This window comes from Acinetobacter sp. CY17, from assembly GCF_059515825.1.
Genome location: NZ_JCAKMX010000015.1, coordinates 1 through 57,671 on the forward strand (window position 1 = coordinate 1; position 57,671 = coordinate 57,671).

Annotated in this window: 52 protein-coding genes, 6 tRNA genes and 1 pseudogene (1 of these 59 running past the window's edge); 35 read left to right on the plus strand and 24 right to left on the minus strand. The window is 41.4% G+C overall.

Going from position 1 to position 57,671, the window contains the following annotated elements; translation table 11 throughout:
- Positions 1–125: 125 nt before the first annotated feature.
- From AC5YCI_RS10740 to AC5YCI_RS10755, 4 genes and pseudogenes are all read left to right on the plus strand, one after another.
- Positions 126–942: pseudogene (locus AC5YCI_RS10740) on the plus strand (IS5 family transposase); the annotation flags it as partial.
- Between the two features lie 116 nt (positions 943–1,058).
- On the plus strand, positions 1,059–1,943 hold the full coding sequence (locus AC5YCI_RS10745) for a pirin family protein (RefSeq protein WP_496130865.1): 885 nt from the start codon (positions 1,059–1,061) through the stop codon (positions 1,941–1,943).
- 395 nt (positions 1,944–2,338) lie between these two features.
- Positions 2,339–3,637: an FAD-dependent oxidoreductase gene (locus tag AC5YCI_RS10750; protein ID WP_496130864.1), complete on the plus strand. Its 1,299-nt coding sequence runs from the start codon at positions 2,339–2,341 to the stop codon at positions 3,635–3,637.
- Positions 3,638–3,640: 3 nt separating this feature from the next.
- Positions 3,641–4,447, plus strand: a complete 807-nt coding sequence (locus AC5YCI_RS10755) for a class I SAM-dependent methyltransferase (RefSeq protein WP_496130863.1) — start codon at positions 3,641–3,643, stop codon at positions 4,445–4,447.
- A 49-nt stretch (positions 4,448–4,496) separates the two neighbouring features.
- Here the strand turns inward: AC5YCI_RS10755 and AC5YCI_RS10760 are convergent.
- Both AC5YCI_RS10760 and AC5YCI_RS10765 read right to left on the minus strand, forming a co-directional pair.
- Positions 4,497–4,572 (minus strand) — tRNA-Thr (locus AC5YCI_RS10760).
- Positions 4,573–4,698: 126 nt separating this feature from the next.
- A complete protein-coding gene (locus AC5YCI_RS10765) occupies positions 4,699–4,932 on the minus strand; it encodes a hypothetical protein (RefSeq protein WP_496130862.1) in 234 nt (77 codons plus the stop codon).
- A gap of 235 nt (positions 4,933–5,167) precedes the next feature.
- On the opposite strand from AC5YCI_RS10765, the gene AC5YCI_RS10770 reads away from it, so the two are divergent.
- On the plus strand, positions 5,168–6,115 hold the full coding sequence (locus AC5YCI_RS10770) for an HNH endonuclease (protein ID WP_496175514.1): 948 nt from the start codon (positions 5,168–5,170) through the stop codon (positions 6,113–6,115).
- A 43-nt stretch (positions 6,116–6,158) separates the two neighbouring features.
- Here the strand turns inward: AC5YCI_RS10770 and AC5YCI_RS10775 are convergent.
- Positions 6,159–6,249 (minus strand) — tRNA-Ser (locus AC5YCI_RS10775).
- A gap of 120 nt (positions 6,250–6,369) precedes the next feature.
- Between AC5YCI_RS10775 and AC5YCI_RS10780 the strand changes: the two genes are divergently transcribed.
- From AC5YCI_RS10780 to AC5YCI_RS10795, 4 genes are all read left to right on the plus strand, one after another.
- Positions 6,370–8,250, plus strand: coding sequence for a potassium transporter Kup (locus AC5YCI_RS10780; RefSeq protein ID WP_496129998.1), 1,881 nt, complete (start codon positions 6,370–6,372; stop codon positions 8,248–8,250).
- A gap of 99 nt (positions 8,251–8,349) precedes the next feature.
- Positions 8,350–9,321: a hypothetical protein gene (locus tag AC5YCI_RS10785; protein ID WP_496175515.1), complete on the plus strand. Its 972-nt coding sequence runs from the start codon at positions 8,350–8,352 to the stop codon at positions 9,319–9,321.
- 61 nt (positions 9,322–9,382) lie between these two features.
- The gene (locus tag AC5YCI_RS10790) at positions 9,383–10,450 is read left to right on the plus strand and encodes a DNA/RNA non-specific endonuclease (RefSeq protein ID WP_496175516.1); all 1,068 of its coding nucleotides are present in this window, start codon (positions 9,383–9,385) and stop codon (positions 10,448–10,450) included.
- A 51-nt stretch (positions 10,451–10,501) separates the two neighbouring features.
- Positions 10,502–10,747, plus strand: a complete 246-nt coding sequence (locus AC5YCI_RS10795; RefSeq protein WP_496129995.1) for a hypothetical protein — start codon at positions 10,502–10,504, stop codon at positions 10,745–10,747.
- A gap of 36 nt (positions 10,748–10,783) precedes the next feature.
- Here AC5YCI_RS10795 and aqpZ read toward each other — a convergent pair whose 3' ends face one another.
- Entirely contained in the window at positions 10,784–11,473 is a 690-nt protein-coding gene (aqpZ, locus tag AC5YCI_RS10800; RefSeq protein ID WP_496129994.1) for an aquaporin Z, read from the minus strand.
- Positions 11,474–11,633: 160 nt separating this feature from the next.
- A complete protein-coding gene (gene hisF / locus AC5YCI_RS10805) occupies positions 11,634–12,392 on the minus strand; it encodes an imidazole glycerol phosphate synthase subunit HisF (protein ID WP_496129993.1) in 759 nt (252 codons plus the stop codon).
- Positions 12,393–12,505: 113 nt separating this feature from the next.
- Between hisF and AC5YCI_RS10810 the strand changes: the two genes are divergently transcribed.
- From AC5YCI_RS10810 to AC5YCI_RS10820, 3 genes are read left to right on the plus strand one after another with little or no spacing between them, the layout of a single operon-like run.
- A complete protein-coding gene (locus AC5YCI_RS10810) occupies positions 12,506–13,456 on the plus strand; it encodes a homoserine kinase (RefSeq protein ID WP_496129992.1) in 951 nt (316 codons plus the stop codon).
- An 18-nt stretch (positions 13,457–13,474) separates the two neighbouring features.
- A complete protein-coding gene (locus AC5YCI_RS10815; protein WP_496129991.1) occupies positions 13,475–14,089 on the plus strand; it encodes a DUF1294 domain-containing protein in 615 nt (204 codons plus the stop codon).
- Between the two features lie 20 nt (positions 14,090–14,109).
- Entirely contained in the window at positions 14,110–14,496 is a 387-nt protein-coding gene (locus AC5YCI_RS10820; RefSeq protein WP_496129990.1) for a DUF4870 family protein, read from the plus strand.
- 28 nt (positions 14,497–14,524) lie between these two features.
- Here AC5YCI_RS10820 and AC5YCI_RS10825 read toward each other — a convergent pair whose 3' ends face one another.
- From AC5YCI_RS10825 to hisB, 7 genes are all read right to left on the minus strand, one after another.
- Positions 14,525–15,436 (minus strand): DMT family transporter, encoded by a 912-nt coding sequence (locus AC5YCI_RS10825; RefSeq protein WP_496175517.1) that lies wholly within the window; start codon positions 15,434–15,436, stop codon positions 14,525–14,527.
- 80 nt (positions 15,437–15,516) lie between these two features.
- Positions 15,517–16,239, minus strand: a complete 723-nt coding sequence (gene hisA / locus AC5YCI_RS10830) for a 1-(5-phosphoribosyl)-5-[(5-phosphoribosylamino)methylideneamino]imidazole-4-carboxamide isomerase (protein ID WP_496129988.1) — start codon at positions 16,237–16,239, stop codon at positions 15,517–15,519.
- Positions 16,240–16,343: 104 nt separating this feature from the next.
- Complete coding sequence (locus AC5YCI_RS10835) at positions 16,344–16,694, minus strand: hypothetical protein (RefSeq protein WP_496129987.1); 351 nt, start codon at positions 16,692–16,694, stop codon at positions 16,344–16,346.
- A 216-nt stretch (positions 16,695–16,910) separates the two neighbouring features.
- Entirely contained in the window at positions 16,911–17,669 is a 759-nt protein-coding gene (locus AC5YCI_RS10840; RefSeq protein WP_496129986.1) for a hypothetical protein, read from the minus strand.
- A gap of 352 nt (positions 17,670–18,021) precedes the next feature.
- Positions 18,022–18,498: a DUF805 domain-containing protein gene (locus tag AC5YCI_RS10845; RefSeq protein ID WP_496129985.1), complete on the minus strand. Its 477-nt coding sequence runs from the start codon at positions 18,496–18,498 to the stop codon at positions 18,022–18,024.
- 124 nt (positions 18,499–18,622) lie between these two features.
- Positions 18,623–19,240: an imidazole glycerol phosphate synthase subunit HisH gene (gene hisH, locus AC5YCI_RS10850; protein WP_496129984.1), complete on the minus strand. Its 618-nt coding sequence runs from the start codon at positions 19,238–19,240 to the stop codon at positions 18,623–18,625.
- The gene (gene hisB, locus AC5YCI_RS10855; RefSeq protein ID WP_122900149.1) at positions 19,240–19,833 is read right to left on the minus strand and encodes an imidazoleglycerol-phosphate dehydratase HisB; all 594 of its coding nucleotides are present in this window, start codon (positions 19,831–19,833) and stop codon (positions 19,240–19,242) included. Before hisB ends, hisH begins: the two co-directional genes overlap by 1 nt.
- A 70-nt stretch (positions 19,834–19,903) precedes the next feature.
- Between hisB and AC5YCI_RS10860 the strand changes: the two genes are divergently transcribed.
- From AC5YCI_RS10860 to AC5YCI_RS10875, 4 genes are all read left to right on the plus strand, one after another.
- On the plus strand, positions 19,904–20,281 hold the full coding sequence (locus AC5YCI_RS10860) for a GNAT family N-acetyltransferase (protein ID WP_496129983.1): 378 nt from the start codon (positions 19,904–19,906) through the stop codon (positions 20,279–20,281).
- Positions 20,282–20,384: 103 nt separating this feature from the next.
- Positions 20,385–20,460 (plus strand) — tRNA-Phe (locus AC5YCI_RS10865).
- A gap of 130 nt (positions 20,461–20,590) precedes the next feature.
- Positions 20,591–20,666: transfer RNA gene (locus AC5YCI_RS10870), tRNA-Phe, on the plus strand.
- Positions 20,667–20,764: 98 nt separating this feature from the next.
- Positions 20,765–21,505, plus strand: coding sequence for a class I SAM-dependent methyltransferase (locus tag AC5YCI_RS10875; protein WP_496175518.1), 741 nt, complete (start codon positions 20,765–20,767; stop codon positions 21,503–21,505).
- Between the two features lie 36 nt (positions 21,506–21,541).
- Here the strand turns inward: AC5YCI_RS10875 and scpC are convergent, their stop codons facing one another.
- From scpC to ompR, 3 genes are all read right to left on the minus strand, one after another.
- Positions 21,542–23,047: a succinyl-CoA:acetate CoA-transferase ScpC gene (scpC, locus tag AC5YCI_RS10880; RefSeq protein ID WP_496129981.1), complete on the minus strand. Its 1,506-nt coding sequence runs from the start codon at positions 23,045–23,047 to the stop codon at positions 21,542–21,544.
- 205 nt (positions 23,048–23,252) lie between these two features.
- On the minus strand, positions 23,253–24,713 hold the full coding sequence (locus AC5YCI_RS10885; RefSeq protein WP_496129980.1) for an ATP-binding protein: 1,461 nt from the start codon (positions 24,711–24,713) through the stop codon (positions 23,253–23,255).
- A 65-nt stretch (positions 24,714–24,778) separates the two neighbouring features.
- The gene (gene ompR, locus AC5YCI_RS10890; RefSeq protein ID WP_122900140.1) at positions 24,779–25,540 is read right to left on the minus strand and encodes an osmolarity response regulator transcription factor OmpR; all 762 of its coding nucleotides are present in this window, start codon (positions 25,538–25,540) and stop codon (positions 24,779–24,781) included.
- A 321-nt stretch (positions 25,541–25,861) separates the two neighbouring features.
- Here ompR and AC5YCI_RS10895 point away from each other — a divergent pair, with 321 nt between their 5' ends.
- The gene (locus AC5YCI_RS10895) at positions 25,862–28,219 is read left to right on the plus strand and encodes a Tex family protein (RefSeq protein WP_496129979.1); all 2,358 of its coding nucleotides are present in this window, start codon (positions 25,862–25,864) and stop codon (positions 28,217–28,219) included.
- Positions 28,220–28,491: 272 nt separating this feature from the next.
- On the plus strand, positions 28,492–30,672 hold the full coding sequence (locus AC5YCI_RS10900; RefSeq protein WP_496130002.1) for a SulP family inorganic anion transporter: 2,181 nt from the start codon (positions 28,492–28,494) through the stop codon (positions 30,670–30,672).
- 27 nt (positions 30,673–30,699) lie between these two features.
- Here AC5YCI_RS10900 and AC5YCI_RS10905 read toward each other — a convergent pair whose 3' ends face one another.
- A complete protein-coding gene (locus AC5YCI_RS10905) occupies positions 30,700–31,002 on the minus strand; it encodes a hypothetical protein (RefSeq protein ID WP_496129977.1) in 303 nt (100 codons plus the stop codon).
- A gap of 302 nt (positions 31,003–31,304) precedes the next feature.
- Positions 31,305–32,192, minus strand: a complete 888-nt coding sequence (locus tag AC5YCI_RS10910) for an SDR family NAD(P)-dependent oxidoreductase (RefSeq protein WP_496129976.1) — start codon at positions 32,190–32,192, stop codon at positions 31,305–31,307.
- Between the two features lie 543 nt (positions 32,193–32,735).
- Here AC5YCI_RS10910 and ettA point away from each other — a divergent pair.
- Positions 32,736–34,397, plus strand: coding sequence for an energy-dependent translational throttle protein EttA (ettA, locus tag AC5YCI_RS10915; protein ID WP_496175519.1), 1,662 nt, complete (start codon positions 32,736–32,738; stop codon positions 34,395–34,397).
- Positions 34,398–34,449: 52 nt separating this feature from the next.
- Here the strand turns inward: ettA and AC5YCI_RS10920 are convergent, their stop codons facing one another.
- Positions 34,450–34,842, minus strand: a complete 393-nt coding sequence (locus AC5YCI_RS10920; RefSeq protein ID WP_496129974.1) for a tetratricopeptide repeat protein — start codon at positions 34,840–34,842, stop codon at positions 34,450–34,452.
- A gap of 271 nt (positions 34,843–35,113) precedes the next feature.
- On the opposite strand from AC5YCI_RS10920, the gene AC5YCI_RS10925 reads away from it, so the two are divergent.
- Complete coding sequence (locus AC5YCI_RS10925; protein WP_496129973.1) at positions 35,114–36,043, plus strand: cation diffusion facilitator family transporter; 930 nt, start codon at positions 35,114–35,116, stop codon at positions 36,041–36,043.
- 3 nt (positions 36,044–36,046) lie between these two features.
- On the opposite strand, the gene AC5YCI_RS10930 is transcribed toward AC5YCI_RS10925, so the two are convergent.
- The 5 genes from AC5YCI_RS10930 to AC5YCI_RS10950 all read right to left on the minus strand — a co-directional run bounded on the left by AC5YCI_RS10930 (position 36,047) and on the right by AC5YCI_RS10950 (position 38,654).
- Complete coding sequence (locus AC5YCI_RS10930; protein WP_496129972.1) at positions 36,047–36,388, minus strand: hypothetical protein; 342 nt, start codon at positions 36,386–36,388, stop codon at positions 36,047–36,049.
- Between the two features lie 124 nt (positions 36,389–36,512).
- Positions 36,513–36,588, minus strand: a tRNA-Glu gene (locus tag AC5YCI_RS10935).
- Between the two features lie 25 nt (positions 36,589–36,613).
- Positions 36,614–36,689 (minus strand) — tRNA-Ala (locus AC5YCI_RS10940).
- A gap of 57 nt (positions 36,690–36,746) precedes the next feature.
- Positions 36,747–38,255, minus strand: a complete 1,509-nt coding sequence (gltX, locus tag AC5YCI_RS10945; protein WP_496129971.1) for a glutamate--tRNA ligase — start codon at positions 38,253–38,255, stop codon at positions 36,747–36,749.
- 126 nt (positions 38,256–38,381) lie between these two features.
- Complete coding sequence (locus AC5YCI_RS10950) at positions 38,382–38,654, minus strand: hypothetical protein (RefSeq protein WP_496129970.1); 273 nt, start codon at positions 38,652–38,654, stop codon at positions 38,382–38,384.
- A 505-nt stretch (positions 38,655–39,159) separates the two neighbouring features.
- On the opposite strand from AC5YCI_RS10950, the gene AC5YCI_RS10955 reads away from it, so the two are divergent.
- The 8 genes from AC5YCI_RS10955 (at position 39,160) to AC5YCI_RS10990 (ending at position 48,321) form a co-directional block, all read left to right on the plus strand.
- The gene (locus AC5YCI_RS10955) at positions 39,160–40,176 is read left to right on the plus strand and encodes a sulfate ABC transporter substrate-binding protein (RefSeq protein WP_496129969.1); all 1,017 of its coding nucleotides are present in this window, start codon (positions 39,160–39,162) and stop codon (positions 40,174–40,176) included.
- Between the two features lie 154 nt (positions 40,177–40,330).
- Positions 40,331–41,254 carry a 16S rRNA (cytosine(1402)-N(4))-methyltransferase RsmH gene (gene rsmH, locus AC5YCI_RS10960; RefSeq protein ID WP_496175520.1) on the plus strand — a complete coding sequence of 308 codons (924 nt, stop codon included), beginning with the start codon at positions 40,331–40,333 and terminating at the stop codon, positions 41,252–41,254.
- Positions 41,254–41,592: a cell division protein FtsL gene (gene ftsL, locus AC5YCI_RS10965; RefSeq protein ID WP_496129967.1), complete on the plus strand. Its 339-nt coding sequence runs from the start codon at positions 41,254–41,256 to the stop codon at positions 41,590–41,592. Before rsmH ends, ftsL begins: the two co-directional genes overlap by 1 nt.
- Before the next feature lie 2 nt (positions 41,593–41,594).
- Positions 41,595–43,421 (plus strand): penicillin-binding protein PBP3, encoded by a 1,827-nt coding sequence (gene ftsI, locus AC5YCI_RS10970; protein ID WP_496129966.1) that lies wholly within the window; start codon positions 41,595–41,597, stop codon positions 43,419–43,421.
- A gap of 7 nt (positions 43,422–43,428) precedes the next feature.
- On the plus strand, positions 43,429–44,922 hold the full coding sequence (locus tag AC5YCI_RS10975; protein WP_496129965.1) for a UDP-N-acetylmuramoyl-L-alanyl-D-glutamate--2,6-diaminopimelate ligase: 1,494 nt from the start codon (positions 43,429–43,431) through the stop codon (positions 44,920–44,922).
- Positions 44,923–44,931: 9 nt separating this feature from the next.
- The gene (locus AC5YCI_RS10980; protein WP_496129964.1) at positions 44,932–46,341 is read left to right on the plus strand and encodes a UDP-N-acetylmuramoyl-tripeptide--D-alanyl-D-alanine ligase; all 1,410 of its coding nucleotides are present in this window, start codon (positions 44,932–44,934) and stop codon (positions 46,339–46,341) included.
- Positions 46,342–47,460 carry a phospho-N-acetylmuramoyl-pentapeptide-transferase gene (gene mraY, locus AC5YCI_RS10985; protein WP_496129963.1) on the plus strand — a complete coding sequence of 373 codons (1,119 nt, stop codon included), beginning with the start codon at positions 46,342–46,344 and terminating at the stop codon, positions 47,458–47,460.
- A gap of 57 nt (positions 47,461–47,517) precedes the next feature.
- A complete protein-coding gene (locus tag AC5YCI_RS10990) occupies positions 47,518–48,321 on the plus strand; it encodes a putative RNA methyltransferase (protein ID WP_496175521.1) in 804 nt (267 codons plus the stop codon).
- Between the two features lie 27 nt (positions 48,322–48,348).
- Here AC5YCI_RS10990 and ponA read toward each other — a convergent pair whose 3' ends face one another.
- The gene (gene ponA, locus AC5YCI_RS10995; RefSeq protein ID WP_496175522.1) at positions 48,349–50,916 is read right to left on the minus strand and encodes a penicillin-binding protein PBP1a; all 2,568 of its coding nucleotides are present in this window, start codon (positions 50,914–50,916) and stop codon (positions 48,349–48,351) included.
- A 165-nt stretch (positions 50,917–51,081) separates the two neighbouring features.
- On the opposite strand from ponA, the gene AC5YCI_RS11000 reads away from it, so the two are divergent.
- The 7 genes in view from AC5YCI_RS11000 to aroB are tightly spaced (at most 37 nt apart) and all read left to right on the plus strand, a layout consistent with a single transcriptional unit that may run on beyond the window.
- A complete protein-coding gene (locus tag AC5YCI_RS11000; protein ID WP_496129960.1) occupies positions 51,082–52,140 on the plus strand; it encodes a pilus assembly protein PilM in 1,059 nt (352 codons plus the stop codon).
- On the plus strand, positions 52,140–52,787 hold the full coding sequence (locus AC5YCI_RS11005) for a PilN domain-containing protein (RefSeq protein ID WP_496175523.1): 648 nt from the start codon (positions 52,140–52,142) through the stop codon (positions 52,785–52,787). The genes AC5YCI_RS11000 and AC5YCI_RS11005 overlap by 1 nt, the downstream gene beginning before the upstream one ends.
- Positions 52,787–53,494 carry a type IV pilus inner membrane component PilO gene (locus AC5YCI_RS11010; protein ID WP_496175524.1) on the plus strand — a complete coding sequence of 236 codons (708 nt, stop codon included), beginning with the start codon at positions 52,787–52,789 and terminating at the stop codon, positions 53,492–53,494. The genes AC5YCI_RS11005 and AC5YCI_RS11010 overlap by 1 nt, the downstream gene beginning before the upstream one ends.
- Complete coding sequence (locus AC5YCI_RS11015) at positions 53,494–54,024, plus strand: pilus assembly protein PilP (protein ID WP_496175525.1); 531 nt, start codon at positions 53,494–53,496, stop codon at positions 54,022–54,024. The genes AC5YCI_RS11010 and AC5YCI_RS11015 overlap by 1 nt, the downstream gene beginning before the upstream one ends.
- 9 nt (positions 54,025–54,033) lie before the next feature.
- Positions 54,034–56,223: a type IV pilus secretin PilQ gene (locus tag AC5YCI_RS11020; RefSeq protein WP_496175526.1), complete on the plus strand. Its 2,190-nt coding sequence runs from the start codon at positions 54,034–54,036 to the stop codon at positions 56,221–56,223.
- 37 nt (positions 56,224–56,260) lie between these two features.
- A complete protein-coding gene (gene aroK, locus AC5YCI_RS11025) occupies positions 56,261–56,812 on the plus strand; it encodes a shikimate kinase AroK (protein WP_496129955.1) in 552 nt (183 codons plus the stop codon).
- Between the two features lie 13 nt (positions 56,813–56,825).
- On the plus strand, positions 56,826–57,671 hold the 5' portion of the coding sequence (aroB, locus tag AC5YCI_RS11030; protein WP_496129954.1) for a 3-dehydroquinate synthase. The gene runs 234 nt beyond the window's last position; only the first 846 of its 1,080 coding nucleotides appear in the window; it begins with the start codon at positions 56,826–56,828; its stop codon lies beyond the right edge, outside the window.

A 57,671-nucleotide genomic window follows, 5' to 3' on the forward strand; every position in this document is an offset into this window, starting at 1 on the left:
CGATTTATGCTTTGACTCTTTATAAAACTGCATGGCTTTTTCGCGTAGATCGACAGAATATGTTTTTGGCATGATCTTAAAGATTAGAGTTTTTTCTATTGTAGCTCATCTTAAGTTTTTAGCTATATCAGAAATTAAACCGTTTTTCAGATTCTGAATTCAAACGCTTAGTTGGCGTACCTCGACGAGTTTTTACTGAAATGGTAGAGGTTCTAGAAAAAGCAGAATCACTCAAAAAGAAATCAGGTCGACCTCATACTTTAGATATAGAGGATCAGTTGTTATTAACTCTCAATTACTTACGCAACTACAGCACTCAACTGGAATTAGCGGCAAATTACCATATCGCTGAAAGTAATGTGAATCGAACCATTAAAAAGGTTGAAGATGCATTGATGAAATCAAGACGTTTTACCCTGCCAAAACGAAGCATAACCACAGCAGAAGAACACTTTAACTGGGTCATTATTGATGCGACAGAATGTTCAATCGAACGCCCGAAAAAAAAATCAGAGTAAGTTCTACAGTGGTAAAAAGAAGAAACATACGCTAAAGGCCCAAGTGATCTATCATCCGAAGAGTAAACAAATCATAGGGCTAGATATATCGAATGGCGGTCAGCATGACATTAAACTGGCAAGAGAAACGGTTAAGAAATTTAAGCATTGTGAATATGTTGTGACCGATTTAGGGTACTACGGATTAGAGCAACATGGCTTTAAATTATTGATGCCCATAAAGAAAAAGAAGAATTTCCCGTTATTTAGTGTTGAGAAAAAGTACAATAAACTGATTGGAAAAATACGAGTTGTGATCGAACACATCAATAGTCAATTGAAAACATTTAGAATATTAAGTGAACGCTATCGAAATAGACGGAAAAGATTCGGTTTACGCATTAACTTAATTGCTGCACTGGTAAACCGAATAAACTTGCAATAACCACTTTCGCAAGAGGTCTATTGTATTAAAAATATGACAGTGCTTCCTAACAAGTGCTCTAGTGCAGCTTGAAGTACAGGCTTAAGATAAGTGCATCAATAGATTGGGAGTAGGGCATGAAAAAAGTCATCGGGGTATATCGTAATCAACAGACCCATTGGGTAGGTGATGGCTTTTTGGTCAAAAGCCTGTTTTCCTATGATCGTTTAGGTCAAGCGATTAGCCCATTTTTATTACTGGATTATGCTGCACCGCATAGCTTTATTCCAACCCAAAAACAGCGTGGTGTAGGTTCACATCCGCATCGTGGTTTTGAAACGGTCACTTTGGCTTATCAAGGTGAAGTCAGTCATCAAGACTCCAGTGGCGGTGGCGGGACGATTCATGCAGGTGATGTACAATGGATGACCGCGGGTGCAGGTGTGATGCATGAAGAATTTCATAGTCCTGAATTTGCCAAGCAAGGTGGTATCTTTGAAATGGTACAGCTTTGGATTAATTTACCTGCTAAGGACAAAATGACCCCAGCACAGTATCAAGCCTTGAAAGCTGAGCAGATTCCAGTGATTCAGTTTGCCAATCAAACTGGGCATTTACGTATTATTGCAGGGCACTATGCACAGCAACATGGCCCAGCCAGTACCTTTAGCCCAGTGAATGTATGGGATGGTGCGTTGAAACAAGATGCGAGTTACACCTTAAACGTACCGCCTGAACAGACCACGCTCTTGTTATTACTTTCAGGTGAATTGCTGATTAATCAGACTCAGCACGTACAAGACAGTTCAGTGGTGATGTTTGCCCGTGATGCAGATACGAAGATTGAATTGATTGCCAATAGCGATGCGCGTTTTGTGGTATTAACCGGTGAACCACTCCATGAACCGATTCAAGGATATGGGCCATTTGTGATGAATACTGAGCAAGAAATTATTCAAGCCTTTGCAGATTTTAATGCCGGTCAATTCGCGCAACTTAAAGTCGCTGAAAAAAGCAGTTAAGTTTTTGCCTGAAAAAAAGAATAGACCCCGCGGTAAAGCGGGGCCTATTGTTACGCTGTAAACGTGTAAAAAAATAACTATTATTATTAAATTCTGTGAATTAGATCATCATTTTAACTACAGTGCATCATAACCACCTTTCATGGTTTTGTAAATTTTATTGTCTGATTTTACTGCCTTTTTACGCTGATTGTTTTTTATATATACACAAAGGCGCTGCTTTTTCAGCAAGCAACGGCGTACTGTAGAGGCTGAGATGACCTGTTAAAAATCATTTGAATGATGTCTTAGCCAGTCATTCACAAAAATATTGAATATGGCATTTTTTAATAGCCAGTTTTGCTAAAGCTTGGTTCATAATTTTGAAATGTGTTTTTTGACGGACGGATAATAATTTGGATATTGCAATTATTGGTAGTGGCATGGCTGGCCTGGCTACCGCAAGAATTCTTAAAGATGCAGGACATAACATAACAATTTTTGAAGCATTGCCTGGTCGCGGTATGGATAGCCATAGTACCGAATTTGAAGGTGGCTTAATTGATGCGCCTTTACGTGTGATGAATCCTTACTTATGGAAAAATACCTTAAGTCTGGCAACCTATTTAGGCATTAGCACTTTCCCAGTACGGACCTATATGGCATGTAGCTGGTTATTTGAAGATCGTACCGAAACATGGCTGACAACGACCCGTACTAAAATTGGTAATTTCCCCATTATTAACAACCGTAAAGGCATTCAGCAATACGGTTGGCGTTTAGTTAAAGGTATGTTGCAGTTAAAAACTGCTTTGGCACAGTTCTTTAAGTCAGACAACCAAGACATCACTTTAGCTGAATTTATTAATCAGCATGATATTGAAGAAGTGTTTTGGCACGGTGCAGTCATGCCAGTGCTATATACCATTTGTACCTGTAATCCAAAAACCATTGGGGATTGGCCAGCAAAACCATTATTGACTTTCTTACGTCAATTGACCGACGGCGATGCGTTACTGCGTATTCAAGGTGGTACACCTGCGCTTGTTAACAAGCTGATTGAAGGTGTGAACATTAAGAGCGGTTCACCAATTACTTATGTATCCGAGCAGGGCGAACAAGTGGTGGTGAAAAATGCCGATGGTGAGCTTGAATACTTTGACCGTGTGGTGGTGGCAACCCCAACCACAAAAATTGAAGATTTCTTAGACAATGAACAATTTAAAGATGACATTGAACTACTTAAGAAATTTAAATTTGAACAAGGCGATTTAGTCATTCATACCGATAACACGGTCATGCCACCTAAACGTAAAGATTGGGCAGTACTGAGTTATATGATGGATCGTAAATTTACCCGTCAACAATTTACTGTATGGCTCAATGCGGTAGAACCAAGTTTAGTGGGTAAAAATCCAGTATTCCAAACTTGGCGACCAGTCACAGACATTGATCCGAAGAAAATCATCTCGCGTGTGACCTTAACCCGTGCTGTGGTGGACTCGGACACAGTTGCGTTAAACAAGCAAATTCAAGCCCGTCATCGCGATACACAACGTAAAGTGTTCTATTGCGGTTCATGGTCATGCGATGGTTTACCAATTCTAGAATCTGCTGTGACTTCTGCAATGCATATTGCAGAAATCTTTGGTGCACCATTGCCGTTTGTGGGCTTAAAGCCTAAAGTTGAGGTTGCTCCACAACTCGGCTACTAAAGCATGTTCCAAGCTCTGCACGCACAACTGTTACAACATAAATATGCGATTAATAGCGCAATATTAGGTGATAAAAATGCGTTAGCTTGGAGTAATTTAGGCCTTTGGCAAGCAGGCGATAGCTATCGTACTGCTTGTCAGGCTTTGGCCGTAGATTTAGCCCAATCAATCGATTTAAATTCAAATGACATTCTACTCGATTTAGCCTGTGGACAAGGTGCAAGCCTAAATCTTTGGCATTATTATTATAAAATTCAATATATTAGCGCAGTGGAGCTACAAGCTCAGCATGTGCAGCAGATTAAAATCCATACCCCATTTTTGAATTCAATTCTCTTTGATTCATTTTTAAATTTAAACTCAAATAGTTTTAGCCAGAAATTTAGCGCAGTGCTATGTATAGATGCGGCTTATCACGTCAATTTAAATTCATTTTTAAACTCAGTCACTCAAGTCATGCAACCCAAAGCGCGTCTTGCTTTTCATACTTTAATGCTAAGTGATGATTTTTTTAAGTTAACCGCGTGGCAACAACGCAAATATGCGTATTTACTTAAAAGCGCAGATGTAAATTTAAAAGATTTAATGACTCAAAATAAACTTCACAGCACCATCATGCGGCATCATTTTCAGCAGGTACAAATTCGTGATTTAAGCACACAGGTATTAGCTGGTTTTGCTAAATTTGTGGCACAAGAAGATCTAGTTTTGACTGGTTTAGATGGTTTTAAAATTAAGATGACCGCTAAGCTATGCCAAAAATTATGGCAAGACGGTTTAGTGCGCTATGTGGCAGTGGCAGCTTTTTAAAGCCTTAGAAACAACAAAGCCTCACTAAAAAGCGAGGCTGAGTATAAGATGGTGCCGGCACACGGATTCGAACTGTGGACCTACTGATTACAAGTCAGTTGCTCTACCAACTGAGCTATGCCGGCATCTTGGAATCGCATTATAGAGAGTTTTTAAAACTGTGCAAGCCAAAAAATAAACAACTAAATCAAATTAATAAAAAAAATCAGCTTAAAGGTTATTTAAGCTGATTTTTGTTGATGTTTTAGCCATTAAAAAGACTTTTTACGCAAGATTTGGTCTAGATCGTGGGCACATTCTTCGAGGGTTAACGCCATGTCAATTTGCATTTGTGGTTTAAGTTCATTGGCCAGTTTTCTCCATTGTTCGATGAGGCGTAGTGCTTTTTGTACTTTATGTTTATTTACGTCTTTGGCAATGGTTGGGGTATAGCCGCCACGTTTGGCATTTTTTATTTGTTTTGCATAGTTTGTGCTGGTGTTCATTGCAGCTCCTATAACATTTGTTTTTGTATGCTGGGTTAACCCAAATAAATTGTGGTTTAGGATTGTTGCAGTGAGATGAATTTATAGACCTTTTTTCTCCTTAAAACTTTGGTGTTTTTTAATCTTTATTATGCAGAGTTTGTGCCAAAAAAATGAATTGAAATTCTATATATGTAATTAGATTTTCTGTAGATTGTAATAACAGACTTTTGAATAATTATAGGGTTAGCTAAGAATGAAATTTTGGTGGGTAAATCAGAATAAGACATTTAAACAAGAAATATTAGGGGGCTATTTATGGTGTCCTACAAAAACTAAAGCACAAAGGACGAATCGCTATTATGAATATATTAAAGATTTATCTCCAGGTGATATTGTATTTTCCTTTGTCAAAACAAGGATTCATGCAGTAGGCGTAGTGCAAGATTACTATTACGAAAGTAAACAACCTCAAGAATTTGGAGAAACTGGTGAGCTTTGGGAACAAGACGGTTGGTGTATTCCAGTCAAATTTTTTGAAATTCAAAAAGAAAAGCGTATTCGCTTGAAGGATCATATCAACTCTTTAAGATCTTATCTCAATGTGGAAGATGCCCCCTTACATGCTGATAATGGTAATGGAAAAGAATTCTATCTTACAAAAGTAAGTAAAGAACTTGCTGAGCAGATTGAAAAGTTAATTCAAATCAACTTACTTGAAGTTCGTGTAAACTTTATTGATAGCGATCCCTTCCTTGATATGCTTGAAAGAACTGAAGAAGAAAAAATTCAAAATTCAAGTTTGGATGAGACGACAAAAAGAGCATTGGTTGACTCACGACGTGGTCAAGGAAAATTCAAAAGAAATGTTGCAGAGGTTTTATCTCAATGTGTGATTACTGGCTTAAAAGATAAAAATTTCTTAATTGCGAGTCATATCAAACCTTGGGTAAAGAGTAATAATATAGAGCGATTAGATGGTAATAATGGTTTATTGTTAGCACCACATATCGATCAGTTATTTGACAGAGGTTATATCTCTTTTAATAAAGAGGGATATCTTATTTTAAATCCGAAACTACCACAGCAAGTGATCGAAGCCTACGAATTAGAAAAATGTCAAAAGCATTATATTTTTAATCATAAACAGCATGAATATTTGCAATATCACCGTGAAGTCATCTTCGAAAAAAGAATGAAGTAATAAAAAAATCCCCAAACCTTTTGATTTGGGGATTTTAGAATTTTGGCGGTGAGAGAGGGATTCGAACCCTCGATACGCTATAAACGTATACACACTTTCCAGGCGTGCTCCTTCAGCCACTCGGACACCTCACCATGCGCGGTGGATAATAACCAAAAAGCAGCACGCTGCCAAGTAATAACAATTGATTTAGAGAAAAACTTTAGCGGCAGTGCTATGATTCGCAAAAATAGTCTGCAAAACGAAGACATAATATGCAAACTACTGCAAAAAAAGCCGCGTTGCCAGTCATTACCTTGGCTGCACTTGGCGTAGTATTCGGGGATATTGGAACTAGTCCACTCTATGCACTCAGACAATGTTTCCAAACCGCACACTTAGCCATTACTGAGGCCAGCGTTCTTGGGATTTTATCGCTGATTTTTTGGTGCATGATGCTCACCATTAGCTTTAAGTACATCACCATTATTATGCGTGCCGATAACAATGGCGAAGGCGGAATTATGTCGCTGTTGGCACTGATTCTACGTGCCACCAAAATCGGTGAAAAAAAGCGACTCTATATTATTGCATTAGGTTTTATAGGTGCATCGCTATTTTTTGGTGATGGCATTATTACCCCAGCCATCTCTGTGTTATCTGCGATTGAAGGTTTAAGCATTGCTACACCAATGTTTAACAACTGGCTCGAACCCTTAGCAATTGGGATTTTGGCAGGACTGTTTTTTGTGCAGCGCCATGGCACAGCCACCATGGGTAAATTCTTTGGGCCACTGACTTTATTGTGGTTTGGTTCAATTGGTGCGGCAGGCTTATGGAGTATTATCCAAACCCCACAAGTGCTACACATGATCAATCCGTATTGGGCCTATCATTTTGTTGCAGATCAGCCTTATTTAGCCTTTTTGACCATGGGGGCTGTAATTCTGACCATGACGGGTGGTGAAGCGATCTATGCTGATATGGGGCATTTTGGTCGCTTACCGATTCGCTTGGCGTGGTTTATTGTGGTATTGCCATGTTTACTTTTGAACTATGCAGGGCAAGGCGCGCTGTTATTACGTGATGCCAGCGCCATTGCTAATCCATTTTATATGCTGGTGCCAGAATGGGCACTGTATCCAATGATTGGCCTAGCTACTGCTGCCGCGGTGATTGCCTCACAGGCGGTGATTACTGGCGTGTTTTCTATGACCAATCAGGCAATTCAACTGCGCTATCTACCGCGTCTTACCGTGCACCATACCTCTGATGTTGAGCAAGGGCAGATTTATTTACCATTTATTAACTGGGTGTTGTTTATCTCAGTCGTGATTTTAATTTTACTGTTTGAAAATAGTGCCAATTTAGCCAGTGCCTATGGTGTCGCTGTTACCATGACCATGCTGTGCGGTACCATTTTAATTAGTGTTTTAGCCTATAGTTATTGGAAATGGCCACTGTGGAAAGTCATTATATTTGCCACGCCATTTTTGTTGCTTGACTTTATATTTGTGGCCTCTACCTCAGTCAAGATTATCTCAGGCGGTTGGGTGCCGATCTTAATTGGCGCGGTGGCTTATACCTTACTTATTACATGGAAAGATGGCCGTGAGATTGTGCTAAAACGCCTTTCTAGCGATGCATTACCGATGTCTTTATTTATTAAAAGTATTGGCTATAGCAATGAAACTCAATTTGTACCTGGCACAGCGGTGTTTTTAACGGGTACACCTGATTTAGTGCCGCATGCCATGTTGCATAATATTAAGCATAATAAAGTGCTGCATGATATGAATATTATGGTTACGGTCATCACTCGTGATATCCCTTATGTAGAGGATGAAGCCCGTTTTGAAACTGAGCAAATGACCGAGCGTTTTTATCGGGTCACTTTGTACTATGGTTTTAAAGATCAGCCCAATATTCCAAATGCCTTAGAACAAGCTTTGGCGACAGTGGGAATTGAATATGACCTGATGCAAATCAGTTTCTTTATCTCACGTGACCGTTTAATTCATAGTGTAGGTGATGGTTTAGCCCCATGGCGAGAAAAGCTGTTTATTTCTATGCAGCGTAATACCAGTCCAGTGAGTGATTTTTATAAAATCCCACCTAACCGCGTGGTCGAGCTGGGTAGTCAAATTGAGATTTAAGCGCTGCTGTCACTTAAAAAATCAGTGTTTCGGCACTGATTTTTTTCACGTGACTTGTTAAGCTAGCTGTCGCTGTAATTCACTCTGACGATTCTTGCTGTGCCTGCACCTCCGCGTTCTCAATATTTTTGGCTTAAAATTATTCTGGCTGTGATTGCCAGTTTAAGTTTTGCTATTGTGATGTTTGAAGATCGCTTCAGCACATGGTGGCAACAACGCAATTTGTGTCAAAGTAGTAGCTATGTGCAACAAACGCCATTTTTTTACCGTGATGAGATCTACACCGAAAGTTATCGTGTTTGCGCAAAACATCTAAGCTTGCTGTACTCAGGCATTACAAAAACACCGTTATGGGTGAGTCAATATTTTGCCGCCACAGCAGCAGTGCCTGAAGTAGTGTTAAAGCCCAATATTGCGGCCAATCATGTAGCGCACTTATCGGCTGTCCAACATCAAGAACAGCATTATCAAAGTTTACTGGCCTTGCCAGAGCAGGATCAGCATCTAGAAACGCTGCTCCGTGTCCCTTTTGCCTCAGAACAGCACGCCCAACAATGGCAGGCGATTGACCAAAGCTTAAAGTACTTAAGCCGTGCCTATCATCAAGATATTTATGTGATTACAGGCACAGATTATAACGCGGCACATCTAACCCAAATTGCTGGTCAGATTTGGGCGCCTCAAGGGATTTATAAAGCGGTTTATATTCCTGAAACAGGGGTGATGGGGGCTTATTATTTGGCGCAACAGCCCAATAGCCAAATTGAATATTTAAGTATTTGTGCTTTAGAGCAAAAATTACAGATGCAGCTGTTTCCGAGTTTAAGCAGCGAACAAAAACGCGATGTTTATCAGTTGCCTTTAACCGCAAAATCTGACTTTGATTGGCAATATGCTTATTGGGATAGCAAAAGTCAGTGTGAAGTAAGCAACTTAAAAAAAGCCGCGCAACAAGCAGCTGGGCCGCGTATTTTTGTGGCAACGCCGTGGCTACAACGCATAGAAACTGCGCTATTGACTTACTTATTTGAAGTCTTACATTGGCTGGTGGCCAAGCTCTCAACAATCTAGCTTTTAAGCCATGCTCAGCCTATACTGCTTGCTCTTTTCTGATCTGAAATTGATGTTTAACATGAAAAAGTTGATTCCTCTTTCTGGTATTTTGTTTTTAGCTGTAGCTGGCACTACGGCTACATCAAGTGCTTTAGCTGCAAATAGCCAACCTAAAGCCTGTTTAGATCAGTTTTATCAAAATACTGCGCCTGAATTACAACGCGAAAGTTTAAAAAAAGACACCACAGCACTGTGTTTAAATGGTTTTAATGCCATGCACTCAGGCGTTTCAAAGACCTCATTTTGGGTGGCTGAATATTTAACACCTGAACGTTTAAGTGTAAAAATTAAACGTGAAGATAGTTTCCATGAAGAAGACTTAGTACAAGGGGTGCGTGCCACTTTAAAAGATTATCGTGGTTCAGGTTATGACCGTGGTCATATGGCACCTAATGCCGATATGCCAACCAAAGTCGCGCAACACGACAGTTTTTCTTTGGCCAATATGGTGCCGCAAACGCCACAAAATAACCAACAAGTATGGCGTGAGCTGGAAGAGGGCGTGCGTGCACTTGTCACTAAACAAAAACAAGATGTCTATGTAATTACTGGCCCTGAATATTCAGGTAAAAATATTAAGCGTTTGGGTAATGGTTTATTGGTGCCTACTGCAACCTATAAAGCCATTTATGCCCCTCAAACTGGAGTAATTGGCGCTTATTATGTGAGTAATGATATGAATGTGGCTAAGCCACAAGTTGAGCTGATGAGTATCTGTGCTTTAGAGCAAAAAATTGGGATTAACTTATTTCCAAAACTTAGCGATGCAGAGAAACGCAAAGTCTATAACTTACCTTTAACGGCATCTGCGGTAAAAAATAATCAAACGATTGGTTTAAAAAGCACAGATCAAAAGGCTAAGTGTGCCGAGCCAGTGACCACGCAGCAAATCAATGCCACTAAAAAGCTGTTTAAGCCAAGTGCAAGTTATGAAGGCACCATGGCGGAGGTATTGGCAAAAAAGCCACAACAGGACGTGAGTACACCTGAGCCACAAGCCAAAGCTCAAGAGAATCAGACAGAAAGTTCAGGCATTTTAAAAATTATCTTGGAGATTGTGCAATTTATCGTGCAGTTACTTAAATAAATGAGTAAGGTAGAATAAATTTCGCCAATAACCAACAATAAGAGCTGCGTTATGTTTAAAGCATTTCATCAAGGTACAGAGTCAGATGCCATTTATGATTTGACCTTAGAAAACGATGTTGATCGGGTCAGTATTTATGGCAATTTACAGATTCATAAAGATCAACAAGGTTTAGCTGCAGCAAAAAAACTGCAAGCTTTACTCAATGATATTGTGACACAACTCGAAGCCGAAGCTGACTTACCCGAGAAACTGAACCGCCCAGACAGCGACGAAGTCGAGAATCCATTTTTATAAAAAAAGCCCAGTTTAACTGGGCTTTTTTAATGGTCGTTAAAGTTGAGCTGGCTTACCCACTACCTTATAAATGACTGCACCTATTACTGCACCAATCATTGGCGCTACCCAGAACAACCACAGTTGACTTAAAGCTGCAGTTTCAGCAAAAAAGGCCACGCCTGTACTACGTGCAGGATTCACTGAGGTATTGGTGACAGGAATAGAAATTAAATGAATTAATGTTAAGGCCAACCCTATGGCAATTGGGGCAAAGCCTGCTGGGGCACGTTTATCGGTTGAGCCTAAAATCACAATTAAGAAAATTGCGGTGAGTACAATTTCAATTAGTAATGCAGATAGCATTGAATATTTGCCGGGTGATAATTCAGCAAAGCCATTACTGGCAAAGCCACCTGCACTAAAACCTGCTTGCCCTGAGGCAATCACAAACAAAATCCAAGCGGCAAAGACCGCACCTAGTACCTGCGCAATCATATAAGGCGCCAGCTCTTTAGCTTCAAAGCGCCCACCCATCCATAAACCAATAGAAACGGCTGGATTAAAATGTCCACCCGAAATATGCCCTAAGGCATAAGCACCCGTGAGGACAGTTAAACCAAAGGCCAGCGATACACCGACAAAGCCAATACCAAGTTCAGGAAAAGCTGCGGCCAGTACAGCACTGCCACAACCGCCAAAGACTAACCAAAAAGTACCAATAAATTCAGCAAGATATTTATTCATGCCTTAACTCCATAGTGATTTTTTATTGTAGGTATCTTGTTGTTATTCTTGTAATCTAAAACGCAAAACATGCAAGTGCAAAATAAAACAGATTAATGGTCAACATATTTTTTAAATATAAAAAAAGAGCACCTGAAGTGCTCCTTTTTTTAAGTCTTACTTAGAGGCGCATTTCAATGCCTTGCGCAGCTAAATATTGTTTTGCTTCTGGAATGGTATGTTGACCAAAGTGGAAAATCGAAGCCGCCAACACGGCATCGGCACCGCCTTGGATAATTCCATCGGCTAAATGTTGTAGGTTACCTACACCACCTGATGCGATGGTAGGAATGCTAACGCGGTTGTTAATTTCACGCATTAAGGCAAGGTCATAGCCGGCTTTGGTACCGTCGGCATCCATTGAGGTAACGAGCAGTTCACCTGCACCAAAATCAGCCATTTTTACAGCCCATTCAATGGCATCAATCCCCGTTTCTTTACGACCGCCGTGGGTAAAGATCTCCCATTTGTTGTCGCCGGTTTTTTTGGCATCAATAGCTACCACAATACATTGTGCGCCGAAACGCTGTGATGCTTCTTGCACAAATTCAGGATTATAAATGGCTGCTGAGTTAATGCTGACTTTATCGGCACCTGCATTGAGCAGTAAACGGATATCTTCAACTTTACGCACACCACCGCCAACAGTCAGCGGCACAAATACGCTTTCGGCCATACGTTCAACAGTACGATAGGTCGTATCGCGTCCATTTGAGGTAGCTGTAATGTCAAGGAAGGTAATTTCATCAGCACCTTGTTCGTTATAACGACGTGCTACTTCTACAGGATCGCCTGCATCACGGATGTCTAGGAACTGTACACCCTTCACAACACGACCGTTATCTACGTCTAGGCAGGGAATAATACGTTTAGCAAGCATAATTTTTTCCAATAATTACAGCCAATTATAAAACTAACCCGCCTAAGAGCTACACCTTGGCAGATTGACACGCTATTCTAGCAAACTTGAGTAAAATTTATCGCAGGTTTTGTATGTCGGTCTATACCACTTTGACTTTAAAGGAAGTTCAGGATTTTGCAGCGCCGTATGGCTTAGAGGTGGTCGACCTGATTCCCATTCAAGGCGGTATTCAAAATACCAATTATTTTTTAGTCTGCCAGGATGGCAATCAGTTTGTGTTAACACTGTTTGAAGAACTAGATGCACAAGCCGCTGGGGAGCTTGTGCCTGTGCTTGAGCATTTGGGTCAGCATGGGGTGGCTGTACCTGTACCATTAAATGTCAATGGCGCGGCAATTTTAAGCTTAAAAGACAAGCCAGCCCAAATCGCACCGCGTATGCGAGGTGAGCATCCAATGCCATCAACGCTTGGTCAAGTACGTGAAATTGCCATTGCTCAGGCTAAAATGCATGTAGCCTTAGCGGGTTTTCCACTACAACGCTCAGAAGTGCGTGATCACGCCTATTGGATGAACGTAGCACAAGAACTTAAACCGACTTTAAGTCAGCCTGATCAAGTGCTATTAAATGAACTGTTAGGCTTGTTTGATGCCTTAACTGCGTTGTATCCAAACCGTCCTAAGGGTTTGATTCATTCAGATTTGTTCCGTGATAACACTTTATTTACTGGCGACCAATTGGCTGGCATCTTAGACTTTTATGAGATGAACCAAGATGAATTGTTGCTGGATATTGCCATTACCTTAAATGATTTCTGTACTGAATATCCCGACGTTCATTTAAATGAAGAAAAAGCGGTGGCTTACCTCACTGCTTATGAAACAGTACGTAAACTCACTGATGATGAACGTGCTTGTTTAGAGGTTTACTTAGCAATGGCAGCAGGGCGTTTCTGGATGATGCGTTTACGTGTAGCAGCTAAAAATGCCGAAATGGGCTTAACAGGCGCTGATATTCTGCAAAAAAATCCAGATGAAATGCGCAAGATGCTGATTGATCGCTTAAAATTTGTGACTGCATAATATTAATTTGGGGTAACAATGCGCGATCAAGGGCGATTAGTCGAATGGTTTGATGACAAAGGCTATGGTTTTATCCAACCGACCGACAGTGACAAAGATCGCGTATTTTTACACATTAAAGATTTTGCGAGGCCCGGCCCACGTCCAATCGTGGGCTGTGCTTTAGAATATGTGCCACTCATTGATGGCAAAGGGCGTATACGTGCTCAACAAGTCACTTATTTAAAAGCTGCTCAAGTGAAAAAAAGCACGGCTAAAGTGACTCAAAAGCCACACGCCAAGCAGCATCCATTGAATTTACTGAGTATCATTTATATCGTGCTGCTTGCAGGATTGGTAATTTTTGGCTTACTGCCAAGCTTATTTCTGTTGATCATCAGTCTGATCAATGTTCTGAGTTATTGGTTATATGTTCAAGATAAACAAGCCGCGCAAGCAGATGAACGCCGCGTAGCAGAAAATACCTTACACCTTGTTGCATTTTTAGGTGGCTGGCCTGCGGCACATTTAGCCCAGCAAAAACTACGTCATAAAACACAAAAACAACCCTTTAGACATATTTATTTTGCCATGATTGGCTTAAATATAGCCTTGATGATTTTATTAGTCTCGCCATTTAATCCATTCTTATAATGCATCATTGAGGTCTGACGATGAGCTATTCTATAGATAAAGATCCTAACCGCACTTTAACCTTTATTTTATATGTGTTGTATATCGTGGCAATTTTTAGCGCAGGGATTTTAGCGCTGGTTGCGTTATTAATTAACTACTTAAAACTAGATGCAGTCAAAGGCTCAATTTTTGAAAGCCATTTTCGCTTTCAAATTCGCACCTTTTGGTGGTATTTAATTTGGACGGTATTGGCTTTTGTACCGTTTATCTTCGTATTTTTTACGGGTCAAGATCCTGCGCTTTTTGCTGGAGTGACTTTAGGGGCGAGTGCTTTTTGTATTGCCGTATTGGTCTTATCATGGTTATGGATCGTGTATCGTGCCATTAAAGGTATCATGCGTTTAAATGATAATTTAGCCATTTAAAAAATCCCCTCATGTTGAGGGGATTTTCTTAGCTTTGGCTATGTTGTCTGTTTTGTAAGAATTTAGGTCGCCATTCATTCGCAATCACGCCAAACACCACTAAGATGCCACCTAATAAAGCAAGCGCAGGCAAGCGCTCACCGGCAAGGCGTCCAAAAAGACTGGCCCAAATCGGCTCACCCGCATAAATAATCGCAGCTTGCGATGGCTCAACCATTTCTTGTGCCCAGTTCATCACCAATTGAATACAGGCGCTGGCAATCCCAAGTCCCACTAAGATCATCATTAAATGTGGATGAAAGTCGGCAAGCTGTGTTTCACCTACCATGGGTGCGAACATAAAACAGAACACTGAGGCAAAGATCAGTTGCAGCACTGTGACACGACGGGTATTTACTCTAGGTGCGAAATAACTAATAAAGATAATTTCCAGCGCAATAGCAATAGAGCCTAATAGGGTCAGGATTTGACCAAAACTCAGTTGGATTGCACCAAAGCCATTGCCTGTTAAAAACACCAATCCTAAGAAGGCCAAGCCTGCACCAAGCCAAGTCATCACATGTGGTTTTTTACGAAATAACAGCCATAATAAAATCGGTACAAGTGGTACATACAGCGCCGTTAAAAATGCCGACTCACTGCTACTAATGCTTTGTAAGCCAACCGTTTGTGTGCCATAGCCAAGGGTGATGGTCAAACCAATCACAGCGCCTGCAAAGAGTTCAAAAGCAGTCATGCCTTTGAGGTGTTTCCATGAAATGAGTGTGACTGCAATGGCAGCCGCCATAAAGCGCAATGCAACAAAAAGTACAGGACTGGAAAAACTCAGACCATATTTCACCACCACAAAGGTCGTGCCCCAAATGATGGTAATTAAAATGAGTGACAGTTGTGGAAGTTTAGCTTTCCACAGGGGAAGTTTAGTTGCTTGCATGGACATGGCAGAGAGATCAAAATTCAAAATACACAAAACAAAAAGAGGTCCGAAGACCTCTTTCAAAGCAAAATCAGTAATTTAGATTAAGCATCAAGTACAGCTTGTGCTTCGCGAAGGTTTAAAGTGCCTTCATAGATTGCACGACCTGTAATCGCACCTAAAATACCGTGCTGACCTTTTAAGCCGTGAACGTCATCAATATTGGTTACGCCACCAGAAGCAATCACAGGTAGACCTGAGTAAGTCGCAAGATTGACAGTTTGCTCAATGTTTACACCTTGCATCATACCGTCACGCGCGATGTCGGTGTAGACAATGCTAGATACACCTGCATCAGCAAAACGTTTTGCCAGCTCAGTCGCTTTTACATCAGTGACGTTGGCCCAACCATCGGTTGCCACCATACCGTTCATGGCATCAATACCAACAATGATGTGACCTGCAAATTGTTTGCATGCTTGTTCAACAAATGTAGGATCTTGAACCGCTTTGGTACCAATAATCACATAAGATACGCCTGCATCTAAGTAGTGTTCAATGGTTTCAAGTGAGCGAATACCGCCACCAATTTGAATAGGTAAATTTGGCTGTGCTTTAGCAATCGCTTCAACCACAGGTTTATGGATTGGCGTACCTGCGAAAGCACCATTTAAATCTACCAAATGTAAACGACGTGCGCCTTCGTTTACCCAGTGCTGTGCAGTGGCTACTGGGTCATCAGAAAATACGGTATCGTCTTCCATACGACCTTGTTTTAAACGTACGCATTTGCCGTCTTTAAGGTCAATTGCAGGAATGATTAGCATGCTTTCGCTCCTAGCCTAATCGTATTAAATAGAGTGTTTTGCATCTTAACAAACAAATCTGCAATCTCTAAATAAAAAACAGTAAAAAGCATGCTTTAAGTTTATCAGGAAGGGAATTTTTTATTGATCTCAAGCGCTGCAAGTAAATCAGGCACCTGACTAAAATCATCTAGCGCTGTATCGTAAACATGGAGTAAGTTTTCGGCGGCAATTAAATCTTGAGTCAACTCTTTGGCATCAGGCACAGGTAAATCTTCTGCATGGACTTCAGGTTCAGGCATTTGATGTGATGCTGCTACAGACAGCACTTTATGTAATGCGTGTTGTTCGGTTAGTTGATGACGAGGTCGTTTAATACGCACCACTTTGACTGCTTTCGGCTTTTGGCAGTGCATTTTTGCTTGATAGGGATTGCGCATTAATTGCTGATAAGCGCCCTGAAAAATGTGGAACATCACCGCTCCTTATTTATTTTTTTAATATTTTTTATTTTAAAGAATATTTTTATAAGATTCTGATTTAAAGATTTATTTTTAGGTTTTGTGGTAAACTTCAACTATTAATTTAAATAAGATAAAAGACTTAGTTGAAAAATAAAACTGTAAGAAAATTTGACTAAAAAAAAGCCTAGAAAAAATCTAGGCTTTTTACATTTAATTGAAATTCAACAATTAAACGAAAGGAAGGTTGATGTTTAAGTCTACATCACGTAATGCATCACCTAAACCATTCACAAGACCAACAGCGCCAGCGCCCACTTGCTGAACAACATCACCAAGCTCATTCACAACAGGTACTTCAACGTCTAAAGTTGGTGCTAAAGAGTTCAGTACATCGTCTACAGTATCTGCAACGTCATTCACAACGCCACCAACGGTGTCTAATGGATCAGTTAATAGATCTTTTACTAGTTCTAAAGGCTCAATCTCAGCAACATAATCACCTAAACTGTCTACATCGCCAACAACGTGGTCTAAAGTTTCTTCAACGCCTTCGAGAATTTTACCAATGATTGGTGCATCTTGAAGTTTACCTAATACAGGATCAATCACGTCAGTTGCTAAAGTATCAACTGTGTTAGCAGCATCTTTTACTGTTGCGCCAATAGTGTCTGTTACGCCATTTAAAAGTGTCGCTACGCCACCAACAACTGAACCCGCAGACAGTGCATCAGCAGTTGAATGTAAGGTATCGCTTAAGTTGCCCGTTAAGTTACCCACGAGGTTGTCAACAGTTTCAATTGTGCCACCTAGTAAAGGAGCATTTGATAAGCCATCAAGTACAGGATTAAGTACTTGGCTTACAGCTTCAACAACTGTATCAACGACATGCGCAACAACTGATACGATTTTGCCGAGAACGCTAGAAAAACCTTGAGAAATAGCTGTGAATACACCGCTAATACCTTTTAAACCACCAAAAAGAGCCATCTTTTATCTCCAAAGAACAACAATAAAGCTGAGCATAACTATGTTCTAGATTTAGCCAAAATAAGCAATAAAAAACCAAGTCATAAGGCTCAAGCTTGAAAAAAATAAGTAATGACAGCCCATATGGATGTGACTTGTCATAGGAAAAAATATCTAAATGCTTTACTTTTTGCAAAATATTAATTTTAAACAGTAAGTTAAATAGAATATTTTTGACTAGTTATAGCACAAAAAAACTTAAGTTGAGTAAATTTGTCAGAATTTTTTAATCATTGATTAATATTTCTAATTGACCTTTTTAGTGGCAAAAAACAAACAGGAAAGGATGTGGTTAAAAGCCGGAAAAATAGGTTTAATTAGCGAATAAAATGAAATAAATGCTTAGTACAACTATTGCCACTACAGTGAGAGAGCTTAGATATTTTTCCCAATTTAATGTGTGGCGTATATCACCAAAGGCATTTGGCGTTTTTACACCCGGTTTAAATAATAAATAAGAGGCCAGTAACCAATTTGCAAAAGGGATGATGCATAACACTGCCCAGTAAGGATTAAGCGCACAGTCATGCAGGCGTCGTAGGGTAAAAATAATATGAAAATATACAGCACCTATTTGGGCAATCAGCAATAGCAATAAGGCAATGATGCTGCTTGCATCAAATAACAAAGTGGCATGCTCAAATAAATGTGGGGCGATTAGCCATGCAGTAGCTATCATCAGCAGCAAAGCCAATGCTAATAACACATGCCAAGCAAAGTAAGACACGCGACCAAAACGGCCATGCAGAGATAAGCCTTCATAGGCCGGGTCAGGAGAAGACAAATACATGATGCTGTCCCTTTGTTATTGTTATGGAATTACCATAATTTAAAAATTCAGTTGCTCCTAGCTTGCTTTTGTAAATAAAAAAGCCCAACCGAAGTTGAGCTTTTGTATGCTATGTAGTTAGCCCTTAGATGTTCCAATCCACAAAGTTTTTGAGCAACTGTAAGCCAGCGGTATGGCTTTTCTCTGGATGGAATTGCGTTGCAAATAGATTTTCTTTATGCAGTGCCGTACAGAAATCTAAACCATAATTACAGGTTGCTGCCACAATGCTTGGATCTTGCGGTTCTACATAAAAACTATGCACAAAGTAGAAACGTGCATTTTGTTCAATATTATTCCACATTGGATGGTTCGGGTCTGCCTGATGGACTTGGTTCCAGCCCATATGTGGCACTTTGAGACCGTCCAGATCAGGAAAGCGTTTAACTTGACCTTGGAAAATACCCAATGCATCAGCACCGCCATTTTCTTCAGAGCGTTGCATTAAAGCTTGCATACCCACGCAAATAGCGAGTACAGGTTTATTAAACACAGCATGACGTACCACTTCGTCAATGCCTGCATCTTGCATGCCTTGCATACAATCACGCATTGCACCTACACCTGGGAAGACAATTTTATCGGCTTGGGCAATGAGTTTTGGATCATTGGTCACATCAACCGTTGCACCAACGTGCTCAAGCGCTTTAGCGGCTGAGTGTAGGTTGCCCATACCGTAGTCAAGTAATGCAATACGAGCCATTACAATGTTCCTTTGGTTGAAGCAACAGTATTTGCCGCGCGTGGGTCAACTTCGCATGCCATACGTAATGCGCGTGCAAAGGCTTTAAAGACACTTTCAATTTGGTGATGGCTGTTTTTACCACGCAAGTTGTCAATATGTAGCGTCATTAACGAATGATTGACAAAGCCTTGGAAAAATTCAGAGAATAAATCCACATCAAAGCTACCAATTCGCGCACGGGTAAATGGAATATCCATAAATAAACCCGGACGACCAGATAAATCTACCACTACACGGCTGAGTGACTCATCGAGTGGGGCATAGAAATGACCATAGCGTTTGAGGCCTTTTTTATCGCCTAGGGCTTGTGCAAAGGCTTGACCTAAAGTAATACCGCAATCTTCTACAGTATGGTGGTCATCAATCTCTAAATCGCCATCACAATGAATGTCGATATCAAATAAACCATGACGCTTGATTTGGTCGATCATATGATCTAAAAAAGGAACACCGGTATTGAGAGTGCCTTGACCTGTACCATCAAGATTCACACGAACACGGATTTTAGTTTCGTTAGTGTTTCTTACCACTTCACTGATACGCTCTGTCATAGACACATTCCTCAAAACGTTAAAAATTTAAGCGAAGCGCAAATACTAGATTGCTTAGGAGGGTTTAGCAATGCCTATTACCGTACATGCTCATACGTCTTTAGAAAATAATGACTTTCGTAGTCAACTTGAGCGCTTATACGACTTAAGCCCAGAGTTTTCTGATGGGCAGGATGCGTTAAACCAACTTGAGCATAGCCTCGCTCAAGATACTTTACTGTATACCGCAGAATTTAACACGAAATTGATTGGCGCAATTTGGTGCCGTCAGCAACAAGATGACTGTATTTTAGAATATGTGGTGGTACATCCTGCCAATCGTGGTCGTGGTGTCGCTGAGCGTTTAGTCATTGAAGTGTGTCGTATGCAAGAACAGCAGGGCAGTAAGAGCTTTATACCCGGTTGTGGTGCCATTCATCGCTGTCTAACTAAGCTCGATAAGTTATAAAAGGCCAATTTTTGTGGATTTTGCTGTAAAAATAAACACTTGAATTGAAAATGTAGACTTAAGGCTTGACGCTGGAGTTTGAAAACGCTTTAATACGTGCATCGGCGTGATAGCTCAGTAGGTAGAGCAACGGATTGAAAATCCGTGTGTCCCCAGTTCGATCCTGGGTCTCGCCACCATATTCGAAAAATCCCCAAACTTAAGTTTGGGGATTTTTTTTGCTTAAAATTGTTTATGAAATAAATATTTAATAATTTTTAAAGAAATGTGTTGACTAATATCTCAAGATAGGGCTTAATACACCGCATCGGCGTGATAGCTCAGTAGGTAGAGCAACGGATTGAAAATCCGTGTGTCCCCAGTTCGATCCTGGGTCTCGCCACCATATTCGAAAAATCCCCAAACTTAAGTTTGGGGATTTTTTTATGCTTAAATTTTTTTTACGTATAATGATTAAAAATAACAACAATGAGAAATAACAAGATGAAGGATTTATTTTCTGAACATAGTGAATGTTATCAAAAAGCTCGACCAAGTTATTCAGAGGAAATCATAGGACAAATACTGTTATCAGTACCAGAGCGTGATATGGCTTGGGACGTTGGTGCCGGCTCAGGCCAATTTAGTCAACGCTTAGCGCCGCATTTTAACCATGTCTTGGCAACTGATATTAGCGAAAATCAGCTTATGCATGCGCCAAAGCTCAGTAATGTGCGTTACAAGGTCAATAAAGCTCAGCATAGTGACTTAATGGCACATGTGGTAGATCTGGTTACTGTTGCGCAAGCAGTGCATTGGTTTGATTTTGAGCGTTTTTATAAAGAAGTTAAACGTGTGCTTAAACCAGAAGGGGTAGTGGCCATTATTGGGTATGGCTTAATTGAAATTCATGATGCGCATTTAAATAGCAAAGTACAGCACTTATATCACAATATTTTAAAGGGCTATTGGGATGCTGAACGACGTTATATTGATGAAGGCTATCAAACGATTCCTTTTCCATTTGAAGAAATTGTTACACCACCATTAGAGCTGAATTATGTTTGGACAGCACAGCAGCTGTTTGAATATTTAACCACTTGGTCGGCAGTGCAACATTATGAAAGGCAAACTGGGCATTCGGCCTTAACTGAAATTGCTGATGACTTAAAACAACATCGTGATTTGTCTATTAGTGTGACTTTTCCGGTTTTACTACGTTTAGGACGACTTAAACAGGATTAAAAAAACGCCCAAATGGGCGTTTTTTTAAGCAAAAGCTTAAGCTTCTTCAGTCACCAGCATCGTGCCAGTTTCTTCGAAGTTTGAATGCCAAGAAAGCGCTTCAGTAAGGATGTGTGGTGTTTGGCCACCTTTAGCACATGCACGATCGAAGTAATCGTTCAGTGCATCTTTATAAGATGGGTGTACACAGTTATCAATAATCGCACGCGCACGCTCACGTGGCGCTAAACCACGAAGATCAGCTAAACCTTGCTCTGTCACCAATACGTCAACGTCGTGGCATGCATGGTCGATGTGAGACGCAAATGGCACCACAGACGAGATTGCACCGCCTTTCGCGATCGACTTGGTTACGAAAATTGCAAGGTGTGCATTACGCGCGAAGTCACCTGAACCACCAATACCGTTCATCATTTTGGTGCCACAAACGTGCGTTGAGTTCACGTTACCGTAAATATCAAACTCAAGTGCAGTGTTAATGCCGATGATACCTAAACGACGTACGATTTCAGGGTGGTTTGAAATTTCTTGTGGACGAAGAACTAACTTATCTTTATATGCTTCGATGTTGTTAAATACTTTCTCACCAAATTTTTCAGATAAAGTAATTGAAGAGCCAGACGCGAACTTCATTTTACCTGCATCAATTAATTCGAAAGTACAGTCTTGTAATACTTCTGAATACATCACAAGATCTTCAAAGTTAGAATCTTTTAGACCTGTCAGTACAGCATTGGCAATTGAACCAATACCCGCTTGTAATGGACCTAAGTTTGACGGTAAGCGCTTTGCAGCAACTTCACGCTCAAAGAACGCGATTAAGTGGTCTGCAATACCTTGAGTTTCATCATCTGGTTCAGTTACAGTTGATGGAGAGTCGTGTAATTCGCTGTTAAATACGATACCCACGATTTTCGCTGGATCAACTTGAATTGCAGTTGTACCAATACGCTCATCAGATACAGTTAATGGAATTGGGCCACGTGTTGGACGCATCTCTGGGATATAGATGTCATGTAAGCCTTCAAATGCTGGGCTTAAATTGGTGTTGATTTCCACAATCACTTGCTCAGCAAATTGTACGAAGCTTGCAGAGTTACCGACAGAAGTCGTTGGAATGATGCCACCATCTTCAGTAATCGCAACAGCTTCAATCACCGCAATGTCATTTTTCTTTAATTGACCGTTGCGCATTTGCTCAACAGTTTCAGATAAATGCTGGTCGATAAACATCACTTCGCCTTTGTTGATGGCTTTACGTAATGTGTTATCCACTTGGAATGGAAGACGACGTGCTAGTACACCCACTTCAGTTAATTTTTTGTCAAGGTCGTTACCTAAACTTGCACCCGTAATTAGTGTAATTTTTAATGGGTTAGTTTTGGCACGTTCTACTAAAGCTAAAGGTACAGCTTTTGCTTCGCCTGCGCGAGTAAAGCCACTCATACCTACAGTCATACCATCTTTGATGAATTCAGCAGCTTGAGCAGCGCTGATGACTTTGTCATGAAGTGAAGCTAAACGAATGCGATCTAAAGACATGGTTTACTCTCGTTAAAATTTAAAGCTGATACGGATTGTACCGATCAGAAAAGCCATTGTGCATAGCTGTTAGGCTAAGGTCTAATTTTTTCAAAAAATGTGGGTATAAATTAATCTTATAATATATAAGCACATGATTTTAAAATAATTAAACCTAGGGGTTTATTATTTAAACAAAATTGTTTGTTTAAATATTGAACAATAGTTAAAAGCGATCACTCAAACTTTGTTTGAGTTTTTCGAGTGTACTATGTGCTTCAATTTCAGGGATTTGGTTGCTGTGTAAGGGCAAAGAAATAATAGCTTCTAAGCCGCCTTCGGGGCGATTATGAATCAGTAATTCACCTTGGTGAATATCGACAATTCGTTTCACAATCGCTAGTCCTAAACCACTCCCTTGTACCGTACGTGCTGCATTACCACGAACAAAAGGCTGCATGAGATCTTGGATTTGATCTTCAGGAATTCCTTCGCCATGATCAGCAACGCGAATAAAGATTCGCTCACCCAATAACTCAGCAGAAATATCAATGGGTTCAGCCCCATAACGTTTGGCATTATTAATTAAATTACCAATTAAACGCTTTAAAGATAAACTGCGTGCTTGAATGATAGGTAATTCATTGGGGCTAAAACGAATATTTAAAGGCTTAAATTGTACCACCAGCTCTTGTAGTAAGCTGTTGAGGTCAGTGTCTTGCGGTTCTTCATCAGAACCATCACGCATATAAGAAATAAATTGATTTAAAATCGCATCCATATCTTCAACGTCGTAAATTAGACCTTCTTTTAAAAAGTCTTCATCAGGCATCATTTCGGCACTCAAACGAATACGAGTCAGGGGAGTGCGTAAATCATGTGAAATGCCAGCCAGCATAATGCGACGGTCGCGCTCAGTTTGATCAAGTGAATAAATCATGCGATTAAAAGCCTGATTCACTTCACGAATTTCTTGCGGACCATGATTGGTCTCTAAATATGGTGCCTTGCCATTTTTGGTATAGCTGTTGGCAGCATTTTGTAAACGACGTAGCGGTCGATTGAGCTGACGCACCAAAGTTAAAATAATAATGGCAGCGATTAATGGTGTACCGAGTAACCAAGCAACAACCAATTCTGGGCTGTAATTGGCATAGGTTTTTAGCGGTTCGCGTGCCCAATTGCCATTCATTTCAGGGGTTTGAATCCAAATACGTGGGCTCGGCTTAAATTGAAAATAGACGGTAACGTTATTAATCCCCAATTCTTTAGCAAGCTTGTCTTCAATTTGATTGGTAAAAAACTCAGCAATGACTTTTTCCCGTACATTGGGAAATTCTTCGGGGTCGGTAATATATTCTAGACCTACGCGATCTTTGAGCCAGACCTGAGGATTAACCATTTCACCTTGATGATAAATACGTAAATCAGGGTCATTTAAAATATCTAGCTCTACTGCTAAATAGCGTGCATGTTGTTGAATTTCAGGTAAATATAGCGTACGCCAAAAAAACCACAATGACATAAACAAGCTAAATAACACCACAAATAATACCAAAACCGTGGTACGCATTGCGGCAGAACGCGGCTTTATTTTGTCCAGAAAGCGTTCGGTTCGAGTGCGTTTTTTTTCTGAATACGCTGCGTAATCTTTAAATTCTTGTGGATCTAGAGGATCAAGTTTCACCGCTGCTCTCAAATTAAAGCCAAAAAAATTGGGTTTACTGCAACAGTAAACCCAGCTTGGAACTACTATTCTGCACCATCTGGAACGAAGACGTAACCAACCCCCCAAACGGTTTGAATATAACGTGCACGTGCAGGGTTTTCTTCAATCAAACGGCGTAAACGTGACACTTGCACATCAATCGAACGTTCCATTGCCCCCCATTCACGACCACGCGCTAAATTCATCAGTTTGTCTCGTGTTAAAGGTTCACGCGGATGTTGTACCAAGGCTTTAAGCACGGCAAATTCACCCGTAGTTAAAGTCACCACTTGGCCTTCACGGGTTAAAGTACGGGTAGAGAGATCGAGTGACCACGGCCCAAAGCTGACCACTTCCATATGTTGGCTCGGAGCGCCGGGTACTTCGCGTACTTGACGACGCAATACCGCACGAATACGGGCGAGGAGCTCATTGGGATTAAATGGTTTTGGTAAGTAGTCATCTGCACCTGCTTCTAAGCCGGCAATACGATCTGAATCACTACCGCGCGCGGTCAGCATAATAATAGGCGTATCAATATTGGACTGACGTAGACGACGGCAAATACTTAAACCATCTTCAACAGGTAACATAAAATCAAGCACGATGAGCGAAAAGAGTTCACGTTGTAATAAACGATCCATTTGCGTGGCGTCATGCGCAGTTTTCACTACAAAGCCTTTATCTTCTAAAAAACGTTGTAGTAAAGTACGTAAACGCACATCATCATCTACAACGAGAATGCGTTCGACGCGGTCAGTTTCTTGTACAGCATCTAAATTTTCAGCGGGTACAACTAAACTCATGATGTGCTCCTTATTCTTTATTGTCATCGTCATGTCAGATTTCAGTATACGATATTCAATGGGCTTTGCTATGTTCTAAAGCAACAAATATCCGAGCTAAAATCAAGACATAGATACCAAACGTATACAGGTAAAATGCCGCATAAAAAGGCAAAAATCTTATTCTTTGCTGCGCTTTTGCTGTTATTTTGTGCGCTTAAATAAAACTATACCAAATTGGCAAGAACAACCAAGCATAAATTTACGAAAACAAATGTGGATTTTATAGTCTTGGTCTTTATAATCATGGCATTTAGTACTTATCCTTGTGGGATCAACACGATGACTGACTTAGTTCAGCAGTTGGCAAAAGAAATTGCCGTACGTCCAAATCAAGTCGAAGCTGCCATTAAGCTGATTGATGAAGGGGCCAGCGTTCCATTTATTGCGCGTTACCGTAAAGAAGTAACTCAAGGCTTAGACGATACGCAGTTACGCCAACTCGATACGCGTTTATCGTATTTACGTGATTTGTTTGAGCGCCGCGAAAAAGTAATCGAATCACTCAAAGAACAAAATAAACTATCTGATGATTTATTAGCGCGTGTCAATGCGGCAGAAACTAAGAATGCATTAGAAGAAATTTATGCACCATACCGTCCAAAACGTACAACGAAGTCGTTTAAAGCCAAAGAGGCCGGTCTTGGTGACATCGCAACACAAATTCTAAGTCAAGAGATTGAGCCAGCTGCAGCACTCGCAGGCTATAGTCATGAAAACTATGCGGATTTAGACAGCCAACTTGACGCTATTCAACACATCATTATTGATGAGTGGGCACAAAACATTGCTTTAACTGCTGAGTTAAAAGCCATGTTTGCCAAAACTGCTGTATTGAAAAGCGCGGTCGCGTCTGAAGAGAAAAAAGAAGTCGGTAAGAAATTCCGTGATTACTTTGATTTCTCTGAAAATTTAAACAAAGTGCCGTCACACCGTTTATTGGCCATGTTACGTGGTCGTCAAGAAAACGTGTTGGGTTTAAAAGTGGATGGTGAAGATACTGCGCCAATCGCACGTATTGAAACTGAATACAATTTAGATGCAGTACAGCCACAAGCACGTCAAGCGTTCCTTAAACAAACTGCTCAACTGTTTTGGTTAGGCAAAGTTCGTCCAAGTATTGAACATTCATTGTTAACTGATAAACGTTTAAGTGCTGAATCTGAGGCGATGAATGTATTTGCTGAAAACTTACGTCATCTGCTTCTTTCTGCACCTGCAGGTAGCCGCACTACTTTAGGTGTTGATCCTGGCATTCGTACCGGTGTGAAATTGGCAGTAGTCAATGCATCAGGTGACGTGGTTGCCCATAGCACGGTTTATCCATTTGCACCAAAAGATGACAAAGCAGGAGCAATTGCTGAACTTGCACGTCTGTGTCGTGAATTTAATGTTGATTTAATTGCTATTGGTAATGGTACAGCAAGCCGCGAAACTGAAAGCGTGATTAGCGAGATGATGGCAGCCAACAGCGACCTCAATTTAACTCGCGTTACAGTGTCTGAAGCAGGCGCATCGGTGTATTCTGCTTCTGAGTTGGCTTCACAAGAATTACCAGATTTAGATGTATCGATTCGTGGTGCGGTTTCTATCGCACGTCGTTTACAAGATCCACTGGCTGAACTGGTAAAAATTGAGCCTAAATCGATTGGTGTGGGTCAATATCAACATGACGTGAATCAAACTGGTTTAGCCAAAACTCTTGATGCTGTGGTTGAAGACTGTGTGAACGCCGTGGGTGTAGATGTTAACACTGCATCTGCAGCAATTTTGGGTTATATCGCGGGTTTAAACAAAGCCATTGCTCAGCAAATTGTTGAATACCGTAAAGAGCATGGTCGCTTTGAAGCGCGTACTGCCCTGAAAAACGTACCACGTTTAGGTGAGCGTACCTTTGAACAAGCGGCAGGTTTCTTACGCATTCAAGAGGGTTCTGAACCACTTGATGCCTCAGCAGTGCATCCAGAAAGTTATGCTTTAGTCGCTAAAATTGTTGCTGCTAAAGGTACAACAGTAAAAGACATCATTGGTAATGCAGAAATTATTCGCCAAGTGAATCCTGAAGAATTTGTGGATGATAAAGTTGGTCTACCAACGATTCAAGACGTGCTGAGCGAACTTGAAAAACCGGGTCGTGATCCACGTCCAGAATTCCGCACAGCTAAATTCCGTGATGACATTACTGATGTTAAACAGCTGACTGAAGGTTTAACCTTAGAAGGTGTGATCACCAACGTCACTAATTTTGGTGCTTTTGTAGATGTTGGTGTGCATCAAGATGGTTTAGTGCATATTTCTGAACTGGCGAATGAGTTTGTGGCTGATCCGCATAAAGTGGTGAAACCAGGTCAAATCGTGCAAGTTCGTGTACTTAATGTTGATGCTGAACGTAACCGCGTAAATTTATCGATGCGTCCGGAAGGTTCACAGCCAGTAAAAGCACTACGTCCACGCCGTGAGCCAACTGAGCAACGTACTGAACGTAAGCCACAAGCAAAACGTCCACAACAAGCCCGTGGTGAGCGTCCGCAAGGCGAGCGCCCACAAGCGAAAAAACCACAGAACCAAAAACCACAAGAGCAAAAAATTGGTGGTTTAGGTGCGCTGTTGTTACAAGCAGGGATTAAAGGTTCGAAATAATCTTTCGTTGCTAAACAAAAACCTCCCTTTGGGGAGGTTTTTTTATCTCTAAAATAAGCTAAATATTTAAAAATTGGTCAACATAACAAAGTTAACTGAAGTGAAGCTGAAGGGTATTAAAAAAGTATAAAAATCACACAATTTAACAGCATAAATGAACTATAAAAAAAGGTTAAAAATCACGCATATTAAGCATGGGTTTTTGGAGGGTAAAAGCCTAACAACTTTTGAGTCGATATTTTTTGAGACTCGATATTTATTATAAATGGTTAATTATTATGTTGAATTTAGCAGAAAAAAGTAAGTTTCATCTTAAGGATTTACTGTCTGGTACAGTGGTTTTTTTAGTGGCACTACCGCTGTGTTTAGGTATTGCTTTAGCCTCTGGCGCACCGATTATGGCGGGTATTATTGCCGGTATTATTGGTGGTATTGTGGTAGGGATGTTAAGTGGCTCACACATTAGTGTTGCAGGGCCAGCTGCAGGCTTAACAGCAGTGATCTTAATGCAGTTAGAACAATTAGGCGGCAATTATGCCGCCTTTTTATTATCGGTTATTTTTGCCGGTGTACTGCAATTGTTGTTTGGCGTATTTAAATTAGGTTTCTTTGCCAATTTTGTCCCGAATAACGTGATTTTGGGTTTATTGGCAGCCATTGGTGTGATTCTTATTTTAAGTCAGATTCCGTATTTGTTTGGAATTACTGATTTTAGTTGGCGTAATTTGCCTGAGTTGTCTATGGCACAGATTGACTCTAGTGCAGCTGCAATTGGCCTATTTAGCCTTTTGATTATGCTGACTTGGGATGCGAGTCCGTTAAAAAAAATGCTATTGCCATCTGCCTTAATCGCGGTATTACTGGCAGCGGTCTTAAATTTTTTTTTAACGCAGACCTTAGGACTTGGTATTCAAAGTCAAAATTTAATTCAATTACCCAATGTATTCGCTGATCCGAGTGCAGTATTTACTTTCCCTGACTGGAGCTATTTAGCTGAACCGCTGATTTATACAGGTGCAATCACTTTAGCTGTGGTGGCCTCCTTAGAAACCCTGCTGAATTTAGAAGCAGCAGATAAACTCGATCCTTATAAACGCTCATCACCACCTAACCGTGAATTATGGGCGCAAGGTGTGGGCAACATGGCATCGGGCTTTATTGGTGGTATGCCATTAACTTCGGTCATTGTGCGCAGTTCGGTAAATGCCAATGCTGGTTCACGCAGTAAATGTTCAACCATCACGCATGGGATTTTATTATTACTGGCAGTAATGTTTTTTGTACCGCTGATGAATATGATTCCGTTGTCTGCACTGGCAGCGATCTTGATTATTACTGGTTTTAAACTGACCCATCCTAAATTGTTTAAGCAAATGCTGGCGAAAGGTTGGAAACAGTTTTTACCGTTTATTATTACCTTATTGGCGATTTTATTGACCGACCTATTAATGGGGATTTTAATTGGCCTGGCAGTCAGTGCAGGATTTATTCTGTATGGCAATTTACATAAGGGCGTACGTGTCTATAAAGAAAAGCATTTACATGGTGTTGTGACGCGAATTGAGTTGCCTTCACAGGTGACCTTCTTAAACCGTTCTAGCTTAATTACTGCTTTAGAGCATGTACATAAGCATGAACAATTGATTATTGATGCCACTCATTGTCATAGTATTGATCCTGATATTTACGATGTGATTCAGGATTACCAGAGTGAAACTGCCGTGCAGCGCAAAATTGATTTAAAACTGATTGGCTTTAAACAGCATTATGCTGATATTGATGATGCGGTATTAGATATTGATATTGCAACGGCTGATGTACAACGCAATTTAAGCCCGCAACAGGTGCTGACGATCTTACAAGAGGGGAATCAGCGCTTTGTAAGTAACGATCGTTTACAACGTGATATCTATCGTCAAATTCGTGTCACTGCAGATGAAGGTCAACATCCGATTGCCGCCGTCCTGGGCTGTATGGATTCACGCGCTCCAACAGAAATGATTTTTGATGTAGGTATTGGTGATCTATTTAGTTTACGCATTGCAGGCAATGTTGCGGGGCACAAGGTATTAGGTTCATTAGAATTTGCCTGCCAAGCCAAAGGCGCCAAAGTGATTGTTGTACTTGGGCATACCGATTGCGGTGCGGTAACCAGTGCCTGTCAGTTACGTTTAAGCAATCAAAACATTGAAGATGTTGAGGGCATGCCACATATTCAATACGTGCTCGGACCCTTAATGGAATCAGTCAATAGCGTACATGGCTTGATGCAACCACGTGATTTAAGCCCTGCTTTTATTGATCAAGTCACGCGGATGAACGTGCTGTATAACATTGGCTATATTTTGCAACATAGCCAAGTACTTAAACAGTTACATGATCAAGCCAAGATTGCCATTGTGGGGGCAATTTATGATGTGAAAACCGGACAAGTCCATTTTTTAGATGAGTAAAAGAAAAGAGCGCGGCAGCGCTCTTTTTTATAGCATTGGAACCACCCAACCACAGATGATCAACATAATCCCAAAGTGACCGACTTTACGTGTCACTTTTACAACACGATGTACCTTAGGTACTTGCGTGGCAGTTTTTTCGGTTGGGTGTTTCACAATTTTTAAGAAATACGTTGAGGCTGCTAAATCTAAACAAATCAAAATGGCGCCGACATCAGCGACAATTTCCATAAGTTCATAATCTTGTAAATAGATACTGCGAATAATGCCATACCCCAAAAACAGAGCAAATGCCAAAAAAGCATAAACCAAAATAATGTGCCACTTCATAGTTAAAATTCAATCATTTATAGGTAGGAGTTAATCCAATTTATATGCCTAAACATACATAAAAATTGGCTGAAAATCGTCAACATCAAGCAGGAAATACCCAGTCATCAGATGTATAAGTTCAATCAATCGCTAAGAAAAATAAGGCTTTTAAGTTGAATTGGCAAGTTATGAGTCACAATAGCAATGCGACAAGCAGGGCATTTTAAAATTTAAATTCGCGCTCCGTAGTTAAAATTTCACAATAAAAGCGCCTTATAAAGCGTAAAAAAATGCCAGTCTTAGACTGGCATTTTTGTATTTTACCAATGCTCGCCTGGGAAGAGACGGGCATATGCTTTTTGCACCCAATTAAGTTTTTGCGGTTTCCCGACCGAGGCATTAGAGCTTGGGAAGAGGTTAAAACCAATCGACATTAATTTATTATTTACATCTGGCGCAACTGCATAGGTCATAGAGGCTAAATAACCTAAACATGTGGCGACTTTCTTCGGACGTTTGAGAATCGCATTGGCGACTAAATCAGCGGCTTGTTCAGGCGATAAAGTCGGTACGTAATTATAGATCTTAGTTGGCGCGATCATTGGCGTGCGTACCAAAGGCATATAAATTGAAGTAATGGCAATGTTATGTGAGTGCACTTCAGCAGATAGGCAGCGGCTAAAGGCATCCAGCGCCGCTTTAGAGGCCACATAAGCCGAAAAGCGCGTTGCATTGGCCAATACACCAATAGAACTGATGTTAATAATATGCCCTTGGCGGCGCATCATCATTTTTGGCAATAAGTTCATAATTAAACGTACTGAGCCAAAATAATTCAGCTGCATGGTACGCTCAAAATCGTGAAAACGATCGAGAGATTCATGCACAGCACGGCGAATTGAGCGCCCAGCATTGTTAATTAAAATATCAATATGCTCAACATCTGCCAAAATTTGTGCAGATACAGCATCTATGTCTTCTAAACTGTTTAAATCGCATGGATACACTGAAGCCTGTCCCCCACGTGCTTCAATATCAGCTTTTACGGCTTCTAAGGTTTCTTGGGTACGCGCCAATAATAGAACATGAGCGCCTGCATCTGCCAACTTGTGTGCTGTGGTTAGACCAATGCCACTTGACGCACCCGTGACTAAAATTACTTTTCCATTAATACGTTTTTTTAATAAATTTTCCAACTTTGCCTTCACAGTAGTGCTTCCCAACCTATTTTTAAAATGAACTATTGTTTTTTATGACATTATTTTGCATAGAAGTCATTGATCGCTGATGCTGGTTTTACGCAAATCATAGTGTATTTAAAGAAAAAAGCCATCTCTATCACAAAAAATACTGAATGTTATAACGATTCTCAGCCATGGGCTGATGAAGAATGCAAAAACTGAGCCTAAATTTCGACAGTTAAAATAAAACGAAATCTCAATTTGAGTATTGCGATCCCCCCATTTACGCCTGATCTTGCGACTATTAAAGCCTATGCAGATGAACAGTCAATGAAAAATCGACATGATTTGCAACATAGTCTTTTGCCTGATCAGGATGAAATAATGGCAAAATAAAACGATGAATAAATAAGCAAAAAGATATTTACAACAAAGTCGTGAACTTCTTGGATATGCCTTATGTTTTCAGGACTTTCATCGTATAATGGGCGATTATTTTTTCTGCTCACTTGAGTATGGGGATTGATTAATTTATATCCCCAGTTTGGTTTTACTATTGAGGAGTCCTGCGTGGCCCAATATATTTACACGATGAACCGTGTGTCGAAAATGGTTCCGCCGAAACGCGAAATCTTAAAAGACATCTCTTTATCATTCTTCCCAGGTGCAAAAATTGGTGTACTTGGTTTAAACGGTGCAGGTAAATCTACTTTGCTTCGTATTATGGCTGGCGTAGATAAAGATTTCTCTGGTGAAGCTCGTGCACAACCAGGTATCAAAATCGGCTACCTTGAACAAGAACCACCTTTAGATGATTCAAAAGACGTTCGTGGTAACGTTGAAGATGGTTTACGTGAGCCACTTGATGCCTTAGCGCGTCTTGACGAAGTATTCGCAGAATATGCAGCAGAAGATGCTGATTTTGACGCACTTGCTAAAGAACAAGAAAAGCTAGAAGCAATTATCCATGCTTGGGATGCACATAACCTTGCAAACCAAATGGACCAAGCTGCTGCAGCATTAAACTTACCAGCTTGGGATGCAGACGTTTCTAAGTTGTCTGGTGGTGAGCGTCGCCGCGTGGCACTGTGTCGTTTGCTATTATCTAAGCCAGACATGTTGCTTCTAGACGAACCGACGAACCATTTAGATGCGTCTTCTGTATCTTGGTTAGAGCGTTTCTTAAAAGACTTCCCAGGTACTATTGTTGCCATTACCCACGACCGTTACTTCTTAGATAACGTGGCTGAGTGGATTCTTGAGCTTGACCGCGGCATGGGTATTCCATACCAAGGTAACTACTCTTCTTGGTTAGAGCAAAAGAACGCGCGTCTAGAACAAGAACAGAAGCAAGAAGAATCTTTTGCTAAAGCATTGAAAAAAGAACTTGAATGGGTTCGTTCAAATGCCAAAGGTCAGCAAAAGAAAAACAAAGCGCGTATGGAGCGTTTTGAAGAACTTAACTCGCGTGAATTCCAACAACGTAACGAAACTTCTGAAATCTACATTCCACCTGGTCCACGTTTGGGTAACAAGGTTGTAGAAGTAGAAGGCATCAGCAAATCGTTTGGTGATCGTACCCTGTACAAAGATTTATCTTTCGTTGTTCCACCATGTGCCATTGTGGGGATCGTGGGTGAAAACGGTGCAGGTAAAACGACACTATTCCGTATGATGACCGGTGAGTTACAACCAGACACAGGTTCTGTGGTTCTAGGTGAGTCAGTTAAAGTAGCTTATGTGGGTCAGATTCGTGACACCTTAGATAACGACAAAACTGTTTGGGAAGAAGTGTCTGGCGGTCTAGATATCTTACGTATTGGCGATTACGAAATTGCATCACGTGCATATATTGGTCGCTTTAACTTTAAAGGCCAAGATCAGCAAAAACGTGTAGGTCAATTGTCAGGTGGTGAGCGTAACCGTTTACAACTTGCCAAAATCCTACAAATGGGTGCTAACGTGATCTTACTCGATGAACCATCAAACGACTTGGACATCGAAACTTTACGTGCGCTTGAGGATGCAATCCTGGTGTTCCCAGGCACAGTCATGGTGATCTCGCATGACCGTTGGTTCCTAGACCGTATTGCAACACACATCTTGTCATTTGAAGGTGAAACGCCTGAATTCTTTACAGGTAACTATGCTGAATTTGAAGAATACCGTCGTAAACGTGACGGTGATGACTTAGTGGCTAAGCGTCAAAAATACCGTAAAATTGGTAACTAAGTTTTATTTTTGCGCAGTTTAAAAAACCAGCCTTTGGGCTGGTTTTTTTGTGTTAAGAAAAAGCTATCAATTGATAGATCTCATTAAGTTGTTCTTGAGCACCTACATGGCCACATGCTGCGGCACGTTTCAGCCATTCTTCAGCTTGTACATAGTCGCGCTCTAAACCTAAGTGACCTGTGTAGTAGGCCATACCCAACTCATATTGTGCTTGCGCATGACCACGTAGTGCAGCACTTAAAAAATTCCACATGGCATTCCGCTGATCTAAATGCGAGACATCATAGGGTAATTTTTTGCTCAAAAACTCGCGCTGGTGCTCTAGTGCTAATTTGGCGAAATATTGCCCTTGATTGTATTCCTGCATGGCTTCCATGTCTTTTAGGTCTATATTTGCATGATGTGGGTAGAGCAATGTATCAAGCATTTGTTTTATTGTTTTCATACTTGCACCGAATTAAATCCTTTTCTAATAATTTAAGCGATTTCATATTTTTTAAATGATTTATTTTGTTGTTTTTAGTGAAGAAAGACTGGAGAATGAAACAAATCAAATAATAAATTATTTAATCAAGGACATAAAAAATTTGCTCTTGCAATGCAATGTGTGACTCATTGATACAGGCTGAGCAGAGGAAATTAACACAAATACTGCGCTATAAATTTTTGATCCTTGTTATGTTAATACAACTCTATAGGCGATAGGCAGGTGGCGGATGGGGTACTCACACGAGCACAATCATAGTCATGCCATGGTGACAGAAAAAAATGCCAAAAAACTCACCATTGCATTGGTTCTCACCACTAGTTTTTTAATTGTAGAATTGATTGCAGCACTGATCACCCAAAGTTTGGCACTGTTATCTGATGCTGCACATATGTTTACTGATGCAGCAGCCCTAGCGATTGCCTTACTGGCAATTAAAATTGGCAAACTACCAGCCGATAATAAACGCACCTTTGGTTATCAGCGTTTTGAAATTCTAGCCGCGCTATTTAACGCCTTAATGTTATTTGCGGTGGCAATTTATATTGTCTACGAAGCGTATCAGCGCTTTAACCAACCTGCAGAAATTCAAACCATGGGCATGTTGATCGTGGCTAGCTTAGGACTGATTGTTAATTTAATTTCAATGCGGATTTTATTTTCAAGTAGCCAAGAAAGCTTAAATGTCAAAGGAGCATATTTGGAAGTGCTCAGTGATGCGCTTGGTTCGGTTGGGGTGATTATTGCTGCAATTGTGATTTATTTTACCGGTTGGATGTGGATTGACACAGTGATTGCGGTGTTGATTGGTTTTTGGGTATTACCACGGACATGGTTGCTGTTAAAGCAGAGTATTCATATTTTATTGGAAGGTGTGCCTGAAGAGATTGATATTGAACGTTTGCACACTGATTTATTGGCCTTAGAGGGGGTAGAAGAGATCCATCAACTTAAGGTATGGGCTATTAGCTCTAAGAATATTCATCTGGCAGTGCACTTATATGCGCCAAATGCTGATCCGCAAAAAATATATCAAGAGGCGCTGCATTTACTGCAATACACTTATGCCATTAACCAAAGTACCTTACAAATTGAGCAATTTAATTGTAATGTAGGACATGATCATGCGGCACATGATCATGTTGAACACTCACATTAAATATTAGATCTGCCACTCATGGCTGCATTCGCGGCATTTCCATTTCTTTTGTGACTGCATAAAGGCTTGCATTGATAATTTAAAGTCAGGTAAGTCTTTATAGAACATAACACCTGCAATTAAACACAGCACAAAGACTGCAACTGTAATGGCTTGTAGTGTTGAACCCGCACCGTCACCAAAAATCCACATTGCAATGCTAATAATGACCAGTAATAGCAATACAAATAAACAAGGGATTAAAAATACTAAGCTTTTTGGCACCACAGGACGTGGAGCAGGTGAGCCGACTTCGGCAACAGGCATGATTTTAGGGCTTTGGCATTGTGGGCAACGGTATTGCATTGCAACTCCATAATTTTAATCTATAGCGTATTTTAACAGGAAAGCCAAAATAACAGGCAATAAAAAAGCCCAAGTCGTAATGCTTGAGCTTTTTTATAAGATGACATGTTCGCCATCTTAAATATGGCGTCCCTACGGGGATTCGAACCCCGGTTACCGCCGTGAAAGGGCGATGTCCTAGGCCTCTAGACGATAGGGACAAGTGAGGCAACACAGGTAAGAACTTGGTGGAGTCAAGGAGGATCGAACTCCTGACCTCTACAATGCCATTGTAGCGCTCTACCAACTGAGCTATGACCCCAGTCTGTGTGGTGGCTATATTATGGATATACACACCACACGTCAACTATTATTTTAATTAAGCTTGATTGGTTGCTTCATTTTTAGGCAACTTTAAGCTTTCATTGAGTTTTTCCCAAGCTTTTAACTCTTTTTTGCTTGGAGCACCGACAATTTCTAAGGCATGACGTAAGCGTGCGAAAGTCAAATCCGGACCAATGGTGACCATGGTTTGCATCACAGGTGTAGATGCTGTAGAGCCCGCAATGGCAATAAAGAACGCAGGCATAAAGTCGCGTAGTTTAATTTCCATTTGCGCGGCTAAATCCATGAGGATTTGGCTGACGGTGTCGTTATTCCAAGTAAATGAGCTTTCTAAGCGCCAGATGGCAAATTGTAAGCTTTGACGCACTTGTTCTTCAGTCAATTTTTTGCTGACAAACTGCTCTTTAGTAAGAGTTGGGAAGTGGTTGAAATAATGCGCTGACCAATTTACGGCTTCAGACAATAAGTTAATACGTGGCTGAATCGCTGCGGCAATCTCTTCTAAAGTTTGACGGTCAGCTTTCCATGCCAACAAAGTATCGAGTAATTCAGCAGGGCTTAAGCCTTTGATCCACTGACCATTTAACCAGTTGAGTTTTTCCACATCAAAAATTGGGCCACCTAAAGACACACGTTGAATGTCAAAGTTTTCAATCATTTCAGCCAAAGTGAACTTTTCACGTTCATCAGGCATAGACCAACCCATACGGCCCAAGTAATTTAACAAAGCTTCTGGTAATACACCAATGTCTTTGTAATAGTTAATAGAAGTTGGGTTTTTACGCTTAGAGAGTTTTGATTTATCTGGGTTACGTAATAACGGCATATGACATAGCACTGGCATATCCCAACCAAAATATTGATACAATAATTGGTGTTTAGGCGCAGATGGTAACCATTCTTCCCCACGGAATACGTGGGTGATTTGCATTAAATGGTCATCGACTACGTTAGCTAAATGGTAAGTTGGTAAACCATCAGTTTTAAGTAACACTTGCATGTCGACTTGTGCCCATGGAATTTCAACTTCGCCACGCAGTAAATCTTGAATCTTGCATGTACCTTCAGTCGGTACTTTCATACGAATGACGTGTGGCTCACCCGCAGCCAAACGACGCTGTACTTCTTCTTCAGATAACAATAAGCCACGACCGTCATAGCGTGGAGTTTCACCGCGTGCTTGTTGCTCAATACGCATTTGATCTAACTCTTCTGCTGTTGCAAAACAGTAGAATGCATGACCTTTTTCAATTAAATCTAACGCATATTGCTTATAAATATGCATACGTTCAGATTGACGGTAAGGTGCGTGTGGACCGCCTACATCGGGACCTTCAGACCAATTTAGACCTAACCAACGTAATGAATCTAAAATCATTTTTTCAGATTCAGGCGTTGAGCGTAATTGATCAGTATCTTCAATACGTAAAATGAATTCCCCACCGTGCTGTTTAGCATAGCAGAGGTTAAACAATGCGATATAAGCAGTACCTACATGGGGGAAACCGGTAGGAGATGGGGCAATACGAGTACGAACGGTCATAACACTCTTTTTCTTTAGAAAAGTAACTAAAGGCTATTATAACGAAAAAGCCCAATTACATTTACGTTAATTGGGCTTTAATCAGCAAAACGCTTTGAAAGGGATAAAGCATTTTGGCGATTTTTTTCAAGAATTTGAACTGAATAAAGATTGTACAAAGCGTGAGAAACTTTGGTTTTGCGCAGCTAAAATACTTTGACTTGGCTTGGTTTTAATAGTGGTCATTAATTTTAAACTGGTAACATTTAAATCTGGATTCTCTTGTTTTTGCGTGAGTGCTTTTTCAATTAATGAGCTTTTTTCAGCTGACTTAGTTTTGTTGCTGCTAGGTTGCAGTCCTGCTGCGTGCACATGGCTTAATAAGGTCGTGACCAACAATACTGGAATAAGTTTAAACATTAACGTCCCCTTTCGTAACATAATAACATAAGTGTATGATTAAAATTTAAGCCTAACGAAGTTAAGCATTTACCTTGTGGTCCATACACAACCCGACCACAATAGTTACCAAAAATTAACACTCTTGGTATAAAAATAATTTTTAACAAACAACTATGAAGATAAGGTGAAGATAAGTAACAACTGCTGTTTAGTTAAGCAATTTTTACAAAAATATGCAAGTGAACTGTTTTTTTACTGGTTTTAGATAAGCAAAGCTTAAAAATATACTAAGCCTTAGCACAAGGTTATGATGTAATAATCTATAGGGTCTAATATATGTTTTATGCATATATTAATCATAAAAAGCTATATAGGCGTTTTATCATAATTTTTTTAATAAAAAACATACTTTTAACTTAAGTGTTTAAGCTAAAAGTCATAGATCAGGCACAGTGCTTGAATTGAAGTTTATAAATATATTTCATATATTTAGCACTAATATAGATAATGGATGAATGCTGCCATGAAAATGCAATTGAAGACTTGGGTAAGTACCGCGCTATTGCTCGGTAGTATAGCATTTGGCACATCTGCACAGGCTGCAGACCGTGAGTTTTTGAATGTATCTTATGACGCAACACGTGAATTTTACGACGAGTTTAACAAATCATTTGGTCAATATTGGAAAGACAAAACCGGTTTATCTGTAGCCTTTAAACAGTCACATGGTGGTTCAGGTAAACAGGCACGTTCTGTGGTTGATGGTTTAAAAGGCGATGTAGTGACGTTGGCACTTGCCAATGATATTGAAGAAATCGTGAAGTCCGGGCAGATTCAAAAAGGTTGGCAAAAAGAATTTCCACACAATTCAGCCCCTTATACTTCTGCGATTGTGTTTATGGTACGTAAAGGCAATCCAAAAGGCATTAAAGATTGGAACGATTTAACCAAGCCAGGTGTAGAAATTATTACTCCAAATCCAAAAACAGGTGGTCTACCACGTTGGGTGTATTTATCAGCTTGGGGTTACCAGTTAAAACAACCAGGGGGCAATGAAGCTAAAGCCAAAGAATTTGTAGGTAAGATGTACCGCAATGTTAAAGTGATGGATTCAGCCGCGCGTGCGTCAATGACGACGTTTGCTGAACGTGGCATTGGTGATGTATTACTTACTTGGGAAAATGAAGCTTTAGTGACGCAAAAAGCCTTGGGCAAAGGTAAATTTGATATTGTCTATCCATCATTGACCATTTTAACTGAACCATCTGTGGCTATTGTGGATCGTACAGTTGAGAAAAATGGTAACAAATGGTTAGCGCAAGGTTATATCAATTACTTGTACTCACCTTTAGGTCAAGACATGGCGGCACGACATTACTATCGTCCACGTAACCCAGAGATTTTAGCCAAGTATTCACATCAATTCCCAACACTAAAAACCTTTACCATTGACGAAGTGTTTGGTGGTTGGGCGAAAGCACAGCAAACCCATTTTGTTAATGGCGCGATCTTCGATCAGATCTATAATTCTAGACGTTAATTTTAAGCTGCATAAAAGCTCCCAATTGGGGGCTTTTTTTAGCTAAAACGGTTTTCTCTATGAAAAATAAAAATTCCCTACAAAAAGTCGTTTGGCGCTTGGCAAAAAGCAGGTGATAATGTGCAGTTACAATTTTGCTTATTTCAAGAGTGCTATGTCCCATATTTCTGTATTACTTCACGAAACCGTTGATGCTTTAGTTGCAGAGCGCAATACAGGGATTTATGTAGATGGCACCTTTGGGCGCGGTGGGCATACCCGTTTATTGCTGTCAAAACTCGATGCCAATGCCAAAGTTTATGGTTTTGATAAAGATCCGCAAGCTTTAGAAGTAGCGTATCAACTGCAACAAGAAGATCCGCGTTTTGAGATTATTCATGCGAGCTTTGCTGATTTAAAACAAGAGCTTGCTGCGCGTGGGATTGATCAAGTCGATGGTGTGATGGCTGATTTAGGGGTGTCTTCGCCGCAGCTTGATCAAGCAGAGCGTGGTTTTAGTTTTATGCATAGTGGTCCACTTGATATGCGTATGGACAATTCAAAAGGCCCTACCGCCGCTGAATGGTTGGTTGAGATTGAAGAAGAAAAATTAGCCAATATTATTTTCCAATATGGCGAAGAACGTTATAGTCGTCGTATTGCTAAAGCCATTAAAGCGGCAGGTTATATTGCAACAACTGGTGAATTAGCTGAGATTGTTAAAGTCGCGCATCCTAAATGGGAAAAAAATAAACATGCTGCAACGCGTACTTTCCAAGCGATTCGTATCGCGATTAACAAAGAATTAGAAGATGTTGAGGTATTTTTACCCCAAGCGGTAGATGTGCTGAAACCACACGGTCGTTTAGCGGTGATTAGCTTCCACTCTTTAGAAGACCGTTTAATCAAACAATTTATTCAAAAAGAATCAACTTTGGCAGAAGACCATAGTTGGGGAATGCCACAACAACGCGAAGATACGCGTCGTTTAAAGAAAATTGACCGTGTTAAAGCCAGTGAAGCGGAAGTGAAAGCCAATCCTCGTTCGCGTAGTGCATGGTTACGTGTTGCAGAACGTTTAGTTGCTAAAGGCGAATAATGAAAAACCAAGAGCAAATTGCCGATCAACCTAAATCCAAATTAGTTTTAAAGCGTAATCTAAGTTATGCGCTGTTGATTGCTTTGGTCTTTATTAGCGCCATGATGGTGGTATTTCAAGTGTTTGAATATCGTCATGATTATCGTCAGCTCAGTAGCTTGAATCGCGAAAAAGAAGCGCTTAATGCTGAGTGGGGGCGTTTGCTGATTGAGCAACAAACCTTTGGTGCAACTGCGCAAATTGGCACACGTGCAGTGACACAACTACGTATGTATTCACCTCCGGCAGCACAAACTGTCGTGATTTCTTTACCGATGAACTCTGAACAGAAACAATAAGTATGGCCGATTCGCATAAAAAACCTACGCGGAAAAAAAAGCAGTCTATTACTGAAAAAAATACTTTAAGTGTAGATATGTGGCGCTTCTACCTCATGTGGGGCGTGGTGCTGGCTGTTTTTCTGATTTTGGTCGGTCGTGCCTTCTTTGTACAAATCATTGATAAAGAGTTCTTACAAAATAAAGCCAATGCCAACATGGTACGCACCGAAAAAATTAAGCCGATGCGTGGGGTAATTAGCGACCGTCATGGGGTACCTTTGGCGATTAGTACTCCAATCATGAATGTGGTGATTGATCCACAGGATTATTTTGAAAATAAAAAGCTTTATGATGAAACCAAAGCCAAACTTGCTGTTGATCCAAGCAACAACAAATTAAAGCGCCAGTTGCCGGACAAAAACTTAAATTTGGATGAACTGGCTGATGCCGTTGGTATGGACCGTGCTGAACTACGTAAAAAGGTTTATGAACGTCCAAACTCACGTTATGTGGTCTTAAAAAAGGAAGTGCCACCACCACAAGCAGAAATGATTGTCGGGCGTAATTTCCAAGGCGTATATACCGAAAAAAATTATAAGCGTTATTATCCACAGCCGCAGCCAAGTGCACAAATTATTGGTTTAACCAATAGCGAAGGTACAGGAATTGAAGGCTTGGAAATGCAGCTCAATAGCCGTTTATCCGGTGTGGCAGGCGAGCAACGTATTTTACGTGATAAAAAAGGCAATCGCGTTAAAGATCCAGATGTGCTACGTGAAGTTGAACATGGTGAAAATATTACCTTAAGTATCGATTCACGTTTGCAGTACATTATGTATCGTGAGTTGACTGCTGCGGGTATTGCCAATAATGCTCGTTCTGCCACTGCGATTGCAGTAGATGTCAAAACTGGTGAAATCTTAGCGATGGCAAGTTGGCCATCGTATAACCCAAATGATAAAAAAGGCTTAGAAAACAAAGATGCTATGCGTAACCGCGGTGCAGTGGATTCTTTTGAGCCGGGCTCGACCATGAAGCCACTGACAGTAGCAATGGCACTCGAAAGTGGTAAATATAATGTCAATAGTGTCGTTAATACCTCACCGGGGAGCATGCGTGTAGGTAACCATACTATCCGTGATACGCATAACTACGGCCCTTTAACCTTAGGTGGCATTATTCAAAAATCATCTAACGTGGGTGTGGCTAAACTGGCCCTATCTTTGCCATATGAAACGCTACCTACTTTCTACAAACGCTTAGGTTTTGGTCAGCGTTCGGCAGTCAAATTCCCAGGTGAAAGTGCGGGTTTAATCTTGCCGCCAAGTAAATGGAACGTGTCTGAAGTAGCCACCATGTCTTATGGTTATGGTCTAAATGCCACCGTGCTACAGATGGCAGATGCCTATGCCATGCTAGCCAATAAAGGTAAAAAAATGCCATTAAGTTTGTACAAACTTGAAGGTTTACCGCAAGGCGAGCAAATGATTGATGCAAAAATTGCCGATCAAGTATTACTGATGATGGAAACAGCCACTCAACCAGGCGGTACCGCAACACGCGCTAATATTCCTGGTTACCGTGTTGCAGGTAAAACAGGTACAGCGCACAAATTACGTGCTGATCGTAAGGGCTATTCGACCAACGAATATCGCGCCTTATTTGCTGGGGTAGCACCTGTGAGTGATCCACGTTTAGCCATGGTGGTTGTGGTTGAAAATCCAAAAGGCAGTTATTACGGTGGTACCGTGTCTGCACCGGTATTTGCCCGCGTGATGCAAGAGTCTTTACGTCTCCTTAACGTCCCTTTAGATAAACCCTTAGAGAGCCAAAAGCCCAATAAATAGGTGAGCAATGTCAATTACATTTCAACAGCTTTATCCGATCGACCAAAGCGCTGCTTGGATGACACAATCCTTTCAGGGCTTTCAATTAGATAGTCGTCAAGTACAGCCAGGGCAAATTTTTATTGCCCTGACTAGTTTTTCGCAACCAGAAAAAACTGTGCAATTTGCGCAAAGTGCCCTTGATCGAGGTGCTTTGGCGGTCATTGCTGAAACGGATTTAGGCTTAGACAATAGCTATGTTGTGAGCAATGTGCGTCATTTAATGGGCCAGTGGCAAAAACAATATTTACAAGCGACGCAGCCTGTTAACCCAGCACGCATTTTGGCAGTAACAGGAACCAATGGTAAAACCACAATCTCGCGTTTAGTGGCTGAACTTTTAATGTTGCAAGGTAAAAAATGTGCTGTTATGGGCACTACAGGGAATGGGATTTTACCTAATCTTGAGGCCTCTTCGCACACCACTTTAGATGCTTTACACTTGCAAACAGCTTTGCATGAATATGCGCAGCAAGGTGCTGAATTTGCAGCAATTGAAGCCAGTTCGCATGGTTTAGAACAAGGTCGTTTAAATGGCGCAAATATTGAAATTGCCGCGTACAGTAATTTAAGTCGTGATCACTTGGATTATCACGGTACGCTAGAAGCGTATGCGGAGGCCAAAGCGGCTTTATTTGCTTTTTCTGGCCTCAAAGTGGCGATTATCAACATTGATGATGAACACGCGCCAGTGATGTTACAAGCAGCCAAAAACAATTCAGCGCAGCCTAAAATCCTGACCTATTCAACGACACAAGCAGCTGATTACCAAGTTAAAGATATCGAATATAGCTTAAGTGGTGCGAGGTTTAGCCTAGTGACTGCACAAGCTGAATTTGAGGTGCAAAGTCCGTTATTGGGTCACTTTAATGTTGAGAATTTAGTCGCTGCATTGGTCTCTGCTGAACAAGCGGGTTTTGCCTTAAGTGATTTGATTGCAACAGCACCACAGCTCAAAGGTGCGCCGGGTCGTATGCAAGTGATACGTGATGACGAACGTTTATTTGTGGTGGATTATGCACACACCCCTGATGCCTTAATTCAAGTGTTACAAACCTTAAAACGTCATGTGTCACAAGACCTTTGGGCCGTGTTTGGCTGTGGTGGTGACCGTGATCGTGGTAAACGTCCATTGATGACGCAAGCGGCATTACAAGGTGCTGACGTGGCCTTGCTTACCTCAGATAACCCACGTACTGAAGATCCTGAGCAAATTTTTGCTGACATGAAAGCCGGCATCGATTTTAGCGCGCATCGTGTGCATGAAATTCATGATCGCCGTGAAGCGATTAAATTTGCAGTTAAAACGGCTAAAGCCGGTGACATTGTGGTGATTGCCGGTAAAGGTCACGAAAATTATCAAGAAATTAATGGCGTGCGTCATTGGTTTGACGACGTTGTTGAAGTGCAAGCTGCGCTTAACATGCCACAGCAGGCCGATCGTGCCTATCCTGCGCAATAGGAAAACATCATGCATACCTCAACCACCAGTACTGTGCCTTTAGAGCCGTGGACAGCCGAACAACTTGCCGCAGCCACCCAAGGGCATTGGCATAATAACCAAGTGCCACAAGGCGCAATTAAACGTATTTTAACGGATTCACGTCATGCCGAAGCCGGTGATGCCTTTTTAGCTTTAAAAGGCGAGCGTTTTGACGCCCATGATTTTATTGTACAAGTGGCTGCCCAGGGCTGCCAAGTTGCGATAGTCAGTCATCCTGTAGATGCCGATATTTACCAATTGGTGGTGAGTGATACACGTTTGGCTTTGGGTGCTTTGGGCGCTTATCGTCGTCAGCATAATCCGCAGCTTAAAGTGATTGCTTTAACGGGCAGTAGTGGTAAAACCACCACCAAAGAAATGCTGGGTAGTATTTTATCGCGCTTAGCCCCAACGCTGATTACTCGCGGTAATCTAAATAATGATTTAGGTGTGCCGATGATGTTGCTTGAGCTGTGTGCTGAGCATCAATATGCTGTGATGGAATTGGGCGCAAGTCATCAAGGTGAAATTGATTACACCTCAAATTTAGTGCAGCCGCATGTGGCAGGCATCTTAAATATTGGGACTGCGCATTTGGGTGAGTTTGGTGGTCGTGATGGGATTTGCCGTGCTAAATCGGAAATTTACGCACATATTGCCAGCGATGGTACAGCCATTTTCCCAAGTGATGATGACTTTAGTGCACAAATTCAAACTGCCGTACACAATGAAAAAATCTTAAGTTTTGGTCACGGGGGTGACATCTTTGCCACAGATATTGATTTACAGCCCCAAGAAACCACATTTACTTTAAACACCCCGCAAGGCACTAGCCGAGTGAAGTTACCATTTGCGGGTGAGCACAATGTACAAAATGCGTTGGCTGCGGTGGCTTTTGCCTTGGCTTTAAATATTGATCTACAAGACATTGTACAGGGTTTAGAACAAGCTCAAGGTGCTAAAGGTCGTCTGAACTTTATTCAACATAAAAATCATTTATTTATTGATGACACCTATAACGCCAACCCAAGCTCAATGCGTGCTGCTGCCGAAGTGCTGGCGAAGCAAGAGGGTATTCGCGTGATGGTGATTGGTGATATTGGTGAACTAGGTGCTGCTGCTGCGATTGAGCATTACAAACTGGGGCGCGATTTAGTCTCAGTCAAAGGCTTAAACTTTGTCGTGGCAGTGGGCGAATTTGCCCCTGCGGCACAAGAAGGTGCGCGCAGTACCCAATATGGTAAAAAAATGCAGGCTTTCTTAACTCAAGAACAAGCCTTACCTCTTTTAATTAGTCTAGTCGAAACACATCAAACGCAATCCATGAGTTTCCTGTTTAAAGGTTCTCGTTATACCCATATGGAAACGTTGATGGCGCAATTGATGGAGAAACTGTAAATGCTACTCTGGTTGTTCGAACACTTAGCGAGTTATCATGACTCGTTTGGTGTAGTACGTTATTTAACGCTACGTGCACTATTAAGTGTCCTCACCGCGCTTGGGATTGGGCTTGCGCTTGGCCCCTATATGATCCGTAAATTACAAGCCTTAAAATACGGTCAAGCGGTCAGTAGCTTTGCGCCTGAAGGTCATGCCAAAAAAATGGGCACCCCAACCATGGGTGGTTTACTGATTCTATTGTCTATTGGTATTTCCACCTTACTCTGGGCAGATTTAAGCAACCCTTATGTCTGGATTGTGCTTGCAGTAATGGTCATTTTTGGTGCCGTAGGTTGGGCCGATGACTGGATTAAAATCCGTTATAAAGACAATGCCGGTTTACCAGCCCGCAAGAAATTCTTTTGGACTTCAGTTGGTTCAATTGGTGCAGGTATCGCGCTGTATTACATTGCAACTCTACAACCGAGTGCAGCGCAAACAGCGTCTATGTTGGATGTGCTGATTCCATTCTTTAAAGAAATCTCGATTCCACTGTCGATGATTCCACTGGGTATCGGTTTTATTATCTTTACTTATTTGGTGATTAACGGTGCATCCAATGCAGTCAACTTAACCGATGGTTTAGATGGTTTGGCCATTATGCCAATCGTCTTGGTGGCAGCAGGTTTGGGGGTGTTTGCTTATCTAGCGGGTGATGTACGCTTTGCTAATTATCTGCATATTCCTTATGTAAAATATTCATCTGAATTGGTGGTGATCTGTGCAGCGATGATTGGCGCAGGTTTGGCTTTCCTTTGGTACAACGCCCATCCTGCGCAAGTATTTATGGGTGATGTCGGCGCATTATCTTTAGGTGCGATGCTCGGTACCATTGCAGTGATGGTTCGTCAAGAAATCGTCTTTGCCATTATGGGCGGTGTGTTTGTGGTAGAAGCAATTTCAGTCTTCTTACAAATAGGTTCACTACGTATGCGTAACAAACGTGTGTTCTTAATGGCGCCACTCCATCATCATTACGAGAAAAAAGGCTGGCGTGAAACACAAGTGGTGATTCGTTTCTGGATTATCACAATTATGCTGGTAGTTTTAGGCTTAATGACTTTAAAATTGCGCTAAGCAAATCGTAAAAAGAAAGTCGGCATTTGCCGGCTTTTTTTGTTTTTGGAGAAAATGATGAACCTACTCATGTGCCCTGTATGTCGGGAAAAACTGAGTCTTACAGAAAAAACATGGCACTGCGTAAATCGTCATAGTTATAACTTGGCTAAACAAGGCTATGTCAATTTACATGTAGTGCAGCATAAACACAGTAAAAATCCGGGTGATACGCCTGAGTCGGTACAAGCGCGCCGTGCCTTTTTAAGCGCAGGGCATTACGCACCATTGCAACAGGCAGTGGTGAAAAAAATTGCTGAGTTAAGGATTGAAAACTTGCTGGATATTGGTTGTGGTGAAGGCTATTACACCAATGCAATGCAGGCCCAAGTATTGCAATGCGTAGGGGTAGATATTGCGAAAAATGCGGTACAAGTGGCAGCGAAGCTGAATAAAGACATCACTTGGATTGTTGGTACTGGCGCAACTTTACCTGTTTTAGACGCTTCAATTGACCTATGCACCAGTCTATTTAGCCCGATTCCTAAGCAAGAAATTCTACGTGTCTTAAAAGATAACGGTCATTTAATGGTGGTCACGCCAGCACAAAATCATTTATATGCGATGCGTGAAGCCTTGTTTGAAGAGGTGAAACAACATGATTCGGCTAAATTTGTTGAACAGCTCAAAGATGCCTTTGATTTAGTCGAAGATATCGTGATTGATGCCCCTATGCAGCTCAATCAAACTGATTTAAAAAATCTGATTGCCATGACGCCTTATGCCTATAAAGCCAAACCAGAGCGTCGTCAGACTTTAGAAGTCAATGAACACTTTAATTTGGCCGCGCAGTTCCAAATTTATGTGTTTAAAAAGAAATAAAAAAAGCCCGCAATCGCGGGCTTTTCCTTATTCAACTTCTCGAATTAAATTTTCTAAACTGTCGCTAGGTGCTTCCCGTTTAGGTTCAGGTTGCATCGGCGGTGGTGTTTTACGTGCTGGCTGCAACGCTGTAGTGCCAGGTAAGTCGGCAAAGTCATTCTCTACGCTGCGTTTTGGTGCCACTGGGGGTGGACGATAAATTGGACGTGCCAGCGGCGGTGCGGTACGGTGTTGTTGATCGTCTTGTTCAGCAGATTCAACTTTGTTACGATCTTCTGGTCCTTTAGCTTTAGCATCTAGTCGTACCCATGCTGATGGTGTGCCTTTTAAAGATTTCTCCATAAAGTCACTCCAAATTGGAAGTGCTGCCACGCCGCCATATTCACGGCGTCCTAAGGTGCTTGGCTGGTCAAAACCGACCCAAGTAATGGTCACGAGTTTACCGTTAAAACCGGCAAACCATGCATCTTTTGCATCGTTGGTAGTACCTGTTTTGCCACCTAAATCATCACGACCAATTTTTAAAGCAGCACGACCGGTACCGTGATTAATTACATCACGCAAAATATTGGCCATATCATAAGCTGAGCTGGATTTTAAAATCCGCTGCGCTTGACGATATTCAGTGCTGTCGGCAGGTTTAGCAGTTGGAGTAGGTGCAGCAGTGGCTTCTGAATTTGCTGCTTCAGATGCAGCTTTGGCTTCAGATGCAGCCTCTAAAAATGCTGCATCATCTGCTGAAAGTTCTTTGAGATCCTTTTTAGCAGGTTCATCTTTTTGAGTAATACACTGAATACAGGCATATTCAGGATTGGCTTTATAGATCACTTTGCCATAGGCGTCTTCAATACGCTCAATAAAATATGGTTGAACGCGGTAGCCACCATTGGCAAACGTGGCATAACCTGTGGCCATTTGTACCGGTAAGACTTGTGGTGTACCTAAAGCAATGGTGTAGTTACGCGGAATTTGATCTTCTTGTAAACCAAAGTCCATAAATAATTGTCGTGCACGTTCAACGCCGACGCTTTGTAATAAACGCACTGATACTGTATTACGTGATAAATACAATGCTCGGCGCAGTGGAATCATGCCCAAATAACGTCCATCGGAGTTTCTAGGAGTCCATTTACCAATGGTAATAGGCGCATCATTAACCATACTATGCGGGGTCATGCCACGCTCTAATGCTAAAGCATAAACAAAGGGTTTGATGGTTGAACCTGGCTGACGCCAGCCTTGAATGGCACGGTTAAATTTAGACTGATAAAAGTTATAGCCCCCCACAACTGCTTCTAAAGCCCCATTGTTAGGGTTTAATGCAATCAATTGGCCTTGGACTTTTGGAACTTGGACCAGTGCCCATGAAGTTTTTTCTGTATTGGGGCGTAAACGTACAATATCCTTAACTTTGACAATTTGTGAAGCCCGGCTTGGCGCAGCTCCTACACTATTGGCGCTGCGATAGGGGCGTGCCCATGACATACCTGACCAGGGTACGGTTACCGTTGAACCATCTTGCATAACAGCATCAAAGCTATTCGTACCAACTTTAATGACTTGAGCGGGGTAGGTGTTGGCATAAGCCATAAATTCTTTTAAGGGTTTATCGTGTGCCTCAGCACCACGCCAACCATGACGACGGTCATAATCTTCTAAGCCATCACGTACTGCCTGTTCGGCGTAGGCCTGACGTTCACTATTAATGGTGGTATAAACTTTATAACCTGAATCGACTGCATGTTCGCCAAATTTTTCCACTAACTCGCTACGCACCATTTCGCCTACATAGGGAAATCGGTTGCTAATACTACGGTCAGGGCTGTCTAAATTTAATGGCTCGGCAATCGCAGTTTGGTATTGCGCTTGGTCAATATAACCTAGCTGTAACATCCGTCCTACAATCCAGTTACGACGCTCTAGCGCACGTTCAGGATTGGCAATCGGATTATATTTAGAAGGTGCTTTAGGTAATCCGGCAATCATGGCCATTTGCGCCACAGAAAGCTCATTTAAACTCTTGTTATAATAAATCCGCGCTGCAGCCGCGATACCATACGCATTTTTACCTAAGAAAATTTTATTTACGTATAAGGTTAGAATTTCTTCTTTACTTAAAGTCTGTTCAATTTTGCGTGCTAAAAATACTTCAGTCAGTTTACGTTTTAAGGTACGTTCTGGACTTAAATAATAGTTTTTAGCCACCTGCATAGTAATGGTTGAACCACCGGTTTGCACATCAGATCCAGTCAAACTCTCAGTCACAGCACGACCTAAGCCCTTAAAGCTCACCCCGCTGTGATCAAAGAAAGATGAGTCTTCGGCTGCTAAAAACGCATGGACAAAGGTCTGTGGAATTTGGTTGTAGGCCACCGGAACCGAGAGTTTGCCACCATATTCGGCAATCAGTTGGTTATCTGAGCTATAAACTTGTAAAGGCTTAAGCAAAGGCGCTTTTTTGAGGGTCGACATATCCGGTAAGGATGGGGCGATATAAAGGTACATGCCATAAAAACCCATCGGAATTGAGACTAAAATTATAATTATGCTCAAAAAAAATGGATGCACACGGCCTGAACAAGATAGCTTTTTCATAACAAGTAAGTTTTAATAAGAGCTAATGGCAAACTAATTGGTCGTCAGTATAGCCTTTACACCTACGGATTGTTAGATGAGTTATTGTATCCGTATAAAATTATAGACCTTGACCGATTAGTGGGTTTTTGTTTTTTGGGGATAAAAAAATAATAGGACTGAATTGTGCTCAGGTTATATCGTAAACCAAATAAGGGGTTAACGGGCGTAGATATTAGTTCTACTTCTGTTAAAGTTTTAGAACTCGCTGTAAAGAATGGTAAGTACCATGTCGAGAGTTATGCTCTTGTTCCATTACCAGATGGCAGTGTGGTTGAAAAAAATATTTTAAATGTAGAAGCTGTTGCAGATGCCCTAGAGCGTGCAATTAATCTTGCTGATCCACGCAGTGATCATGCCGCTTTTGCTGTTCCAACCTCCATGGTGATTTCTAAAGTCATTGAGATGGATGCGGACATGAATGATGACGAGCGTGAAGTGCAAATCCGTATGGATGCTGAGCAATATATTCCGTTCCCGCTTGATGAAGTCAGCCTTGATTTTGAAGTCCTCCCTGATCGTTTAGCTAATCCGCAACGCGTTAAAGTGTTACTGGTTGCGACACGTTTAGAAAACATTAGCCTTCGCTCTGAGGTACTAGAGCTTGCCGGTCTTACCCCAAAAATTGCCGACGTAGAAAGCTTTGCCATTGAAAATGCGTATGAAGTTTTTGCTGATACCTTGCCAGTGGGCGTACATACCGTAGCAATTTTAGATATTGGTCATACTATGACCACGTTATCTGTCATGCAAAACGGTAAAGTCATTTATACCCGTGAACAGGTCTTTGGGGGTAAGCAATTAACACAAGATATTCAAAACCGCTATGGCTTGTCTTTTGAAGAAGCAGGTCGTGCTAAGAAAACTCAAAGTCTGCCAGATGATTACGAGGCTGAGGTTTTAGAGCCTTATTTGGATGCCGTCGTCCAACAAGCCGCACGTTCATTGCAGTTCTTTTTCTCATCATCACAATTTAACGAAATTGACCATATTTTGTTGGCGGGTGGTAATGCCAATATCACAGGCCTTGCCAAGCTCATTCAGCAAAAACTTGGTTATCGCGTCACGGTAGCGAATCCATTTTTACAAATGGGCTTTTCCAGCAAAGTTGATGTACAAAAAATTGAAAAAGATGCGTCTTCACTGATGGTGGCCTGTGGCCTCGCAATGCGGAGTTTTGATTAATGGCAAGAATTAACTTACTCCCTTGGCGTGATGAGCTAAGAGAAAAACGTAAAAAAGAATTTATTACGGTTTCTATTGGGGTGGCTTTACTTGGCGTATTAGGCGTGGTTGGGACTTGGATGTACTTTGATGGTCGTCTTGAAGACCAGAACCAAGCCAATCAATTGGTGATGAGCACCAACCAAAACCTAGATGTCCAGCTAAAATCTTTGGAAGGCTTGCAAGAACAGCGCGATGCCATTGTTGAGCGTATGAAACTGATTCAAGGTTTACAAGGTCAACGCCCTGTAGCAGTGCGTCTCGTCGATGAACTGGTACGTGTCATACCAAGCAATATGTACATCACCAAATTTGTCCGTCAAGGCGATAAATTTACCATTGAAGGGCGTGCTGATAGTCCAAATACTGTGGCAGATTTACTGCGTGGTCTAGAAGCATCATCGTGGTATCGCAATGCCTTTATGAATTCGTTCTTAGCCGTGGAAGAAGGTAAACAGCAACCAGCCAGTTCGCTTGTACCACGTCGTGAAGACAGCTATGGCTCATTTGTGGTGACAGCTGATCTTGATGAAATCAAAATGGATGTCGTGGCAGATCTAGATGCAGCTGCAAGTGAAGCGGATCTTATCGTAACGGGGGCAGAATAATGAGTCGTGAAGAATTTGATGAATTAAGCCAAGACGTCGTCAGCCCCAAAAAGAAAATGACGGTGGAAAAGTTTTTCCAGCAGTTTAATACCTTAGATACCAGTAATTATGGTAGTTGGCCTGTTTCAGTCAAAATTACCTGTTGGTTATTTTTACTTTTAGTGATTGCTGCTATTGGCTACTTTTTGGCAATCAAGCCAAAGTTAGATGCGATTGAAGCTGCCCGTGCACAAGAAACTCAGTTACTCAATGAATTTCGTGAGAAAGATTCTAAATTGCGTAATTTACAGCAATATCAAGCGCAGCTCATGGATATGCAAGCCAACTTTAACCAGCAGTTAGAACAGCTACCTAAAGAAACTGAAATTCCAGGTTTAGTTGAAGACATTAACATCACTGGGGTGAATGCTGGACTGAAATTTAAAAATATCCGTCTAGAAAATGAAATTAAGCAAGAGTTCTTTATTGAACAGCCAATTTCGATTGAAGCGACAGGTGATTATCATGCCTTTGGTTCATTTGTCAGTGGTATTGCCGCCTTACCGCGTATTGTCACCTTACATGATTTTGAAATTTCAGCTTTAGAAAACAAAGAGAAACGCGCTGAAGTGCCTGTAGTGACTTATAAAGTTAATGCCAAAACTTATCGTTATATCGGTGTATATCCAAACGAGCAAAATCCAGATGCAACAGAGGAGACGCCATAATGCATACACGCAAAATTAGCTTAAGCCTCTTGCTTGGATTGGCCTTGGTCGGTTGTGATTCACGCATTGACTCAGTCAATCAACAAATGGCGGAGATTCGTAACCAACCGCCTTTGCCAATTGAGCCTGCGCCAGTATTTATGCCAGTGCCAACCTTTGATTATGCAGCGCATCAATTAAAAAGTCCGTTTCTGCCTACTTCTTTAGCGGCAGAGCTGAAAATTATGGCCGGTAAGCGAGTTTATCCAAACTTCTCGCGTGCGCCGCAACCACTCGAGAGCTATGCCCTAGAAAGTTTGAATATGAAAGGCAGTATGCTCAACAGCTCAGGTAAAATCACAGCAGTTATTCAAACCCCTGATGGTGAGCTAGAGCGAGTACAGCTCGGCAGTTATATGGGCAACAACCACGGTCGCGTGGTGCGTATTACACCAACGCAAATTGATCTGATCGAAATCATTCCAGATGGTCGTGAAGGTTATTTAGAACGTCCACGGAGCCTGGTACTGCTGGGTGCTGCTGCACCTTAAGGAATAACAATGAACAATAGTGTGAAAGATTTTATTTTTGGGGATGGTAATACCATGAATTTATTGCGTCAGTTTTCGATGGCAACGGTAGCAATGGCAGTCATGCAAGTGGCAAACGCACAGGTGAGCATTACCAATATTGTGCCTATGCAAGTACCTAACCAAGGCACCGAAATTCGTGTCATGTTTAATGGTATTCCCCCTGAGCCACAAGCATATCAACTCGAAAACCCATCACGTTTGGTGTTGGATTTTGAGAAAGCCACACAAACCTTAAAACAAAATAAGATTAATATCGCCACCAAAGAAGCCAGTAATCTTGAAGTGATGTCAGATGCGCAGCGTGCGCGTTTAAACATTAATTTGGCTGATGCCGGTGCCTTTACCACGCGTGTAGAGGGCAATACTTATATCCTTAAAATTAATCCAACCACAACAACAGCTGCATCACTCCCGCCAGTGGCTGCAGTTAAAGAAACCCAAGGCATTACCAATATTGGTTTTGAGCGCGGGGCTGCAGGCGAAGGCTTGGTGGTGATTGACCTTGCAGGACCGAATACCCCTGTAGATGTACAGCAACAAGGCAGCAAAATTGTGGTACGTACCCTAGGTAATAAAGTCCCGACTCACCTTGCACGTCGGTTAAATGTCAATGACTTTGCAACACCTGCTTCAACCATTGATGCACAAAACAGTGCTGGCAGTGGTGTTATTACCATTCAAACCAGTGGTAGCTATGAGTACATGGCCTATCAAGCAGAAAATAAGCTGACCATTTCGGTAAAACGCCCTGTTGACCGTAGTACTGCGACAGCACAACAGGCGGTAACACGTACTGTGCAGCACTATAACGGCAAAAAAATCTCGCTGGATTTCCAAGATATTGAAGTACGCCGTGTACTACAGCTCTTAGCTGACTTTACTGGCATTAACATGGTGGCGGCAGATACAGTACAAGGCAACATTACCTTACGCTTAAAAGATGTGCCATGGGATCAAGCTTTAGATATTATTTTAAAGACTAAAAACTTAGATAAACGTCGTAATGGCAACGTGATTTGGATTGCACCTTTGGCGGAATTGACCAAAGCTGAAGAAGAAGAAGCCAAAGCGATTGCCCAAAGCATTAAATTGGCACCACTGCAAACTGAATATATTCAGCTCAACTATGCTAAAGCTGCTGATATTGAAAAGTTGATTGTTGAAGGTCGTAATGCCAGTAATCGTGGTGGCTCAAGTAATAACAGTGCAGATAGCGACTTACTTGGTGATAGCGTAGGTTCACTCCTCAGCCCACGTGGTACAGCATCGATTGATCCACGAACCAATACTTTAATTATTAACGATACTTCAGCCAAAATTGATCAAATTCGTAAAATGATTGATTTACTTGATGTTTCGGTAAAACAAGTGATGGTCGAAGCGCGTATTGTGCGTGCCTCAACGGATTTCACCAAAGAAATGGGGGTGAAGTGGGGCTTGGTGTCACAAGGGATTAACAAGAATAATAACTTGTTGGTAGGCGGTAGCGATCAAACCCTATGGGATTTACGCGGTGAGCCAAATGAAAACGGTGGCTATGATATCCAACGTCCAGATAACTTAAACGTCGATTTAGGTGTAGCAAGTGCAGCAGGTCGAGTGGCGTTTGGTTTAATTAGCTTGTCTGACTTTATGTTGGATCTTGAGTTATCTGCACTACAATCAGATGGTTATGGTGAAGTCATTTCTACACCAAAAGTATTAACTGCTGATAAACAACAAGCTAAAGTGGCCTCTGGTCAACAAATTCCGTATCAAACCACCACCACCACAGGTGGCGGGACCACTGCTGATACCCAGTTTAAAGATGCGCTGTTAAGTTTAGAAGTCACACCAAGTATTACCCCCGATGGCAAAGTGCAAATGCAGCTATTAATTAATAGCGATTCGCCATCAGGCACAGCACCTAATGGTGAAATCATTTTAAATAAAAATGAAATTAACACCAATGTGTTGGTCAATAATGGTGAAACTGTAGTACTTGGCGGGATCTTTGAACAAGAAACTCAAACCCAGCAAACCAAAGTGCCATTTTTAGGTGATTTACCTTATGTGGGGCGTTTGTTCCGTAAGGATTTGAAATCTGAAGATAAGCGTGAGCTATTGATTTTTGTTACACCGCGAATTGTTAATGACAGTGTTTCAAGAAATCATTAATATATTTTCAATTTAAGCAAAATTAATAGGTGACTCCTTGCCAAGCAAAGAGTTTGACACCCTGCCAAATATCTATTTGGTAGGGCCGATGGGGGCGGGTAAGACCACGGTTGGTCGACATTTAGCAGAGCTGTTAGGACGTGAGTTTGTCGACAGTGATCACGAAATTGAGCGTAAAACCGGTGCCGCCATTCCATGGATCTTCGAAAAAGAGGGTGAACTTGGCTTCCGCGGTCGTGAAACGGCAGTGATTGATGAACTTACCGCACGCTCAGAGTTGGTGGTCGCCACTGGGGGAGGTGCAGTGACCCAAGCACCTAATCGTCAATTCTTAAAACAACGTGGTATTGTTGTTTATCTCTATACTCCTGTCGAAATTCAACTTCAGCGTACTTATCGCGATAAAAACCGTCCTCTCTTACAAGTTGAAAATCCGGAACAAAAGTTACGGGAACTACTTGATATACGCGATCCTTTATATCGTGAAGTGGCACATTACATTATTGAAACCAATCAAGGTGCAGCGCGTGATTTAGCGCAAAAAATCCTGACCTTGATTGTTCAAGCACCTCAAGCACAAGTTAAATAAGCGATCTTTAATCATGCAAACTTTACACGTTGAACTCGGTGATCGTCGTTACCCGATCTTTATTGGCAGTGACTTAAATCCACAAGTATTACTTGAACCTTATATCAAAGGTCGTCAGGTGATGATTGTCAGTAATACCACGGTTGCACCGTTGTATTTACAGCATTACGTGACTGCTATTGAAGCCTTAGGTAAAACGGTAGCAACGTGTATTTTGCCAGATGGTGAAAAGTTTAAAAATATTGAAAATTTAAACTTAATTTTTGATGCTTTACTGGAAGCTGGCTTTAACCGTGATTGTACGGTGCTGGCTTTAGGTGGTGGTGTGATTGGCGACATGGCAGGCTTTGCCTCTGCTGCGTTCCAACGCGGGGTGTACTTTATTCAGGTACCCACCACATTATTATCACAAGTTGATTCAAGTGTGGGGGGCAAAACCGGGATTAACCATCCTTTGGGTAAAAATATGATTGGTGCCTTCCAACAGCCACAAGTGGTGTTGGCAGATATGTCACAGCTCAAAACCTTACCCCCACGTGAATTATCAGCTGGCTTAGCCGAAGTCATTAAATATGCCTTATTGGGTGATATTGAGTTTTTAGCATGGCTTGAACAACATATGGATGCTTTAGTTGCAGGTGATGCTGAATTATTGGCCGAAGCGGTGTATCGTTCATGTGCGCATAAAGCGCGTATTGTCGCCAATGATGAAAAAGAGCAAGGCGAGCGCGCCTTGCTTAATTTAGGACATACCTTTGGTCATGCCATCGAATCTTATTTAGGTTATGGTGAGTGGCTGCATGGTGAAGCGGTAGCGACGGGTATGGTGATGGCAGCAGATCTATCGCAACGTATGGGC

What these genes read in the sequence shown, in the direction of transcription:
- AC5YCI_RS10950 (WP_496129970.1), bottom strand. Translation starts at nt 38,654, where the DNA reads ATGTTTAAACTTATTCCAGTATTGTTGGTCACGACCTTATTAAGCCAT.
- AC5YCI_RS10795 (WP_496129995.1), top strand. Translation starts at nt 10,502, where the DNA reads ATGTTTAAAGCATTTCATCAAGGTACAGAGTCAGATGCCATTTATGAT.
- rsmH (WP_496175520.1), top strand. Translation starts at nt 40,331, where the DNA reads ATGTCCCATATTTCTGTATTACTTCACGAAACCGTTGATGCTTTAGTT.
- ponA (WP_496175522.1), bottom strand. Translation starts at nt 50,916, where the DNA reads ATGAAAAAGCTATCTTGTTCAGGCCGTGTGCATCCATTTTTTTTGAGC.
- AC5YCI_RS10745 (WP_496130865.1), top strand. Translation starts at nt 1,059, where the DNA reads ATGAAAAAAGTCATCGGGGTATATCGTAATCAACAGACCCATTGGGTA.
- AC5YCI_RS10875 (WP_496175518.1), top strand. Translation starts at nt 20,765, where the DNA reads ATGAAGGATTTATTTTCTGAACATAGTGAATGTTATCAAAAAGCTCGA.
- AC5YCI_RS10895 (WP_496129979.1), top strand. Translation starts at nt 25,862, where the DNA reads ATGACTGACTTAGTTCAGCAGTTGGCAAAAGAAATTGCCGTACGTCCA.
- AC5YCI_RS10990 (WP_496175521.1), top strand. Translation starts at nt 47,518, where the DNA reads ATGAACCTACTCATGTGCCCTGTATGTCGGGAAAAACTGAGTCTTACA.
- gltX (WP_496129971.1), bottom strand. Translation starts at nt 38,255, where the DNA reads ATGACCGTTCGTACTCGTATTGCCCCATCTCCTACCGGTTTCCCCCAT.
- AC5YCI_RS10780 (WP_496129998.1), top strand. Translation starts at nt 6,370, where the DNA reads ATGCAAACTACTGCAAAAAAAGCCGCGTTGCCAGTCATTACCTTGGCT.
- hisA (WP_496129988.1), bottom strand. Translation starts at nt 16,239, where the DNA reads ATGCTAATCATTCCTGCAATTGACCTTAAAGACGGCAAATGCGTACGT.
- AC5YCI_RS10825 (WP_496175517.1), bottom strand. Translation starts at nt 15,436, where the DNA reads ATGTCCATGCAAGCAACTAAACTTCCCCTGTGGAAAGCTAAACTTCCA.
- AC5YCI_RS10925 (WP_496129973.1), top strand. Translation starts at nt 35,114, where the DNA reads ATGGGGTACTCACACGAGCACAATCATAGTCATGCCATGGTGACAGAA.
- AC5YCI_RS10770 (WP_496175514.1), top strand. Translation starts at nt 5,168, where the DNA reads ATGAAATTTTGGTGGGTAAATCAGAATAAGACATTTAAACAAGAAATA.
- ompR (WP_122900140.1), bottom strand. Translation starts at nt 25,540, where the DNA reads ATGAGTTTAGTTGTACCCGCTGAAAATTTAGATGCTGTACAAGAAACT.
- hisB (WP_122900149.1), bottom strand. Translation starts at nt 19,833, where the DNA reads ATGACAGAGCGTATCAGTGAAGTGGTAAGAAACACTAACGAAACTAAA.
- AC5YCI_RS10820 (WP_496129990.1), top strand. Translation starts at nt 14,110, where the DNA reads ATGAGCTATTCTATAGATAAAGATCCTAACCGCACTTTAACCTTTATT.
- AC5YCI_RS10905 (WP_496129977.1), bottom strand. Translation starts at nt 31,002, where the DNA reads ATGAAGTGGCACATTATTTTGGTTTATGCTTTTTTGGCATTTGCTCTG.
- AC5YCI_RS10810 (WP_496129992.1), top strand. Translation starts at nt 12,506, where the DNA reads ATGTCGGTCTATACCACTTTGACTTTAAAGGAAGTTCAGGATTTTGCA.
- AC5YCI_RS10765 (WP_496130862.1), bottom strand. Translation starts at nt 4,932, where the DNA reads ATGAACACCAGCACAAACTATGCAAAACAAATAAAAAATGCCAAACGT.
- AC5YCI_RS10975 (WP_496129965.1), top strand. Translation starts at nt 43,429, where the DNA reads ATGTCAATTACATTTCAACAGCTTTATCCGATCGACCAAAGCGCTGCT.
- hisF (WP_496129993.1), bottom strand. Translation starts at nt 12,392, where the DNA reads ATGCTTGCTAAACGTATTATTCCCTGCCTAGACGTAGATAACGGTCGT.
- aqpZ (WP_496129994.1), bottom strand. Translation starts at nt 11,473, where the DNA reads ATGAATAAATATCTTGCTGAATTTATTGGTACTTTTTGGTTAGTCTTT.
- hisH (WP_496129984.1), bottom strand. Translation starts at nt 19,240, where the DNA reads ATGGCTCGTATTGCATTACTTGACTACGGTATGGGCAACCTACACTCA.
- AC5YCI_RS10815 (WP_496129991.1), top strand. Translation starts at nt 13,475, where the DNA reads ATGCGCGATCAAGGGCGATTAGTCGAATGGTTTGATGACAAAGGCTAT.
- scpC (WP_496129981.1), bottom strand. Translation starts at nt 23,047, where the DNA reads ATGTCTTTAGATCGCATTCGTTTAGCTTCACTTCATGACAAAGTCATC.
- AC5YCI_RS10790 (WP_496175516.1), top strand. Translation starts at nt 9,383, where the DNA reads ATGAAAAAGTTGATTCCTCTTTCTGGTATTTTGTTTTTAGCTGTAGCT.
- mraY (WP_496129963.1), top strand. Translation starts at nt 46,342, where the DNA reads ATGCTACTCTGGTTGTTCGAACACTTAGCGAGTTATCATGACTCGTTT.
- AC5YCI_RS11020 (WP_496175526.1), top strand. Translation starts at nt 54,034, where the DNA reads ATGAACAATAGTGTGAAAGATTTTATTTTTGGGGATGGTAATACCATG.
- ftsL (WP_496129967.1), top strand. Translation starts at nt 41,254, where the DNA reads ATGAAAAACCAAGAGCAAATTGCCGATCAACCTAAATCCAAATTAGTT.
- AC5YCI_RS11010 (WP_496175524.1), top strand. Translation starts at nt 52,787, where the DNA reads ATGAGTCGTGAAGAATTTGATGAATTAAGCCAAGACGTCGTCAGCCCC.
- AC5YCI_RS10930 (WP_496129972.1), bottom strand. Translation starts at nt 36,388, where the DNA reads ATGCAATACCGTTGCCCACAATGCCAAAGCCCTAAAATCATGCCTGTT.
- AC5YCI_RS10845 (WP_496129985.1), bottom strand. Translation starts at nt 18,498, where the DNA reads ATGTATTTGTCTTCTCCTGACCCGGCCTATGAAGGCTTATCTCTGCAT.
- ftsI (WP_496129966.1), top strand. Translation starts at nt 41,595, where the DNA reads ATGGCCGATTCGCATAAAAAACCTACGCGGAAAAAAAAGCAGTCTATT.
- AC5YCI_RS10860 (WP_496129983.1), top strand. Translation starts at nt 19,904, where the DNA reads ATGCCTATTACCGTACATGCTCATACGTCTTTAGAAAATAATGACTTT.
- AC5YCI_RS10920 (WP_496129974.1), bottom strand. Translation starts at nt 34,842, where the DNA reads ATGAAAACAATAAAACAAATGCTTGATACATTGCTCTACCCACATCAT.
- AC5YCI_RS10840 (WP_496129986.1), bottom strand. Translation starts at nt 17,669, where the DNA reads ATGGCTCTTTTTGGTGGTTTAAAAGGTATTAGCGGTGTATTCACAGCT.
- AC5YCI_RS11005 (WP_496175523.1), top strand. Translation starts at nt 52,140, where the DNA reads ATGGCAAGAATTAACTTACTCCCTTGGCGTGATGAGCTAAGAGAAAAA.
- AC5YCI_RS10980 (WP_496129964.1), top strand. Translation starts at nt 44,932, where the DNA reads ATGCATACCTCAACCACCAGTACTGTGCCTTTAGAGCCGTGGACAGCC.
- AC5YCI_RS10955 (WP_496129969.1), top strand. Translation starts at nt 39,160, where the DNA reads ATGAAAATGCAATTGAAGACTTGGGTAAGTACCGCGCTATTGCTCGGT.
- AC5YCI_RS10755 (WP_496130863.1), top strand. Translation starts at nt 3,641, where the DNA reads ATGTTCCAAGCTCTGCACGCACAACTGTTACAACATAAATATGCGATT.
- AC5YCI_RS10835 (WP_496129987.1), bottom strand. Translation starts at nt 16,694, where the DNA reads ATGTTCCACATTTTTCAGGGCGCTTATCAGCAATTAATGCGCAATCCC.
- AC5YCI_RS11015 (WP_496175525.1), top strand. Translation starts at nt 53,494, where the DNA reads ATGCATACACGCAAAATTAGCTTAAGCCTCTTGCTTGGATTGGCCTTG.